Source organism: uncultured Algibacter sp. (assembly GCF_963976535.1).
Lineage (GTDB): Bacteria > Bacteroidota > Bacteroidia > Flavobacteriales > Flavobacteriaceae > Algibacter_B.
Genome location: NZ_CAXBLF010000021.1, coordinates 1 through 50,461, shown reverse-complemented (window position 1 = coordinate 50,461; position 50,461 = coordinate 1). Strand labels below are relative to the sequence as shown.

Genomic DNA, 50,461 nt, shown 5'->3' with positions numbered 1-50,461 from the left:
TTTTGTCGGGGTGGCAGGATTCGAACCTGCGGCCTCCACGTCCCAAACGTGGCGCGATAACCGGGCTACGCTACACCCCGAATTGATTATCAATATCTATTAAAAAAATTTGCGGAGAGACGGGGATTCGAACCCCGGGTACCCTTTTGAGGTACGACGATTTAGCAAACCGTTCCTTTCGGCCACTCAGGCACCTCTCCAATACTGCTTTAAGAACATCACATTTAAATGCGGATGCAAATGTAAGTTTTCATCTTAAAGCAAACAACTATTTTATTTAATTTTTTTCGATTTTATTCAGGATATTCTATCCTTAAATGATAAATATTTGCAAGCTTGTGTTTTAGTACTTTTTTTATGGATTCAATTTCTTTAAAAGTAATATTTGCGTTTAAAAATTGTCCTTCTTCAATTTGCTTATTTATAATATTTTCAACAAAGGACTCTATCTTTGTAGATGTTGGTTCTTTTAAACTTTTAGATGCCGCCTCAATACTATCGCACATCATTAAAATAGCGGTTTCTTTACTAAATGGCTTAGGTCCAGGGTAACTAAAATCTGCTTTATCTACTTCAGTATCTGGATAATCCTTTTTCTCTTGCACGTAAAAATAATACACTACACTTGTGCCATGATGTGTCCTAATAAAATCTATAACTCTATCTGGTAAATTATTTTTTCTAGCTATCTCAATACCATTAATAACATGATCCGTAATTATTCTTGCACTTTCTTTTGAGGATAACTCATCATGGGGATTGATACCAGTAGATTGATTTTCAGTATAGTATGTAGGATTCTTCATTTTACCAATATCATGATACAAAGCTCCTACCCTAACCAACATGGCGTTTGCACCTATTTCATTTGCTGAAGATTCAGCTAAATTTGCTACGTTTAATGAATGATGAAAGGTTCCTGGTGCTTTATTTGACAACTCCTTAAGCAACTTGGTATTTGTATCAGAAAGTTCTAAAAGAGAAACATCTGAAACCAACCCGAAAAGCTTTTCATAAGCATAAATTAAAGGTTGAACAAACAAGGTGGCTAATCCACCCAAGATAAACCATATAAATGTTTCCCATTTAAGTGTTTCAATACTGCCTTCATGAATTACAAAAAATGCAAAATAAGCTATAATATAAATGAGCGTTATTTGCCCTACTGAAATAAACAGATTAGCTCGCTTGTACAACTCTGAAACGGTTAGAATAGTTACAATACCTGCTATTATTTGCAGAAACATATACTCATAGCTATTAGGCACTATAAAGCCCAATAAAAGCACGGTAAGAACATGAGCAAATAAACCTAATCTCGCATCAAAAAACGCCTTAAACACCAACGGTAATATAGAAATTGGAACAATGTAAATGTATTTTGCATCATAATTTACTACTAGCGTAGTAATGAATATCATCAATGAGATATTAAAAAAGATGAATGTGACTTTTGTGTTATTCTCAAAAACCTCTACCCTGTACTTTCTTAAAAACAAGAGTAACATTAATAATACTAAAGCAACTAGTAAAGTATATGCAAATAATACCCAATTATAGTTAGCTTCATTCCAAACTTGAGATTCGTATTCAGACTGTAAAGATTTTAGAATTTGATATTTATCGCCTTCAACCACTTCACCTTTAGACACAATTAAGGTTTCCTTTGCAATACTTCCTCTGGTAAAAGAAATTCTGCTTAATTCATCTTGAATTGCTTTATCTGTAAATATTTTATTAAATGTTATGTTAGGCTCAATCAAATCGAAACACAAGGCAACAAATTCTGTTTTATAATTCGACAAATTGTTTTTGCCTAATATGTTTTCTATAACCGCTGTAACATCGTTTTGTTCTATCAAGCTTGAATAAAAACCATCTAGTATTTTTTCTCTTCCATCAAGAATAACAACGGTTCTGTCTTTAGAAAAATCGAAATCCTCACTTAAAACACCATATTTATATAACTCTGATACAATATTTTTACCTGTTTTGAATAATTTTTTAGAAATACTGTTTGGTAAAGTATCAGAAAAAGTTGCCTTAAACTGTTCTTCGTAAGCATCATTAACCTTTTTATGTATAGAATTATCTAAATCAAAATATAGCATGGCATTATCGATAATGCTCTTTTTTTCTAATGCTATTTCTTCATCAGTCTTTTTAATTGCAAAATCAAAAGGTGCCTGCAAACTTTCAGACTGCCATGGTTTCCCATTTTCAAAATTATATTTAAACTTTCCGCTTTTAGGAAATAGGTATACAATTAAAAGTGTTGTACATATAAATAACAGTCCTTTATAAATTAAGGAATGGTTTCTATATAGTTTATTTATGAAGTCTTTCATCTAGAAATCAAATGTAATAAATTTATAAGCTTTTACCATTTTTTATAAACATCTAATCTTTCAAATTTCTACTAAAAAATCATTATTTTCGCAATGAACTTATCTTAACTTTTTTTTTAAACCGAAAAGTTTGGCTTTTGTACACTAATAAAATCTTTTTTTTAAACATAGCCTAAGTTACGTTGTCAAAAAAGAGTGAAATTTAGAGTGCAAAATGTAAATTTTGCAGGTAAAAGAAAAAGCTAAGACAAGTTCAATAACTATACTAAAATGTTAGATTGATGAATAGAGAAGTCGTTATTGTTTCTGCTGCAAGAACTCCAATAGGAAGTTTTTTAGGCGCTTTATCAACTATTCCTGCTCCTAAATTAGGTGCTATTGCGATAAAAGGCGCTTTGGATAAAATAAATTTAAAACCCGAGTTGGTTGAAGAAGTCTTAATGGGTAATGTTGTACAGGCTGGCACTGGACAAGCACCTGCAAGACAAGCTGCTATTTATGCCGGCATACCAAATACTGTACCTTGCACAACTATAAATAAAGTTTGCGCTTCTGGTATGAAAACCGTTATGCAAGCTGCTCAGTCTATTGCTTTAGGCGACACTAATATTGTTGTTGCTGGTGGCATGGAAAATATGAGTCTTATTCCACACTATTTATACGCTAGAAGCGCCACAAAGTTTGGACCAACTACATTAATTGATGGTATGCAGAAGGATGGCTTAGTTGATGCTTATGATCAAAACGCCATGGGTGTTTGTGCTGATGCCTGCGCTACTAAATATGAGTTTTCTAGAGAAGCACAAGATGCTTATGCTATTCAATCGTATAAGCGTTCTTCTGAGGCTTGGGAAACAGGTAAATTCAATAATGAAGTAGTTCCTGTTGAAGTTCCTCAACGTCGTGGAGAACCTCTAATTGTTGTTAAAGATGAAGAATACACCAATGTTAGGATGGATAAAATACCTCAGTTACGACCAGCTTTTACAAAAGATGGCACTGTAACTGCAGCCAACGCATCCACTATAAATGATGGTGCAGGCGCTATGATTTTAATGAGCAAGGAGAAGGCAGAAGAACTGGGCTTAAAACCTTTAGCAACTATAAAGAGTTATGCAGATGCAGCTCAGGAACCTGAATGGTTTACAACTGCTCCTGCAAAAGCTTTACCAAAAGCACTTGATAAAGCTGGAGTTAAAATACAAGATGTTGATTTTTTTGAATTTAATGAAGCCTTTGCTATAGTGGGTTTAGCTAATATGAAAATTTTAGGCCTTACTGATAAAAATGTTAACGTTAATGGTGGCGCTGTTTCTCTCGGACATCCGCTTGGATGCTCAGGTGTAAGAATTCTGATTACTTTATTAAATGTTTTAGAACAAAATAATGCTAAAATTGGTGCTGCTGCAATTTGTAATGGTGGTGGTGGTGCATCAGCAATGATTATAGAACGCTCTTGATATTATATATTGTTATTATTTACTAGTTATGAAACATTTAGCGAACTTAATATTAAATTATTTAAACCCATTTTTGATTTATAAAATGCATAAATAATTAATAGAAATAGTCAATAGATATTAACTTTATGCAATACGGTATTTGTAATTTAAGCATTGTTCCGCTTCGAGATGAACCTGCAGACACTAGCGAATTAGTTTCGCAAGTGATTTACGGTGACTTTTTTAAAATTTTAGAGCAACGTAAACAATGGAGCAAAATTAGATTGGCTTTTGATAAATATGAAGGTTGGGTGGATAACAAACAATATGTTGAAATATCTGAAGACCAATATAAATCTCTCAATAAAGAAACACCCAAATTGTCAACGGATTTAGTAGAATTTATTGAAGATGAAAACAAACAATTATTTCCAATTACTATTGGATCTAGTATAAATGGTCTTTCCCTATTGAAGCATAAATATGATGGCCATTCAATTGACAGAATAATTGAAAAACCCAATATAATTATAACCGCATTTACTTTTCTAAACTCGCCATACTTATGGGGCGGAAAAACACCTTTTGGAATTGATTGTTCTGGTTTTACGCAAATGGTTTACAAATTAAACGGTTATAAATTATTGCGTGATGCATCACAACAAGCCACACAAGGCGAAGCATTAAGCTTTATAGAAGAAAGTGAACCAGGTGATTTGGCTTTTTTTGATAACAGCGAAGGCGCTATTATTCATGTTGGCATCATTATGAAAGACAACTATATTATACACGCTCACGGCAAAGTTAGAATAGATCGTTTAGACCACTCTGGCATATACAATGTTCACAAAAACAGACATACACATAAACTACGTGTTATTAAAAAAGTAATATAAAAAATGCCGCTCATGAGCGGCATTTTTTATATATCAATAAACTGAAATATATTTTACTCGTCGCCTGCCATGGCATCCAATTTAGCTCCAATCTCTTTTGCTTTTTCAGTATCACCTAAAGCATTATAGATGTTTTTTAACTGTAGTAAAATATTAGAATTAGCATCTGTGTTTTTTGCCATGAAATTAATTAAAACATCTGCTCCATTTTGAAAAAGGGCATTTTTTTCAACCTTCAATTTTTTATATTTAATATCATCAGATTTACTCATTCCTAATTTACCCATATCTTCAATGACAACATTCCCCTTTTCAATAAATAAATTTGAAAGGTTTAAAGCAGCATTAGTAAACGAAGGGTCTAGAGCCAATACCTTCTCATAAGAAGCTTGAGCTTTATCCATATCTCCATTATTCATATTAACAACTCCAACATTATAATGTAGTACTGCGTTTTCGGGGTCTTTTGCAAGCGCCTCTTCAATTAACGCCTTAAATTTATCTTTATCATCTAATTGCAAATAAATATTAGCCTCATTTACAATCAAGTCAACATTCTCAGGATTTTCAGCTCTAGCATCTTTTATAGCATCAAGTGCTTTCTCATTATCGCCATTAGATATATATATTAATGCTACATTTTTAACAATTTCTGGCTTTTTAGATTCTGTTAAACGTTCTCCTGGTTTAATATGGCTTCCAGCTTTAACGTATAAATCCCTCGTACCTTTATCTAAAACAACTTCTTTACCAGACTCCTTGTCAGTGGCAAAATATTGCTTATCAATCCCTGTATAACCTAAGTTTTTAAGTTCTTCATATAAGCCTAAAGCTCTGTCGTACTCTTTTACACTTACAGCTGTAGATGCAGCATAGTAAAGAAATAAGGTATCTACTTCAGTAATTCTGTATGCCTTTTCAAAATACTTTGAAGCTTTTGAATAATCCTTTTTTTCATAAGCCGTGTTACCTGTTGTTAATACGCCATTAGACATCGTTTGTTTTAACTGCTTAATTTCTGAACCATAAGCGCCTTCAACATTCCCTAAGCTTTCAATAGCTAAATCAATATCGGCTATTGATCCTTTACCATTTGCATACAATGCTTGCCCTTTTAAGTAATAAAATTTTGCTTTTAATTTGGCGTCCATGGCAGACATTAAGCCCTCTGCTTGATTAATGGCCGCTTTAGCCTCTGCATAATTGTTGTTCTTAATAGCTTTTTCAGCAGTTTTCAATTCTTTTTTTTGTGCAAATGAAAATGCACTTATTGAAAACGCTAAAGCTATGATTAATTGTTTTTTCATTTTAAATAATATTAAGTTTAATTTTCAGTGTTATTATCGTCTGTATTATTATCAATAGTTGTGCCATCTTCTGAAACATCAGTGTTTTCAGCACTCTCAACATCTTCTACTTCATCTTCATCATGCATCACTTTTGCAACAGCGGCTATAGAATCATTTCCTTTTAAGTTAATTAACTTAACCCCTTGAGTAGCTCTACCCATAACTCTTAAATTTTTAACAGCCATACGAATAGCAATTCCAGATTTGTTAATAATCATTAAATCATCATCATCAGTTACATTTTTTATAGACACTAAGTTACCTGTTTTTTCGGTAATAGAAATGGTTTTTACACCTTTCCCTCCACGATTGGTGATACGGTAATCTTCTAAACTAGAACGTTTACCATAACCATTCTCAGACACTACAAGCACATCGCTTTCCATATCATCAACAGCAATCATACCAATAACTTCATCAGTTTTTTCATTTTGTAAACGAATACCTCTTACTCCAGAAGCACCTCGACCCATAGGTCGTGTTTTAGCTTCTTCAAAACGAATGGCTTTACCAGATTTTAATGCTAACATCACTTGGCTTTCACCTGTAGTTAATTTTGCTTCTAATAAAACATCATCATCTTTAATTGTTATAGCATTTATACCATTTGTTCTTGGACGTGAGTATTGCTCAAGAGATGTTTTCTTAACCTGGCCTTTTTTTGTCGCCATGATTACATAATGACTATTAATATAGGCATCATCTTTTAAATCTTGAGTACATATAAAAGCCATCACTTTATCATCTTGCGCAATATTTATAAGATTTTGAATAGCTCTCCCTTTTGAGGTTTTACTTCCTTCTGGTATTTCATAAACACGCATCCAGAAACATTTTCCTTTTTGAGTAAAGAATAACATATATTGGTGGTTTGTTCCAACAAATAAATGTTCTAAGAAATCTTCGTTTCGTGTTGTTGATGCTTTTTGACCAACTCCACCTCTATGTTGTGTTTTATATTCTGTTAAAGATGTACGCTTAATGTACCCTGCATGCGAAATTGTGATTACCACTTTTTCGTTAGGAATCATGTCTTCTATACTTAAATCACCTCCTGCATATTCGATAACCGAACGACGCTCATCACCATATTTATCTCTAACAACTTCTAATTCACCTTTAATGATATCCATTCTACGCTCTTTCTTATCTAAGATATCTTTAAGATCAATAATGGTTTTCATTATTTCTTCATACTCCGTACGTAATTTATCTTGCTCTAAACCTGTTAACTGACGCAAACGCATCTCTACAATAGCTTTCGCTTGAATTTCAGAAAGCTTAAAACGCTCAATTAAATTATTTCTAGCTTCATCAGCATTTGAAGATGCTCTGATTATTTTTATTACTTCATCTATATTATCAGAAGCAATAATTAGTCCTTCTAAAATATGAGCTCTTTCTTCCGCTTTACGTAATTCATAAGTAGTTCGTCTTACTACAACTTCATGCCTGTGCTCAACGAAATAATGAATCAATTCTTTTAAGTTCAACATCTGTGGACGTCCATTAACTAATGCAATGTTATTCACACTAAATGAAGACTGTAACGCCGTGTACTTAAATAATTTATTTAATACGATATTTGGAATAGCATCACGTTTTAAAACGTACACAATGCGCATTCCGTTTCTATCAGATTCATCACGCATAAGCGAAATACCTTCTAGCTTTTTATCGTTTACCAAATCAGCAGTTTTCTTAATCATATCTGCTTTATTCACTTGGTAAGGAATCTCGTCAACGATGATACATTCACGTCCATTTACTTCCTCTATATTGGTTTTGGCACGCATCATGACGCGTCCTCGTCCAGTATGAAAAGCCTCTTTAACGCCATCGTAACCATAAATAGTTCCACCAGTTGGAAAATCTGGTGCTTTTATATGAGTAATCAATTCGTCAATTTCAATATCGTTATTTTCTATATAAGCAATGGTTCCGTTTACCACTTCCGTTAAATTGTGAGGCGGCATATTTGTTGCCATACCTACTGCAATACCTGATGCACCGTTAACTAAAAGTCCTGGAATACGCGTTGGCAAAACTGTTGGTTCTTGTAAGGTGTCATCAAAATTCAACTTATGATCGACTGTTTCTTTATCAATATCTGCCAACATATCCTCAGATATTTTTTGCATACGCGCTTCAGTATAACGCATTGCCGCAGGACTATCGCCATCAATAGAGCCAAAGTTTCCTTGTCCATCAACAAGCATATAACGCAAACTCCATTCTTGAGCCATACGTACCATAGCGTCATAAACCGAGGTATCACCATGTGGATGATACTTACCTAAAACTTCTCCAACTATTCTTGCAGATTTTTTATGTGCCGTATTTGCTCTAATACCGAGTTCGTGCATGCCATAAAGCACACGTCTGTGCACTGGTTTTAAACCATCTCTTACATCTGGTAAAGCACGTGACACAATGACTGACATTGAATAATCAATGTACGCCGATTTCATCTCATCCTCAATATTAATAGGAATTACTTTTTCTCCTTCTGCCATAAATAATTTAATTTAGTTTTATGTGATTTTCAAAACATGCTAATATAAGAATTTCAGTAGTCATAGCAAGACTATCAAGTTTCCTTTTTCATGTAATTTATTAACAATTTAAACGACTTATTTGGTTAATAAGTATGGGCACTAAAATTTTGATTTTATAAAGATTTTTTCGTCAATTAGCAATTTACAGACAATTTTAGGTACAGTTTTTGACTTTAGTAAAATGTTTTACTATTTTTAATGCAGAAAGGACAAACGATTATGGATGATAATTTTTCCCCAAGAGTAAAAGATGTTATTGCATACAGCAAAGAAGAAGCACTGCGTTTAGGCCACGATTTTATTGGTACTGAACACTTAATGCTAGGGCTTTTGCGCGATGGTAACGGAAAAGCAATAAATATACTTAATGCCCTAGATATAGACTTAAACCATTTAAGGCGTAAAGTTGAAATATTAAGTCCTGCAAACCCAAATATTACTGTAGCTTCTAATCAAAAAAAGAATCTACACCTTACACGGCAAGCAGAACGCGCTCTAAAAACGACTTTTTTAGAAGCAAAACTTTTTCAAAGTACATCAATTAATACAGCGCATTTGTTGCTTTGTATTTTAAGAAACGAAAACGACCCCACTACCAAGCTTTTAAATAAGCTAAAAGTTGACTACGATAATGTTAAAGAACAATTTAAAATTATGATTACGAACGATAACAATTATATAGAACCAAAAGCTGAATTTCAGGATGATGATTCAAGTACTGAAGATGGTGCAACTAAAGACAATATTTTTAACCCACCAGCCGGAAAGTCTAACAAGAAGTCTAAAACACCTGTTTTAGATAATTTTGGGCGTGATTTAACAGCAATGGCTGAAGAAGGTAAGTTAGACCCTGTAGTGGGAAGAGAAAAGGAAATTCAGCGCGTTTCTCAAGTTTTAAGTAGAAGAAAGAAAAACAATCCGCTTTTAATTGGTGAACCTGGTGTTGGTAAATCTGCCATTGCTGAAGGCTTAGCGCTTAGAATTGTTAAACGAAAAGTGTCTCGTATTTTATTTAACAAACGTGTGGTAACTTTAGATTTAGCAAGCTTAGTAGCAGGCACAAAATACCGTGGTCAGTTTGAAGAACGCATGAAAGCCGTAATGAACGAGATTGAAAAAAATGATGATGTTATTTTGTTTATTGATGAAATACACACCATTGTTGGTGCTGGTGGTGCAACAGGAAGTTTAGATGCTTCAAATATGTTTAAACCTGCTTTAGCAAGAGGTGAAATTCAATGTATTGGTGCTACAACTTTAGATGAATATAGACAGTACATCGAGAAAGACGGAGCTTTAGAGCGTCGATTCCAAAAAGTTATTGTTGAGCCAACTACAGTTGAAGAAACTATTGAAATTCTTAATAACATAAAAGGAAAATATGAAGAGCATCACAATGTTGATTATACGCCTGAAGCTATAGAAGCTTGTGTAAAATTAACGAATAGATATATGACCGAACGTTTTTTACCAGACAAAGCTATTGATGCTTTAGATGAAGCTGGGTCTCGTGTACATATTACTAACATAGATGTGCCAAAGCAAATTATAGAGCTAGAAAAACAACTAGAAGATATTAAAGAAACTAAAAATGCAGTTGTTAGAAAGCAAAAATATGAAGAAGCAGCAAAACTTAGAGATGACGAAAAGCGCATTGAAAAAGAACTAGCTATAGCGCAAGAAAAATGGGAAGAAGACACCAAACAACATCGTGAAATTGTAACTGAAGACAATGTTGCCGATGTAGTTTCTATGATGACAGGCGTTCCTGTGAATAGAATTGCCCAAACTGAGATTAACAAACTTGCTGAATTACCAGACCTTATAAAAGGAAAAGTAATTGGTCAAGATGAGGCGGTTGCTAAGGTGGTAAAAGCTATCCAGCGAAATAGAGCAGGTCTTAAAGACCCAAACAAACCCATTGGTTCATTTATATTTTTAGGTCAAACTGGAGTTGGAAAAACACAGTTAGCCAAGGTTTTATCTCGTGAATTATTTGACAGTGAAGATTCGCTTGTTAGAATTGACATGAGTGAATACATGGAGAAGTTTGCTATCTCTAGACTAGTTGGTGCACCTCCAGGGTATGTAGGTTATGAAGAAGGCGGCCAACTTACTGAAAAAATTAGAAGAAAACCGTATGCTGTTCTTCTGTTAGATGAAATTGAAAAAGCACATCCGGATGTGTTTAACATGTTACTTCAAGTGCTTGATGATGGTTATTTAACAGATAGCCTAGGAAGAAAGATTGATTTTAGAAATACGATTATAATCATGACGTCTAATATTGGTGCTCGTAAGATTAAAGATTTTGGAACAGGAATTGGTTTTGGCACAGCTTCCCAAAAGGCTCAAGAAGATGCTAATACAAGAAGCGTTATAGAAAATGCTTTGAAAAAATCATTTGCTCCAGAGTTTTTAAATAGAATTGATGATGTGGTTATATTTAATGCTTTAGAAAAAGAGCATATCAATAAAATTATTGATATTGAATTAGAGAAACTTTTAACCAGGATCAAAGGTTTAGGCTACGTTTTAACACTTACTGAAAGCGCCAAAAATTATATAGCAGAAAAAGGTTTTGATAAACAATATGGGGCTAGACCTCTTAAAAGGGCCATTCAAAAATATGTTGAAGATGCTCTAGCAGAAGAGATTGTAGCATCACATCTACAAGATGGTGATCATATTAAAATAGACTTAGATACCAAAACTGATGAATTAAACATTAGTATTGAAAAAGCTGAAAAGCCTACAGAGTCTTAAGTCTAGCAAATTTTAACACTAATAAAAATCCTACTTTGATTATGAAGTAGGATTTTTTTTGAAAAACTGTAACAAATAAATTGATCAATACAGCAAATAACAGTCAAAAAAAAGCTATCCTACATCAGATTAACAGACCACTTTAATATTAATTATTCTTCTAACTTTTCTTTTGGAACACTATACTTTGGAACTCTATACAATAACACTATCCCGAATAAAAAGAAAACAAACAAGAATAAAATACCATTACGCATGCTGCCAGTAATTTGATCTATAAATGCGAAAATAACCATACCAATAACAATCCCTATTTTTTCTGCCACATCATAAAAACTGAAATAAGAAGTGGTGTCTTCTGTCTCTGGTAAAAATTTTGAATATGTAGAACGCGCTAAAGATTGCACTCCTCCCATTACCAAACCAACAAATCCAGCAGCAATATAAAATTGCATAGGTGTTTTCATGAAATAAGCGTAAAAACACAATGCCATCCAAATAAAATTAACAACAATTAGCGTTTTAATATTTCCAAATTTTGAAGATGCTCTAGCTGTTAAAAACGCGCCTAATATAGCTACCAATTGAATAACCAAAATACTTGCTATTAATCCTATTGTTTTTTCACTTTCACCTCCCCATGAAATTTCTTCTTCGCCAAAATATACCGCCACCAACATAATAGTTTGAACCGCCATACTAAACACAAAAAAAGCATACAAATAACGTTTTAACCTTAAGTTCAATTTTAATTGATTCCAAACTAGGCGCAATTCTCTTAATCCATTAAAAACAACAGCTTTTGTGACTTTATGACCAGAAGACACCCCTTTAGGTAAAAAATAAAATGAATATTGACTAAACAAACCCCACCAAACACCAACGGTGATGAATGATATTTTCATAGCTTCAAAAGATGCAGCATCTTTCACTGCTTTCAATGCCTCATTAATTTCAGCTTCTGAACCATTTTCCATTATAGAATTAGATATACTCAGATCGAACCCAAATAACTGTGGATACATCACCATTAATAAGTTAAAAATGAGTAAAAGCACACTCCCTAAATAGCCTAATGAAAATCCTTTAGCACTTATACTATCTTGTTGTTCGGGAAAAGCGATATCTGGTAAATAAGAATTGTAAAACACCAAGCTCCCCCAATATCCAATCAAACCCATAAAATAAAACAGCAAACTTAAATGTATTTTCTCTGGCGCAATATCGAACCAGTATAAACCAATACAGCCAGCACTTCCTACATAACAGAAAAATTTTAAAAAACTCTTTTTATTTCCAACATAATCGGCAATACCAGAAAGGATTGGTGATGTAAAAGCAACTACTAAAAATGTAAATGCGGTTACAAAAGTAATTAGAGCTGTACTCTTAAACTCAAACCCAAAAGCCCAAACTGTTTTTATTTGTGAGGTACTCTTAAAAAATAAAGCTGAATAAAATATTGGGAATATAGACGATGCTATGGTAAGTGTATATACAGAGTTTGCCCAATCGTAAAAAGCCCAAGCATTAAGAAGTTTTTTGCTTCCTTTTTTAAGTTGATTCATTTAATATGTTTAGCTATAATTAATACGCTTTTATCATATAATTTATGAGACTCCAACCTCAGTTGGGACTATTAAAACAAGAAAAGGTAATTTAATGTTTTAATAAAAAAGCTGCCCTTTTATGAGCAGCTCCGAAAATAATCAATATTTTCATTTATGTACCGTTTTTAATTCTTAAATGTTGTAACTCCAAACTTTTTAGCTTCTGCCTTGGCTTTTGGTGCCCATTTTGTAAGATTCGCAATTCTTGTATCGTTTGATGGATGTGTACTCATAAATTCTGGTGGCGCTTTCCCTCCGCTATTTGCATTCATACGCTTCCATAATTCAGCTGCTTCTTCTGGATTATAACCTGCTATTGCCATTAAATAAATTCCTATTTGATCAGATTCAGTTTCATGAGCTCTACTAAAAGGTAGCATAATACCAACTTGAGATCCTATACCGTAATACTGATTAAAAGCATTTCTTGATTTTTCATCTTTAATAGCAATATTACCTGCTACTGCCCCAAATTGCTGTAACATACCCGCACTCATACGTTGCTGGCCGTGGTTAGCTAAAGCATGAGCTACCTCGTGCCCCATAATAGCAGCTACCCCCGCTTCACTTTGAGCAATTGGTAAAATACCTGTATAAAACACAATTTTACCTCCTGGCATAGCCCAAGCATTAACGGTTTTATCATCAACTAAGTTATACTCCCATTTGTAATCTTTTAAATAAGCTTGATACCCATTAGCATTTAACCATCTTTCAGAAGCAACTGCTATGCGTTGCCCCACTCTGGTTATCATCTCAGAATCTTTAGTTCCTGTAATTATTTTATTTTCGTTGAGGAACTGACTATATTGAGCAAATGCCGTAGGGAATAATTGAGAATTTGGAACTAAAGCCATGGTTTTCTTTCCTGTAAAAGGATTAGTAGCACATGCTAAAACAAGAGCTACAATGGCTATTAAAAAAATTGTTTTTTTTATCTTCATCTTTCTAAGGTTTTATCTAATTCTTAAAAATACAAAAACTGTACCTTTAATCCTTAGACACTAAAGGTATTTATTTGTCACATATTATCTAAAATAAAAAACATTAAAATGAACTTAATCTGTATTTTATTTGTCTTACAATATAATGATTGTTATGTTTTATGGAACATACCGACTTAAAAATTAAAAAAACGGATACTTATGAATAAAATATTGATAGCTTTTGCCTTAACACTATTTTTTAACTGCAATACTTTAGCACAAAAAAAATCAAAGGAGACTACTAAAACCTATGAGGTCTCAAAAACTGAAGCTGAATGGAAAGCGCAGTTAACAGCTAAAGAGTTTTATGTTTTAAGACAGGCTGGCACCGAACGCTCATTTACAAGCCCGTTTAATAAAAACTACAAAGCTGGTATTTATGTTTGTAAAGGCTGTGACACGCCTCTATTTAAAAGCGAATATAAATTTGATTCTGGTACAGGTTGGCCAAGTTTTGATAGAGAAATATCAGGTAATGTGGATTTTTCTACAGATAACGATTTAGGTTACACTAGAACAGAAGAGCATTGCGCCACTTGTGGAGGACACCTAGGACATGTTTTTAATGATGGTCCAAAAAACACTACTGGTATGCGTCATTGTGTAAATGGGGTTTCTCTTAAATTTATTCCAAACGAATAAAATTACAACTGTTACATGGAAAGTTATTTAACAAGCATCATCAAACAATTTAAATTCTACAAAAGCTTAGGCGATAAAACTTTTGACCAACTCAGTTTTGATGAGATGCTTTGGCAAAGTGATGAGAATTCAAACAGTATTTCAATAATTGTTAAACATATAGCTGGTAATATGCTAAGTAGATGGACAAACTTTTTAACTGAAGATGGCGAAAAGGAATGGCGAATTAGAGATGACGAATTTATTAGTAATTTCAATTCTAAAGAAGCCGTTATTGCTGCTTGGGAAAGTGGTTGGTTTTGCTTATTTAAAGCTATTAAACCTTTGAAACCTGAAGATTTAGAAAACATTATTTATATTAGAAATGGCGGACACACAGTTACCGAAGCTATTAACAGACAATTGGCACACTACGCCTACCACATTGGGCAAATAGTATTTCTAGGAAAACTTTTAAAAGGCGAAAATTGGAAATCGTTATCTATTCCTAAAGGGGATTCATCAAAATACAACCAAGATAAATTTAGTAAAGACAAAGGACGCCGACATTTTACTGACGATTTGTAAATTTGTTAAAAGCATAAACCCTTCAAAACTTAATTTGAAGGGTTGGTTTTATAAATCTTAAAATTTATTTTGCTTTCAAGACTTGTAATGTATAATACCCAGATTCATGAGTTATTTTACCGTCATCATTAAAATTATGAGTCAACATTAATGGTAATTTTACTTTTTTACCATCAGATTTTCTAGTCATTCTAACGGTCCACCAAGACTGTGCAACTTTAGCATTTCCTAGCTCATATTCCAAATAGTCCGGATATCCATTAACATCAATACTTTCAATAGTCCAATTTTTAATCATTCCCAAAAACCCTTCTTTTTCTTCAGCTAAAGTAGCACTTTCTCCATCGGCCATATCTAAATTAGTAAAGGTCGCATCTTCAGTAAAATAGCTAAACCCTTTATCAGCATCACCATTTTCCAATGCTCCCATCATTAATCTAACCGTATTAATATTGTCATGGTTATTATAAATTGTACCATTTGTTCTAGCCGCAAAACTTCTTCTTCTTTCTGCCCATGGTAAATCATTATCATAAGTGATCATGACTTTAATTTTATTATCATCTGTCATTTGATAAAGACGATGTATTGGCATATCTAATTTAACACCTGTTTTATTATCAAGAGTTTTCAAGTGATCCCATGTTTGTACCCACACTCCCGTATCACCTTTATACTCAATAGCATCAGGATAAGCACCAGAAGTTCTGGCATAAGTAGTATAAGACCAATTTTCTTTAACCCATTTAACACTACCAACAAACCACTCCTTGTCCCTTCCTTTCGCATCCTTATTAATACTGGTGCCTTGATAAGATTTAAAATCATCGGTTAAATAACTGGCAACTTTATCTGCATCTCCAGCAAAATAAGCTTGCATCATGGCTTCAACTGCAACAATAGCTGGATGCTCATTGTAAACGGTTCCATTTTTTTTTGTTTGGGAAAACATGATGCATGTGAAAAGCATCATGGCGATAATGACATGTTTTTTCATTTTTAAAAATATTTTAGTTGGTTAATAGCTTTGAATTTAACTAAAATATCTGAAAAACAGAAAATCACTGTCCGTTTTTTTTTATTGATGACCAATAAATTATTGTACTAATTACCTTTTAAGTCTTTTCTTAAAAGGTCTAATTATTAATCGAGCTTCTCGATCAAAACGCACATAATTATATACCCAATTTACAAAAACAACCATTCTGTTTCTAAAACCTATTAGAAAAAAAAGATGCACAAACATCCAAACATACCATGCGAAAACACCTTGAAATTTATAATTTTTCAAATCTACAACCGCTTTGTTTCTCCCTATGGTAGCCATAGCGCCTTTGTCTTTATAAACAAATGGTTTCATTTGTTTTTCTTCGATGAGTTTTAAAATATTATCTCCAAGTTGATTACCTTGTTGTATGGCAGGTTGGGCCATCATTGGAAAGCCATTAGGGAATTCATCTGAAGCCATATACGCAATATCACCAATAGCAAAAATATGTTTGAAGCCTTTTACTTGGTTGAATTCGTTTACTAATATTCTGTTTCCACGCGTCACGAACTCTTCGGCGTCTAAACCTTTAATAGTTGCGCCCTTCACACCTGCAGCCCATACTAAGGTTGCCGTTTCAAAAGTTAAATCGGTGTTGGTGGTTACTGTTTTTCCGTCGTAGTTTGTAACTCGAACGTTTTTCCAAATGTTTACACCTAGCTTTTCAAGGAAATCTTCTGCTTTTGCCGAAGCCTTTTCACTCATTCCTTTTAATATACACTCATTAGATTGTACAATGTGAATTTGGGCTAAACGCGTATCTAAATCTGGATAATCTTTAGGGAGAATTCCTTTTTTTATTTCTGCTAAAGCCCCAGCAAGCTCTACGCCTGTTGGCCCACCTCCAACAATAACAAAATTCATTAAAGCATTTCGTTCATTTAAATTTGAGGTCAATAAAGCTTCCTCAAAATTTTCAAGAATTAAACTTCTTAAGTTTAAGGACTGTGGTATGGTTTTCATTGCCATACTATGCTTTTCAACTTCTGTATTCCCAAAAAAGTTTGTTATAGAACCTGAAGCTACAACTAAATAGTCGAATTTTAAATTTCCAATATTTGTTTTTACCTTGTTTTTATCTGTATCTATGGCTTCAACATCTGCTAACCTAAAATAGAAATTAGGAAAGTTTTTTAAAATTTTTCTTATCGGATATGCAATAGAATCTGGCTCTAACCCACCAGTTGATACTTGATATAACAATGGTTGAAATGTGTGATAATTATTCTTATCTAAAAGTACAACTTGTACGTCGCAGTTCGATAATTTTTTTGCTAAGGCAACTCCAGCAAAACCACCCCCAATAATTACAATTCTGGGGAAACTAATTCTAGGTATATTCATAAATAAAAGTTATTAAACCTAAGCAGCCTTCGTCTTTTGAAAACTTTTTTAACAGTTTAGAGGTTAAATCAAATATCCCGAAATAGATTCGGGATTTGTTCAACTAACTATTTTGAATTCGTCCTTTTGACTTTTCAAAATAAAGTTTCACTAAACTTGCGAAACAAAGGTAGTATAAAGACGCAAATTTATAAGTTCTAAATTCTTTATTCAAATTCGATTTTGTAAATTCGCAACTTAAACTTTAACAAATGAGTAAATACGATATTATTGTTCTTGGAAGTGGTCCTGGTGGTTATGTAACAGCTATTAGAGCATCACAATTAGGTTTTAAAACCGCTATTGTTGAAAAAGAAAGTCTTGGTGGCGTATGCTTAAATTGGGGTTGTATTCCAACTAAAGCCTTATTAAAATCTGCTCAAGTATTTGAATATCTTAAACATGCAGATGATTATGGCTTATCGGTAAAAGATTTTGACAAAGATTTTGAAGCTGTTGTAAAACGTAGTCGTGGTGTTGCAGATGGCATGAGCAAAGGGGTTCAGTTTTTAATGAAGAAGAATAAAATTGACGTAATTAATGGTTACGGAAAGATAAAACCTGGAAAAAAGGTCGATGTTGATGGAACTGAATATAGTGCCGACAATATTATTATTGCTACAGGAGCGCGCACTCGCGAGTTACCAAGTTTACCACAAGATGGAGAAAAAGTAATTGGCTACAGACAAGCCATGACTTTAAAGAAACAACCTAAGAAAATGATTGTGGTTGGTTCTGGCGCTATTGGTGTTGAGTTTGCTTATTTCTATAATTCAATGGGAACCGAAGTTACTATTGTTGAATATTTACCAAATATTGTGCCTGTTGAAGATGAAGATGTATCAAAACAATTAGAACGTTCTTTTAAAAAGACTGGAATTAATATTATGACTTCTGCTGAAGTAACCTCTGTTGACACTTCTGGAAAGGGAGTTAAGGCCACAGTAAAAACTAAAAAAGGAGAAGAAGTTCTTGAAGCCGATATTATTTTAAGCGCTGTTGGTATTAAATCTAATATTGAGAATATAGGACTTGAAGATGTAGGTATTGTAGTTGATAGAGATAAAATTATTGTAAATGATTTTTACCAAACCAACATACCTGGTTATTGCGCTATAGGAGATGTTACACCTGGGCAAGCTTTAGCACACGTTGCTTCCGCGGAAGGGATTCTATGTGTTGAAAAACTTGCAGGACTTCATGTTGAACCTATTGACTATGGAAATATTCCTGGTTGTACATATTGTTCTCCAGAAATTGCATCTGTTGGTTTAACAGAAAAGCAAGCAAAAGATAAAGGTTTAGATATTAAAGTTGGTAAATTTCCATTCTCAGCATCTGGTAAAGCTAGTGCTAGTGGAAATAAAGATGGCTTTGTAAAAGTTATTTTTGATGCCAAATATGGTGAATGGTTAGGTTGCCATATGGTTGGTGCTGGCGTTACAGATATGATTGCTGAAGCCGTTTTGGGTAGAAAACTTGAAACGACAGGACACGAAGTATTAAAAACAATTCACCCTCACCCAACTATGAGTGAAGCGGTTATGGAAGCTGTAGCTGATGCTTATGATGAGGTAATCCATTTGTAAAAAGAAACCCCTTCTAAAACCTACGGCCTCACCTAACCTCCCCAAAGGGGAGGGACTTTTACTCGGATGGAAAAAATAGTTTACAAAAAATGCGATTCATCCGAAAGCTATCGGAATTGAATCGCATTTTTTTCAGAACTTATATCCTAGCCCCATAAATAATCCATTAGGTGTTATTTCTTGAAAACCTATGGTATATTTAAGATGAACATCAAAGGCTGATGTAATATTATATGCAGTACTTAGATCAGCACGTATTTTAAGCTTATTTGTGAAAAAGTCGAAAAAATAATTAATACTTGGTCCAATCATAACATCTAAATTATTAGCCATTTCATATTTCACATAAATAGGAGCATTTATAAATTGAAAATCTTTTAAACCGATATATAAAACTTCGGGTTGGATTGAAAGGACTTCATCAATTTCAAAATCTACAAAGAGCCCTCCATAATATCCAACCTCAGCATCTTGATTAAAACCAAAACTTGATTCACTCACCTTAAAAAAGGTAAAATTCAAACCACCCTTTATACCTAAATTACTATTTGTTTGCCCTTCAGAAGACAACCAGAAAATAAAAAATACTAATAGAAACACACTGTTTTTCATATTATTTGAGTGAGTATTCCTCCCTTTGGGGAGGCTAGTTGAGGATTAAAAACTTTGAATAGCCAACTCATAACTCTGCAAACCAAAACCAAGAATAACACCTTTGGCGTTTGGAGATATAAAAGACTGATGCCTAAATTCTTCTCTATTAAACGTGTTAGAAATATGAACTTCTACAACAGGTGTTTCAATAGCTTTAATAGCATCACCAATACCTACAGAAGTATGCGTGTAAGCTGCAGCATTTAAAATGATACCATCATAACTAAACCCTACTTCTTGAAGTTTGTCAATCAACTCACCTTCTATATTCGATTGAAAATAATCTATATTGACTTTAGGATATTTTTCTTTTACTTCTTCCAAAAAGTCTGTAAAAGATAAACTTCCGTAAATATTAGGTTCTCTTTTTCCTAATAGGTTTAAGTTCGGTCCGTTAATGATGATTAGTTTTTTCATATCGTAAATGTATAAAAAAAGGAGAGCAAATCTACTCTCCCTTTAAAAATCATAATTTTAAAATAATATACACAGAATTGCATGCATACAAATCACTTCTTATTCTTGTAATTTAGTTAAATTTACAACTATGAAATGGCAAAACGCATTAAAAGACTATCAACTATATTTAAAGATAGAACGAGGATTATCTAAAAATTCTATTGATAATTATGCGCTTGATGTAAAAAAGCTCATAAGTTTTATTGAAACTAACAACATAAATCATTCTCCTTTAAATATAAACTCTGAGGCTATGCAGCAATTTATTTACGACGTTGCAAAACAGGTAAACGCAAGATCTCAATCCAGATTGATATCTGGTTTACGTAGTTTTTTTAGTTATTTAGTATTTGAAGATTATAGAAAAGATAACCCATTAGAACTAATAGAATCTCCTAAAATAGGCAGAAAACTTCCTGACACATTATCAGAGAAAGAAATTGATAGACTGATAAACGCTATCGATTTATCTCAAGTATATAATAATGTAAATATTGGACAACGCAATAAAGCAATTTTGGAAACCCTATATGGCTGCGGGTTACGAGTTAGCGAACTCATCAATCTAAAAATCTCAGATTTGTTTTTTGATGAAGGTTTTATAAAAGTAACTGGAAAAGGTGATAAACAACGTTTTGTACCCATAGTTGATATGACACAGGTATACATCAATATTTATAGAAATGAAGTTCGGAATTGCATCAAAATAAAACCTAGTTTTGAAGACACATTATTCTTAAATCATAATGGAAAACAACTTACTAGAGCCATGATTTTTACTATTATAAAACAACTTGCCGAAAAAATAGGACTTAAAAAAAACATATCGCCTCACACTTTTAGACACTCATTTGCAACACACTTATTACAAAATAATGCTGATTTACGTTCTATTCAACTCATGCTTGGACATGAAAGTATTACAACTACCGAAATCTACGTGCATCTGGATAAAAGTCATTTAACCAAGGTTGTTGAGAAATACCATCCTAGGAAATAAGTCGGCAGTATGCAGTATTCAGTCGGCAGTGTGTTCAGCAATCAAAAATCGTTAATCGTTCTTCGTTAATACAATTCTGTTGGACGTTTATAAACAAACCTTTTCTACTTAGTGTCTGGACGGAAACAGACGATTTTTATAATTTGAATTATTTTTGATGTCATTTTTGTTTAGTTTTTATGAGTTGATGCCTTAGTATCAAGCGATTAAAAATAAACTGAAAGGGCGCAAAAAGAAACAAATTTAATTTTGCTGTGTTTCCGTCCAGACACTACTTAGCAATATTAACCGCTCTAGTTTCTCTAATAACAGTCACTTTAACCTGTCCGGGATACGTCATATCTGTTTGTACTTTTTGTGAGATACTGAATGATAAATCTGCTGCTTTTTGATCATCTACTTTTTCACTTTCAACAATGACTCTCAATTCTCTACCTGCTTGAATAGCATAAGCTTTTTTAACACCGTTAAAACCGAACGCAATATCTTCTAAATCTTTTAATCGTTGAATATAACTATCTAAAACCTGACGTCTAGCGCCTGGTCTCGCTCCAGAAATAGCATCACAAACTTGAATAACTGGTGCTAATAACGTTTTCATTTCTATTTCATCATGATGCGCTCCAATAGCATTACACACCTCAGCATTTTCACCGTACTTCTCTGCCCATTGCATCCCTAAAATAGCGTGTGGCGTTTCCATATCTGCCTCAGCATCTGGCACCTTTCCAATATCATGAAGTAAACCAGCACGTTTCGCAATCTTAGGGTTTAAACCTAATTCTGCTGCCATAACACCACAAAGTTTAGCTACTTCACGCGAGTGTTGCAATAAGTTTTGTCCGTAAGACGAACGGTATTTCATTCTACCTACCATTTTAATGAGTTCAGGATTTAAATTATGAATTCCTAAATCTATAACGGTACGCTTACCAACTTCAATTATTTCTTGTTCAATTTGCTTTTGAGTTTTCTTAACGATCTCTTCAATACGCGCCGGGTGAATTCTACCATCAGTAACCAATTTATGCAATGATAAACGTGCTACTTCTCTTCGTACAGAATCAAAACAAGATAAAATAATAGCTTCTGGTGTATCGTCTACAATAATCTCAACACCTGTTGCAGCTTCTATTGCTCTAATGTTTCGTCCTTCACGACCAATAATACGACCTTTTACATCATCAGATTCTATATTAAACACAGACACACAATTATCTACAGCTTCTTCTGTACCGATACGTTGAATAGTATTTATAATTATTTTCTTAGCGTCTTGTTCAGCAGTTAATTTGGCTTCTTCCGCAGCACTTTGAATGTATGCCATCGCATCATTCTTTGCTTCTCCTTTTAAAGAATCAACCAATTGTTCTTTAGCTTCTTCCGCAGAAAGACTAGATATAACTTCTAATTGTTGTACTTGCCTTTTATGAACCTTATCAACCTCTTCTTGTTTCTTTTCAAGTAAGTCAAGTCTGTGATCGTAATTTTTAATTTTACTCTCAAGACTTTCGTTAAGTTTTTTACCTTTAGATACTTCACTAGAAATTTGAGATTCTTTATCTCGGGTGCGTTTTTCAGCTTCGGCCATTTTTTTATCACGAGATAAAATCACTTTTTCATGCTCTGCCTTAAGCTCTATAAACTTTTCTTTAGCTTGAAGCATCTTATCTTTTTTAAGAGTCTCGCCTTCTATTTTTGCTTCTTTAAGTATTAAAGTGGCATCTTTTTGAGCTTCTTTTACAAGCTTAGAAGCATTATTTTTTCCTAATGTTTTTGATATTATAAAGCCTATTATTAGCCCTAATACAACACCGCCTACTGCAAATATAATTGAGTTATCCATCTTTAATTTAGTTGATTTGTGTATAAAAAACTAGTTTGAATATGTTATTTGATAGTCAAATTAGTATATAAAAAAGCCTACACCAGTATAAAGTTTTGTATAAACTCCTTAAAAACAAGTTTAGGGCTAACAAGCTGATCAAGGGTCTGCTCGAGATACTAAAAATAAATTCAGCACTAGCAGCATGCTTTTACAACTTAAACTCACCCTTTTTAAAGAATTAACGTTGAGTTTATCAAAAAAAATAACCAATGTAGGCAGTAACTTTTTATTTATTTTAAAGAACGTTAAGAGACTAAATGTGAATGCAACAATTCGTTTAAAGCATTTAGCTTTTCTTCTACATGCTCACTTACATTTGCTTTATCAATAGACTTCTGTTCTACCTGAGATGCAAATTGTAAAGCGCACATGGCCAGTACATCTTGCTTATCTCGAACAGAATAACTTTGCTCAAACTGTTTAATCATAGCCTCAATATTTTTAGCTGCTTTTCGCAATCCTTCTTCTTGACTTGACTCAATTGTTAAAGGATACACTCGATTAGCTATAGACAGCTTTATTTTAAGCTTTTCTGACATTGAGTTTAATTAGCTTTAATCAGCGAGTTGAGCAATACAATGATCAATATCTCTAATTAATGCGTTTATTTTAAGCTTCGTCTCTCTTTTATTATCGTCACTACCAAGTATTGTATTTGCCATTTTAAGAGCTTCATACTTTTCTTCCCAACTTGCAATACGCTTTTGCTGGGTTAAATTTTCTTGCTTTGAAACATCTAATTCTTCATTTAATTTCAAATTAGCAAGTTTTAAAAGCTCTAGTTTGTGTAATACTTTACTAATCTTGTTTTCTAATGAATCTACAATATCTTCAATATTACTCATTTACAAAATTCAATACTTATCTCACAAAGTTAACATACCTAGCTATAAATTACAATTGTTTTCTCATAAAATTTTAATTAAATTAAGTTCAACATATAATTATTTGGGCGTTACCCACAAGGGGTCGGGCTTTCCGTTACAAGTCCTCGCTCCGTACCTCCGCTGTGGGCTATCCACTTCAATCCCTAACGCAGGTAAATCCGCCAAAATAAAGGTCACACCAAAACATCAAGTTACTTTGCCATAGACCGAATTTTATTAAAAATGTACTAAACAAATAGCATTGAATAGGCATTTTTAGACATCCAACTCTCAGTAATTAAACTAAAGATCCCGAAATAAATTCGGGATGAGTTCAACTAACTATTTTGAATTCGCCCTAGGGCTTTTCAAAATAGAGTTTCACTAAGATGGCTTGATTTTTGTTTTATTCTTTGTGTTTTCATAGCAAATTAATAATTTAGCCACAATACCAAATGAATTTTACAATGATTAACAGTAAATTGGAGTTATCTTTTCTTTAAATGAAATAGAACCGAATTCAATCAGTTATTTTGAAGCTTATTTGGTATAAAACACATTTATGCGATATATACTGTCCCTCTTTCTAGTTTTTTCCTGTTTTTTAGATGCTCAAAATAATTATCCACAGGATTATTTTAGTAAGCCTCTTGACATACCCTTGATATTATCAGGCACTTTTGCTGAGTTACGCTCTAATCATTTTCACTCAGGATTAGACATAAAAACCCAACATCGTACAGGCTTAAAGGTAAAAGCTTCAGCACGTGGTTTTGTAAGTAGAATAAAAGTAGCGCATTACGGTTATGGGAAAGCATTATATATAACTCACCCTAACGGATATACTACAGTTTACGCGCATCTCCAAAAATTTTCGCCAGTTATTGAAGCGTATGTAAAAGAACGTCAGTATCAAAAAGAATCTTATGAAATTGAGTTGTTTCCTAAAGCGGAAGATTTACCAATTCTAAAGGACACCCTTGTAGCTTACAGTGGGAATTCAGGTGGTTCTGGTGGCCCTCATTTGCATTTTGAAATTAGAGACAAACAAGAACGCCCAATGAACCCGATGCTTTTTGGGATTCACACAAAAGACACTAGCAATCCGGTAATAAAATCTGTTTACGCTTACCCTTTGGGTCAAAATTCATTTATAAACGCATCAAACACAAAACAAAAACTAAGATTAACACCTTTAAAAAACGGCGATTATTCTGTTGAAAGTATTCAAGCCATAGGAAACATAGGTTTTGCCATTGACACCTACGACAGGCAAGATTTAGCAGCAAACTCAAACGGTGTTTATAACATACAAACCATTATTAATGGTAGTAAAAATTTTGAAATTGATTTTAATCGCTTTTCGTTTGATGAAACAAAACACATTAATCAGCTCATTGATTACGAACACTTTTCTACAAAAAAACAGCGTATTCAAAAATTATTTAGAAAAAACAACCCTTTAAGTCTTTTTAAATCTACACTAAATGACGGTGTTATTAAAATTGAAGATAGTACCTACTCTATCTACAAAATAAGAGTTGCTGATTATAAAAACAATGAATCTTGGGTTACTATACACATAAAAGGAGTGAAAAATAATATAGTAAAACCTAAGGAAGAAAAAGTTACGCCATATTTTATTAAAGCTAATCAAACTACAAATTTAAAAGAAGGTGTTGTTTCTGTTGATTTTTACAAAGACACGTTTTACGATGATTTCTATTTAGATTTCGAAGTGAAAAATGACACGCTCAAACTTCATAAAGATGTGAAGGCTGCTAAAAAGAATTTCACCATAACTTATGACGTAAGCAAATATTCAAACGAAGACAAAAACAAACTCTACATTGCAAGATTAGTTGGTTATAAAGATTACATGTCTTACACATACACCAAAAGGAAAAACCATTTATTAATAGCTAGCACAAAAAAATTAGGCACTTATGCACTTGCTATGGATAGTTTAAAACCAACTGTTTCTGCTGTAAACTTTAAGAGCAAGCAATGGCTAAGTAAGTACAGGTTTTTAAAAGTTAAAATTGATGATGAAGGTTCAGGAATATCAAATTACCGAGCTACAATAAATGGAAAATGGATTTTAATGGAGTACGATTACAAAACAAAAACACTAACTCACGATTTTAATGATGGCGTTATAACAGATACTAAAAACAATTTAAAAGTAATTGTTACCGATAATGTTGGAAATAATTCTACTTTTGAAACGTTATTTTATAGAAAATAAACTTTTTACACTTTTGAATAAAAAACAACTACTAACCACTATTTTATTTTTTTTAGTACTAACTTTTAGTTTTGCTCAAAATGCTACTATTAAAGGGATTATTCTAGATGAAAACAATCAACCTCTTGAGAAAGTAAGCATAAAAACTGAAGCTAACGGAACAGAATCGAATGCAAACGGATTTTATATCATTACAATTCCTGCAAACAAAGATATGACTATAGAATTCACCCACCTTTCTCATAAAAAAGTGGTGAGTACTTTTAATTTAAAAAATGGGGAAGCGTTTGAATTCAATCCAGTAATGAGTACTTCTGTTGAACAAATAGCAACGGTTATTGTTAATAGTAATAGGCGAAAAGAAGTTGAAGGTATTGTAACCATAAAACCAGATGTTATTAGAAAAATACCTGGAGCTAATGCTGGTGTTGAAAATTTACTTTTAACTTTGCCTGGAGTTAGTAATAATAATGAGTTAAGCACACAATATTCTGTTCGTGGCGGAAATTATGATGAAAATTTAGTTTATGTAAACGGTATAGAAGTGTATCGTCCGTTTCTGGTGCGTTCAGGTCAACAAGAAGGTTTAAGTTTTGTAAATACGGACTTGGTGCAAAATGTAGATTTTTCTGCTGGTGGTTTTCAAGCTAAATATGGCGATAAATTATCATCAGTTTTAGATATTACCTATAAAAATCCTTATCAATTTGAAGTTAATGCTGATTTAAGTTTACTAGGTGGAAGTCTTTCTGTTGAAAACATAAGTAAAGATTCTAAGTTTTCCGGTATTGTTGGGCTTCGTTATCGTGATAATAGCCTTCTAGTGAATGCTAAGGAAACCGAAACTAACTTCAGACCAACATTTGCTGATGCCCAAGGGTATTTTACCTATAGGTTTTCTAATAAATTTCATTTAAGTTTTTTAGGAAGTGCGTCAATAAATAAATACAATTTTGAGCCACAAACGCGTCAAACTAATTTTGGAACATTAAGCGATCCTGTGGCATTATTGGTATTTTATGATGGGCAAGAAAAAGACAGATACCAAACGCTTTTTGGTGCATTTAAAGGCTCTTATTTTGTAAATGATGATTTAACGCTCCATTTAATTGCTTCAACATATCACACCACGGAAGAAGAGTACTTTGATATTTTAGCTCGGTATCGATTAGGTGAAGTTAATAGCAATATTGGAGATGAAAATTTAGGCGAAGTTGAATTTAGCCAAGGGATTGGTAGTCAACTTAACCACGGAAGAAATGATTTGGACGCACTTATTACCAATATAGAACATAAAGGCGATTTTAAAGTTAATGACAATAGATTTGAGTGGTCTGTAAAATACACAAATGAAGATATTAGAGACCGTGTGATTGAATGGGAAGTTATTGATTCGGCAGGTTTTTCAGTAAGACCTCCAAGAACATTTCCTAATAATCAACCTTATGAATCTTTCTCTGGTCCTTTAGAACCTTTTCAAAACGTTAGAGCTACTAACAATACACAAATAAACCGATTGCAGGCCTATGGACAATGGAGTAAGCGAAGCACTTTAGGAACTAGCGATGTTTGGTATAATGCAGGAGTTCGTGCTCATAGCTGGTCTGTTAGTGGTGATGGCATTTCATCATCCAATCAAACGGTATTTAGCCCGCGTGCTCAGTTTGCTATAAAACCCTATTGGAAAAAAGAAATGCTTTTTAGAATTGCAGGAGGTTTATATTATCAACCGCCTTTTTACAGAGAACTTCGAGATGCCAATGGCGTCATTCAACCCGATGTAAAAGCTCAAAAATCATTTCACTTGGTTTTAGGAAACGATTATAGTTTCAAAATGTGGAACAGACCTTTTAAGCTAACTTCTGAAGTATATTATAAAAACTTATCAGATGTTAACCCGTACACACTTGAGAATGTTCGTATTCGTTATAGAGCTAATAATAGTGCCAAAGCTTATGCTTATGGGTTAGACATGCGCTTAAATGGTGAGTTTGTACCAGGGACAGAATCTTGGTTTAGTTTTGGGTATTTAAAAACCGAAGAAAATATTAATAACAGAGGTTATATTTCTCGCCCTACAGACCAGCGTTTAAAATTCGCAGCGTTATTTCAAGACTATGTACCGAATATGCCAAATTTAAAAATGTACTTAAACTTGGTTTTTAATACAGGACTACCAGGAGGTTCACCTAGTTACGCTGACCCTTATGAATTTCAGAACAGACTACCGTCATACAAACGTGCAGATTTAGGTTTACAATATGTTTTAATAGATTCGAAAAAACAATTCAATACCGGTTGGAAAAAACCCTTTAAAGCCCTTTCATTTGGTTTTGAAATATTCAATATTTTTGATATTCAAAACTCTATTACCAATACTTGGGTAAGGGATGTTAGTAGTAAAAGACAAATTGCTATTCCTGATTTTTTAACACCTCGTGTTTTTAATGTTAGAACGACTATGAAGTTTTAATTATTCCAAATAAACAGAGTTCGATATAAGCAAATAGATTGATTTTTTTTATCAACCCACCCCTTAATCCCCTCCAAGGAGGGGAAACTCATATTCTACAAACTTAGGTTATAAATTCTTTTAAAACATCAATAACATAATCAATCTCTTCCTTCGTGTTATATACACTAAATGAAAACCTAATCGATGGTTTTTGTAAATCATTATCATTTAAAATTTCGGTTAACACATGTGAGTTTTGAGAACTTCCACTTTGGCACGCACTCCCTTTAGAACACGCTATACCTTTTAAATCTAGTTGAAATAATAACATTGCTGCTTTTTTTGGAGATATGGGCAAGCAAATATTAACAAGCGTATAAGTACTTGTATCTAAACTTTCAGAGCAACCATTAAGCTTTACTTCTGGAATAACTTTTTTTATACCATCAATAAAATACTGTTTCAATTCTTTTATGTATAAAGATTCTTTAGTTAATTTATCATAAGCCTTTTTTAAAGCAACCTCCATACCTACAATGTTATGAATGCATTCGGTTCCTGCACGTAAACCACGCTCCTGCTCTCCTCCAATAATTAATGGTTTTAGTCCAGAGTTTTTCCTAATAAAAGCAAAACCTACGCCTTTTGGTCCATGAAATTTATGGGCAGATGCGGCTAAAAAATCAACTTGTATATCTTGCAAATCCATTTTGTAATGTCCAACAGACTGCACAGCATCCGTATGAAACAAAGCGTTGTATGTCTTACATAAGCTAGCAACTCCTTTTATATCAAGAATATTCCCTATTTCATTATTCACATGCATTAGCGTAACCAACTGTTTTTTTGTCGAATTAGCTAATAAACTCTCTAAATGAAAAGGATTAACACTACCATCATCTTCTAACTTTACGTATTCTACATTAATATCATAATCTTTTACCAATTGATCTATAGTATGCAAAACAGCATGATGCTCAATTTTTGATGTAATAATTTCTTTAACACCTAAATCTCTAACTACACTTTGTAACACTAAATTATCAGCTTCAGTACCTCCAGAAGTGAAAATAATTTCACTTGCAGACACATTTAAATAACGCGCAATAGTTTTTCTAGATTTTTCTACCAAGACCTTAGAAGATCTTCCAAAACTATGTGATGATGAAGGATTCCCAAAATTATTTTTCATAATTTCACAAACAACATCAATCACTTCTTCGCGTATAGGCGTAGTAGCGGCATTATCAAAATAAACTGATTTCATTTGGTGATAAATTTTTAAGATGAGTGCTATTTAATAATTAACAGCCTTTAAAGTTCAAAAATACTCGAAATAAAATTATTATCAATCATACCAAATAAACTTTAAAATGATTGATTATAAATTTGAATTATATTTTCTTTAGATGAAAAACAAAATATAAGCATAGCTATAGTTACGGTTCTATTTTATATTGAAATATAAGGGAATAGAAACGAATTTTGTCAGTTATTTTGAACTTTATTTGGTATTACTACGTTATAAATATCAATTCCATTATTTTTGCCTAAAACCCAAATACAATGCGTCAATTATTTTTTATTTTTTTAGCCTTAAGCTTCCTGTCTTTAAATTCTTGTGATGATGGTGATATTATTGATTTTGTACTAGATTTTGACGACACTTTTGAGGTTTGTGGTGATACTGATTTGGTTTTTTATAAAACTAAAAACGACCCCTCTGAATCATTATCTTTAAAATTAAATAATGTTACGTTAAATGACATACTTGATGTTGATGATTTAGGCGTTTTTGAAAAAACATATACCTTAAGTACTTCAAACCCTTTTAATTATCGCACGTACAGCAATACGACTTTACCAAGTGATTTATTTTGTAACGCTATCCCAAACTCCGAAGTTAATATCACACAAGATATTGAAAGTACTAGCGGTACTGCAGATTTAAAAACGGTTTTAACTGAAGATGATAATGATGATGTTCCTGCCAATTTAGAAGATAGAAATGGTAATGATGACCTAGAAGACGATGATACAGATGGTGATGGCTTACCTGATTATATTGATGCTGATGATGATGGTGATAATATTTTAACTAGAAATGAAAACCCAGACCCGAATGGCGATGGTGATTTAAGTGATGCCCAAGATACAGATGAAGATGGTACTCCAGATTATTTAGATACTGATGATGATGGTGATGGTATTGATACAAGAGATGAAGAAAATGATAGTCAGGACCAAAACCCAGCAAACGACATTACAGTTAGTGAGTTTGGTCCAGATTATTTAAATAAAGATGTTGCAAATATAGGGGCTCCTGTTGCGACGGCTTATAGACAACATACCATAACCCAGACCTATGTGGTTACACTTACAATATCTGATTTTGATTTGGAATTGATTTCTGTTGATGTTTTTGATTTTGGTGTTTTAGAAGATAGTTCAACCTCTGAAACAAGAACAGTAACACCAGATTTTCCTTAATTTAAGAAACATTTTGATAAATATAAACTTCGGTAGCTCCTAAACCATATTTTTGGTAATTGGCATCGTAATACTTTACATTATCATAACGCCCAAATAAATATTCTAGCTCCATTTTTAAAACGCCCTCTCCTACACCGTGTATAAATACTATTTTTTGAATCCGTTTGTTAATAGCAAAATCTAATTTTCGCTTAGCAGTATCTAATTGAAGGGTCAGCATATCATGATTTGACATCCCTTTTGCGGAATTCACCAATTGATTGATATGCAAATCTACTTCCATGGTAGGCTCATATCTATCTTTGGCTTTCTTTTTAGTTTGCTGCTTTCTTTTAGGAGTTTCCTTTTCTGAAACAACATCACTTATATCAGAATGTAAAAATAGTTCAGACTTTAAATCCTGCTTTTTTTGTTGCTTAACCAACTCGTCGCTTTTAAAATCAATTAAAAAACCATCTTCAGTTTCAATAGAAATCGTATTGCCAGTTATCTGTTTTATAACTCCTGATAAATCCTCATCTAAAACCAATACATAATCCCCCAATTTATAACTCATAGCTATTCTTTTTCTGGGTTATCCATATCATCATTAGTTTTACTTGCTATCGTTTTAGATACTCTATAAATACCTATCATTAGCAAAACTATACCGCCTATTAATATATATTGGTTTTGGTCTGCACCAACTTTAGCGTACATCGCTACAAAAGCGCCAACAATAATTAAAATATAATTTAAATATTTCATTTTAAAAAGTAACAATAGTTAAGCAAGCAAATTACGCTAAAAATTAGATTTTATAATCCTAAATATTTATTAATATAATCGTTGAAATACCGACAAAGCACATTTAACACCGTTGAAATACATTATTTATTAAAAATTTAATATATTTGCGCCTTAAGCCCCAAAATTGCATGCATAACAAATTAATCGTTTTAGTATTGTTTCTGTGTAACCTAAGTTTTTCTCAACTTTCGGTTCGTAATAGTGCCTACGTGTTTGTAAATGATGAAATTGTATTCGTAGAAGATGATATCAATCTAAACGAAGCTCCTAGTAGCCTATATCTGCGTAACGAAGCTCAAATCATTCAAGGCACAGGAACTACAGGAAACTCTGGTCTTGGCGAATTAAGTGTTTACCAAGAAGCTAATGTTGGTGAATATGAATATAATTATTGGTGCTCACCTATTGGAAGTAAAACAAGTAACTCCATAAATAACCCTTTTGGAATTTCTTTTTTGAATGATGTTACGGGTTTAATTACTTCTACTCCAGCAACTTTTGTAACTACCTCAACTTATAATGGAACCTCTAGCCCTTTAAATATAGAACCGTATTGGGTTTGGAAATTTATAGCTTCTGATAACTACGCTGATTGGGTTCATATCCAAAGCAATACTTCAATTAACCCTGGAGAAGGTTTTACAATGAAAGGCACCATAGGTTCTGGAGATGCACAACGTTATGATTTTCGAGGAAAACCCAACAACGGCACCATAGCTGTTAGCGTTTTAAATAATCAATTTACATTGGTTGGCAACCCATATCCTTCGGCATTGGATGCTGTGGCTTATATACACGATACTCAAAATGCAGCGGTTATTAATGGTACATTGTATTATTGGGAACAAGATCCTAGCACAAATTCACACTATATAAATGAATACAATGGAGGTTATGCAACTTATACTATAAATGCTGCAGGAACCGTTGAAACATTTATTTCTGCTGTTTTTAACACGTACAACGGAGATGGGTCAATTAATATAAGTAATACGGGTGCTGGGAGCAAAACCGCTAGACGCTATATTCCAATAGGGCAAGGTTTTATGGTTGAAGGTACCGCAAATGGTGTGGTTAGAGCAAAAAATGCTCACCGTTTTTACACCAAAGAAACCGCAGCCAATAGCGAGTTTTTTAGACCTTCTGATACAAAAGGGGAAAGCAAGAAAAACAAAACTATTTTTTCAAAAACACCAGTTGAATATAAACGTTTTAGGCTGAACATTGATTTTAACAATAATTACACGAGGCAGCTGGTACAAACTTTTCATCACACTGCAACAAATGGATTTGATTATGGACTAGAATCAAAAATAAACACAGGTGATATTTTAACTTCTGATGCCTATTGGACTATAGATAATGACGCTTATCTTGCTGAAGCATTAGCCTTTAATGAGGAGCTTAAGATTCCAGTGGTTATTAAGCTTGCGGCTGATTCACCTATTAGAATAAGAATAGCAGATATACAAAACTTTGAAAACAGTAAACCCATTTACATACATGATATTGAAAAGGATACGTTTATCAATCTGAAAAACCAAGATTTTGAAGTTAATCTTGAAAGCGGGCTATATACCAATCGCTTTGAAATTACTTTTAATAATACTGTTTTAAGCAATACTGATGAAACTTTTAAGAATTTAAAAATTTTCCAAAACAATAGAACAGCCCAACTTAAGTTGTTGAATACCAAGAATCTTGAAATAGAATCGTTCAATTTATATGATATTTCTGGAAAATTAGTGATGAGTGAACGTATATCTTCTTCAAAAAGAAAATATACCTTTTCTACAAAATCATTAAGTACAGGTATATATATTGTTAAAATTGAATTGCAAGACCGTAATATTTTTAGCAAAAAAATTGTGGTTAGTAACAAAAATTAATAATTCTTCTCTATACTTACGTCGTAGCTTTTATTATTTTAGCTTATTACAAATTGGCTTATTCAAATATGGAAGATTATATGTTACCTTGTTTAAACAAAAAATTCTTTGGAATTGAATGCTTGGGTTGTGGTTTACAGCGTGCCATAACATTAATTTTTCAAGGTGAATTTGTTGCAGCATTCCAAATGTACCCTGCCATTTACAGTTTAATAATTCTTTTTATATATATTGGCATCAATATTTTTTTTAAATTCAAACATTCAAATAAAATTATTGGAGCACTTGCAATACTAACAGTCGCTACAATTATTATAAGTTATATTATTAAACTAATCAATTAAAATTAACACATGGAACAACAAAAACTCAACCCAACTCTTGTTTACGTTTTAGCTATTTTAGGTCTTTTATGCTGCTGCTTTGGCGGTTTTGGATTCATATTAGCTGGGATAGCCTTTTTTATTGCATATAGTAAACTAAAGCAAGCAAAATTAAACCCAGAAGACTACGAACATTCTAGTATAAAAGCTATGGACACAGCTAAAACTGTTGCTTTAGTGATATTGGTAATAAACATTTTATATCTTGTTTATACTATTTATCAATTATCTACCATTGGATGGGATGAAATGATGAGAAAATCTCAGGAGATAATGGAGCAATACCAAAACCAATAATTGAAAAACAATTATTCTATATTAAAAACGGCGACCAATTGGTCGCCGTTTTTAATTCTTCATTTTAAATAAAATCATAATTAACTAAAAAATGCAGCGCTAGCCATAGCTCCAATGAAAATTAACAAATAGATAGATATTATAACCAAGGCAAAAATTCCCATAAATTTATAATGTGCCTTTAGGTTTGAAAATGCCGATTTAAAATCCTCATTATTTGATGTATTTAAAGCCCTTTTCATCTTTCTAGAAAAATTGAATAAATAGTAAACTGGAAAAAAATACACCAATGCCAATACTACATAAATTAGGCCAAAATAACCCATTGAGAAGCCCATTGCTGCGTAAGGGTTAGCGTCACCCACTTGGGTTGTATTACTCATAATAGCTCCAAAAAATACTCCAAAAATTAACATTAAACCAATTCCTACATACCCAAGAATAGATAAAAAATAAGACCATTTTGATATTTCTTTTAAATACCCTTTAATCTCTTCACTCACTTCTAGTTCAAAGCTTTCAAAAGCCGATTTTTGTTCCATATTATTTATTTAATTCTCAAATTGTTTAAGCGTCTTAACTATAATATTTACACAGTCCAATAATTGATCTTCAGTCATCACTAACGGTGGTGCAAAACGAATAATATTACCATGGGTTGGTTTAGCAAGCAAGCCATTATCACGTAAGGCTATGCAAATATTCCAAGCAGTATTACTTTCTTCAGAATCATTTATAACAATGGCGTTAAGCAAGCCTTTACCTCTAACTAAATTTACAATATTACTAGTTTCTATAAATTTATTTAATTCACTTCGAAATAAATTACCTAGAACAAAAGCGTTTTCAGCTAGCTTTTCATCTCTAACAACTTCAAGAGCAGCCATAGCTACTGCAGCAGCAACTGGGTTTCCACCAAACGTACTTCCGTGGTTACCAGGTTTTATAACATTCATAACGCTATCATCTGCTAAAACTGCAGAAACAGGATAAACACCGCCACTTATGGCTTTTCCAAGAATTAAAACATCGGGTTTTACATCTGGAGTATCAGAACAATTTTTATTTTCGCAAGAACAGTTTCCACAAGTTGCTAATAAGCGTCCTGTTCTAGCAATACCAGTTTGTACTTCATCAGCTATAAACAATACATTATATTGTTCGCACAATGCTTTTGCTTTCACCAAATAGTCATCATTTGGCACATAAACCCCTGCTTCACCTTGAATAGGTTCTACAAGAAAACCAGCGACATTTGGATTGCTTTTTAATACGTCTTCCAAAGCATTTAAATTATTATATTCAATTTTGATGAATCCATTAGTATATGGTCCGAAGTTTTTACGAGCTACAGGGTCGTTTGAAAATGAAATAATGGTTGTTGTTCTTCCGTGGAAATTATTTTCACAAACAACAATTTCTGCTTTGTTTTCATCAATACCTTTTACTTCGTAAGCCCATTTTCTGCAGATTTTCAAAGCCGTTTCTACAGCTTCTGCACCTGTATTCATTGGTAAAAGTTTATCAAATCCGAAAAATTCGCAAGCAAATTTCTCATATTTACCTAGCATATCGTTATGAAATGCTCTGGAAGTTAACGCTAATGTTTGCGCTTGTTGCACCATGGCATTAACTATTTTTGGATGAGAATGCCCTTGGTTTACCGCAGAATAAGCAGATAAAAAATCATAATATTTTTTACCTTCTACGTCCCATACATACACACCTTCTCCCCTGTTTAATACTACAGGTAACGGATGGTAGTTGTGTGCACCATACTTGTTTTCTAAATCGATCGCTTGTTGCGAAGTTAATTGGTCTAAAACAGCCATTTTAAAAAAATTTAAAAGTTTATACCCAAACAAATGGATATTTAAAAAATAACCATTCCTTCTGTACCTTTATCCTTCCGAAAAGTATCGAAAATTCAGCGTGGGAGAGAAATCATCCCTAGGAGGTGCAAAACTAGTAAATATTAATTTCTTGAAAAAATGTTATTAAGACATTCTTCCAGATAAAGACGAAATCTGTATCTCTAAACGCTTGATTTCCCGTAATAAAGCATTTTTATCCATTTGCATCCAAGCAAATATTTTTAACATACTAACGCCAAGCAAAAAGACAATACCTCCTAAACCCCATTTTAATAAATCTTTGGTTGCTTCAACACTAAAAAACTGCACTAAACAATAAATAAATAATCCGAAAAAAATTAAGGTCATCACATTCATCATAACCATAATCCATTTATTTTTTCCCTTAAATAAACCATATACCATTTGAAGTACGTTTTGTTCCTCTAACTCATCATAGAATTTAGACTCTTCTTCTGTGAGTGTTTCTTTTATTAATTTGTCGATATCTTCTATATTATTTTTCATAGTTATATTGTTTTAAAAGTTGTTTTAATTTTTCTCTTCCGTGAAACAGCCTCGATTTAGTTGTACCAACAGATATATTCAAAGTGTTACTGATTTCTTTAAGTGAATATCCTTCTGTATAAAATAGTTTTATGACGACTTGTTGATGTTGGGGCAATCTTTTAAAAACTTGCAATAGCCTTAGTTTTATTTCAGTATTAGCATCCCAATCATGCTCAACATCAACTGTTTCTTGTTCATATTTTATTTGCTCAATATGCTTTTGTGCTCTTTTATTTTTATTAATCCAGTCCATTGAATTATTGTACACAATACGCAATGCCCAACTACCAAAGTTTTCGGCTTTTTTTAATGTATCTATTTTTTTAATGATGACACTCCAAGAATCTTGAGCAATATCTTTAGCGACATCGGCATCTTTAACCAACCAATAGGCTTTTTCACAAAACGTTTTGTGCCATTGTTTTACCAATTGGTTTAGTGCTTTTTTATTCCCTGATTGGAATTCTAAAACTAAATCGCCATCTGATATATTTTCTTCCACCTATTATATAACAATTATCATTGTTGTCCGACTAAAAATAGTTCGTTTAAAGAAAACCTTTGCGAACCCTAAGTTTTCAGGGCTTATAAAAAAGAGAGGCTTGCTTTTTGCGATTACTGAAAAATTTTATTTTTTAGAAAGTTATGAATTTAAAAATTACTGTTTATCAATTAGTTACAATCAAGTCTTTGTTCTTGGTTCTAACAGCGAAGCGGTCTTGATTCTTTAATCGGACACTACTAAATAATTATTATTTCAGAATATATCTCCAAATACGCACCCAAGTATTCCATTTAGTAAATTTATCAACTTCTTGAAAATTGTTTTCAATCGTATCAAAAGCGTTTTCTATTAAAGCATCATGAAGCCATCTAATTATAATTAGCCATTTTAAAGTTGATAACCCTTCCGTATTCATAATGGTGCTATGTTTACAACATGCATTCTACATTAAAGACGACAAAAAACTAAAAAGGTTCATTTTATTTTAATTGAATACCAATCTAACTCTAAAATGTCGTGTTCTTAAATTTGAATTATTTTTTGTCAAGATGACTCATAAAATCAAAACATAGCCTAAGCTACGGTTTTAATTTCTAAGGAAATATGGGCGAAAAAGAAACAAATTATATGCGATATTTTAGAGTTAGATTGGTATAGAATGAATTTCCACTAAAGTTAATGGAAATAAAGTCATGTTTATTTAACATGATTATTATTTTTGCAGCATGTCTAGAAAAAAAGCAAGAAAACAAGTTTTTGAGAATGTAGAAGTTATTGATGCTGGTGCTAAAGGCAAGACCATAGCTAAAGCACCAGATGGAAAAGTAATTTTTCTACCTAATGCTGTACCTGGTGATGTGGTTGATGTGCAAACCTTTAAAAAGCGTAAAGCCTTTTATGAAGGAAAAGCTACAGTGTTTCATAAGCTTTCAGACAAAAGAACCGAACCTGCTTGCGAACATTTTGGAACCTGTGGTGGTTGCAAGTGGCAAGATATGGGCTATGAGCATCAATTATTTTACAAGCAAAAAGAAGTTACTAATAACCTAACACGTATTGGCCATATTGAACTTCCTGAGGTCACGCCTATTTTAGCAGCTGAAAATCAATATTTCTACAGAAATAAAATGGAGTTTTCTTTTAGTGATAGCCGTTGGTTAACCCTTAAGGAAATTCAATCTGATGAAGATTTAGGAGATAGAAATGCTTTAGGATTTCATATCCCAGGCATGTGGGATAAAATTTTAGACCTAAACACATGTCATTTACAAGCGGATCCTTCAAATGCTATTAGAAATGCAGTGAAGCAGTTTGCTATTGAAAACGATTTAGAATTTTTTAATACTAGAAACCAGACCGGATTGTTAAGAACTATGATGATTCGTACATCTAGCACAGGCGATATCATGGTGATGATTCAGTTTTTTAAAGAAGATAAGTCTAAACGTGAATTAATACTCGATTTTATAGCTGAAACCTTTCCGCAGATAACGGCTTTACAATACGTTATTAACGGAAAAGCAAACGATACCATTTACGATCAAGACGTGATTTGTTATAAAGGTGCCGACCATATTTTTGAAGAAATGGAAGGTTTAAAATTTAAAATAAACGCTAAATCGTTCTATCAAACCAACTCAGAACAAGCTTTTGAACTTTATAAAATAACACGAGATTTTGCGGGCTTAACAGGCAGCGAATTGGTTTATGATTTATATACAGGAACTGGAACCATAGCGCAATTTGTTGCAAAACAAGCCAGTAAGGTAATTGGTGTAGAGTCTGTCCCTGATGCTATTACAGCAGCTAAAGAAAACGCACAATTAAATAACATTAATAACGTTGAATTCTTTGTTGGTGATATGAAACATGTTTTTAATGATGACTTTATTAAAACACATGGACAACCTGATGTTATCATTACCGATCCGCCAAGAGATGGTATGCATAAAGATGTTGTACAACAAATATTAAACATTGCTCCAAAACGCGTGGTTTATGTAAGTTGTAATAGTGCTACCCAAGCCAGAGATTTAGCTTTAATGGATACGACTTATAAAGTCATAAAAACCCAAGCTGTAGATATGTTTCCACAAACATTTCATGTGGAAAATGTTGTACTTTTGGAACGCCGATAAGCCAATAATTGGCATTTATATAAAATAGATTGTTGTTCTTGTGAAAATAAGGATTCTAACAAAATTAAAAAATGAAGTATTTTAAAGTTTTAATAATTCCAATTTTATTGATAGCTGCGCTATCAATAAGCTGCGAACGCGACGATATTTGTCCGAATGCAACAGCCACAACCCCAAGATTAATTATTGATTTACTGGATGCTTCAAACCCAGATGTTGCAAAAAACGTGTTTGATTTGATAGTTGTTGGAGTTGAGAACGATATGCTTTTAGAAGATCCTGTACCCGAATATGTTTTTACAGATACAGACAACCTTGTTTTGCCATTAAAAACTACAGATAATACCACGGAATACATTCTTATAAAAGAAGCTACTACAAATGATAATGGCACTCCTGATGATACTACTGATGATACTACTGATGGAAACTATGATAGAATTATAATTAATTACAGCCGCGAGCAAGTTTTTGTATCTCGTGCTTGTGGTTTTAAAACTATTTTTAAAAATGTAACACTCACCATTGAAGATGTAAATAATGATGGTAGATGGATGCTATCAAGAGAACCTTTAACCGATAATCAATCTGTAGAAGATGAGACAACAACACACTTTAATGTATCGCATTAGTAGCATAGCTTGTATGCTATTTTTCTGTGTGTTTGTTCATGCACAAAATGATAGTATTGTTAGTACAGTCAATGATTCTACTAAAATTAAACTCAAGTACGGGCTTCGTATAGGTGGCGATATTGGAAAGCTTATTAGAACATCTGTAGATAATGACTATACAGGTTTTGAAATTATGGCAGATTATCGCTTAAAAGAGAAAATGTATATTGCTGGTGAAATTGGTTTTGAAGAAAAAAACACCATTAATGATTATTTAAACATCACCACGAAAGGAAGTTATATAAAAGGTGGTGTTGATTTTAATATGTATGAAAACTGGTTGAATATGGATAATATGATTTATGCTGGTTTCCGAGTTGGAGCAAGTACTTTTAGCCATGATTTAAATAGTTTTCAAGTATATAGCATAGACCAATATTGGGCGCCACAACTTACCTCAACTACTAAACAAGAACTTACCGGACTTACTGCGTTCTGGGGAGAAATTATATTAGGAATGAAAGCCGAAATCCTCAATAATCTATATTTAGGCTTAAATGTGCAGTTAAAGATATCTGCAAGCCAAACGATTCCTAACAATTTTGATAACGTGTATATACCTGGGTTTGGTAAAACTTACGATAGTAGTGGTATTGGTGCTGGTTATAGTTATTTTTTGGCTTATAGGGTGCCGCTTTATAAGAAGGTTAAATAAGTCTTGACTTAGGTAATATAACACAAATCCTTTCTTGTTTTTTTTGTTTTTGGTCTTAAAAGTATTTAGCTTTTTGATCCATTGAATGTTCATGTTTTTGCAAAAAAAGAATGAATATCTTTATATGCATAATTATCATTTATTAACTATCTTTAGAACAACACATTAAAACCAAATATCATGAAAAAACTTAAAAAGGAAGATGTAAAACAAGAGGTGTTTGATTTATATGATGATTACGCTCATAATAAAATTGGTAGACGTAAATTTGTTGAAAAATTAGGCCTTTATGCTATTGGTGGTATTACGGTTTCTTCATTATTGAGTTTTATTACTCCTAACTACATAGATAATCTTTTGGTACAACCAGATGATGAACGTTTAAATTCTAAGTACATAACTTATGAGTCTCCAAAAGGGGGCGGTACAATAAAAGGGTTGTTATCTAAACCTGATAATACTACAGGTAAATTACCTGGTATTGTTGTAGTACATGAAAATCGAGGCTTAAATCCATATATTGAAGATGTAGGTAGACGCGCTGCTCTTGAAGGATTTATAACCTTAGCGCCAGATGCTTTATCACCTTTAGGTGGTTATCCTGGGAATGATGACGAGGGTAGAGCGTTACAAAAACAACGTGATAAAAAAGAAATGCTCGAAGATTTTATTGCTGCCTTTGATTATCTAAATAATCATGAAAATTGTAATGGGAAAATTGGAGTTGTTGGATTTTGTTTTGGAGGTTGGATTTCCAATATGATGGCGGTAAAAATTCCAGATTTAGGGGCAGCAGTACCTTTTTATGGTCGGCAACCTTCAGATGAAGATGCTGCAAAAATAAAAGCGCCTTTATTATTACAAAATGCAGGATTAGACTCTCGTGTTAATGCAGGTTTACCTGCTTATGAAGCTGTTTTGAAAGCACAACATATTGAATACACTTCTCATATATATCCTGAGGTAAATCACGGCTTTCATAACAACACGACACCAAGATATGATGAAGCAGCAGCTACTTTAGCTTGGGAACGCACCATTGCTTTTTTTAAAGAACATTTAAAATAGTTAAAATAGCTTCGCTTATAAATCAAAATACTGGATTAAGACCAACCTCTTAATATATGATAAAATACTTTCGAAAAATTCGTCAAGAACTTCTTAATAAAGGGAAAACTACGAAATACCTTAAATATGCTATTGGAGAAATTGTACTTGTTGTTATAGGTATTTTGATAGCATTAGCTATCAATAGTAAATACAACGATGCACAAAATGAAAAGAAAACTCAGACCATTCTTAAACAAGTTCAAAAAGAACTGCTCACAGATATTAAGGAAGCAAAGCGCATATTTGGCAAAAAACTTCAATCAGTTTCATATGTGCAAAATATTCTGAATAATAAACTTACGGTAGAATATTTTAAGAAGAATCCCTTAACTGTTTTTTTTTCATATCGGATGGTCTCTTTTAGCAATAAAAAAACAGGTTATGAACGATTTAAACAGAACCTTGAAAACTTACCTGAAAAATATAACATATTGCTTCCTTACTTTAATCAATTATTTAGGGAATATCAAAACGAATTAGACGACTACAACGAGGCTATTAAAGATTATGCGAATAATGAAAGATATGATGATTTTGAAACGAACCCTAACAGCTACCTGTGGTATACAGATAGGGTTTATGATGACGATGAAGCTAAAACAATTTTAAATGACCCTTATTTAAAAAACAAAATTATAGGACATGCTTTTTATTTAAATCGTATATCTCGTTCTGCAAATGATTACCGTATTTTGAGTATTGAATTTTACAAAAAAATTGATATGTTATTAGGAACCCAACCAACGTACTATCCTGATATATTGTCTACAATTCCAAAAGAAAATGTCCTAAAAGATATTTTAGGTAAATACACAAAAATGGGAAATGAAAATCCTGCTGAAATAACTATAACATTATCAGATAAAAAGGAATATTTAGAAATAAACCATTCTGAATTTGGGGAAATGAAGGTGTTTTGGAATGGTGACGATTACTATTTTATGGAGAAATATGAAGCAACATTTAAACCCTATAAAAATGAAAAAGGACAGCAGGTTTGGGAAGCAACTAATGAGTTATTAAAAACCATATATATAAAAACAAGTGATTTAAATTTGTGATGAAGGATAATTTAATATTAAAACATAACATAAAAAAAACTTTAATATTATTAGTCATAGTTCTAACATCGAATTTAACTGAAGCGCAATTTATAAAGGAAAAATCAATAAACGCTCAAATTGGATTTGGATTTAGTTTTCCATATAATAGTGCTGATGATATAGGTGACGATGGTGTTTTTGCTCAAGGAGAACTCGTATTAAAAGTTGCTTCTTGGATTGAACTTAGACCTTATGCGGGTATTATTTTGACAAATTCAAACGGGAAAGACCTTAATGACAATCCAACAGATGAGATAGCTGAATCAAAATCTTTTTTATTGGGTGGAAAAGCAAGAGTTAGAGCCCCGCTACCGCTAAGCTCTGCTTAGTGGCGTAACAGAAATAACAAATCCAATACCCTAAACCTATTTTAGGGTTAATGTAAAATAAGTAGTTTTTAGGATGACAAAATCTTGCAGCCACTAAGCGGAGCTTAGCGGTAGCGAAACAGTTTAATAAAGTAATTCAAAAACTAGAAGAAGAATTCTTTGTAAAATTATAGAACTAAACTACAAACATAAATCCATAACTTCACTCCCAAAACCCAAACCATGTCAAACACGTTTGCAGCCATAGATTTCGAGACCGCAAAAGGACACCACATTTGTTCTGTTGGCATTGTAACATTTAAAAATGGTGTTATTATAGACGAGTTTCATGCGTTAATACAACCACCAAACAACGATTATAATTGGCACAACCAACAAGTGCATGGTATTACTGAAGTCGATACTAGATTTGCACCCGACTTTATAGGGGTGTATCCTGAGATTAAAAAACGTATTTCTGGTATGGTTACCGTAGCACACAACGAGTCTTTCGACAGAACCGTTTTACTAAAAACGATGAAAGATTATAACATTCCGCTTACAGATGTAATCATGGAAGCGCGTTGGGAATGTACGCTTAAAATTTATCGTAAAAAAGGCTACAAACCTGCAAAGTTAGATGCCTGTTGTAAAGTGCATCATATTGCTTTAAAACATCACGATGCCTTGTCTGATGCTCGTGCTTGTGGCAAGTTGTTTTTAATTGCTCAGTATGAGCGGTTGCCTTTGTTTTAGGAGTATACTTTGTCATTTCGATGCTAGGATAAATCGCATAGTGAAGCTAAAATAATGATGATGAGATTCCTCCTAACGTCGGAATGACAAAACGGTTCTGATTGGGGTATTAGCAATTTAATTTTTAAATGTCGCGAAAAAAAGTTGTATTATTTTTTTCATTTTTAATGTTATGTTGATAGAACATAACAATTGATAAGCTTTTAAACTACCCACCCCTTAATCCCCTCCAAGGAGGGGAAACTCATACGTAACAGTTTCCCTCCTATTAAGGAGGGATTAAGGGAGGTGTAAAGTATTAAGTCAAAAGAATAAATTATTGCGATGTTTGAAGGCTAAATTGGTATAAAGTCTAAATTGATGCGAAAAACACAAATAAAAACTTCAATGTCATGCGGTCCCGAAAGCTTTCGGGATTGATTCAGCATCCCATAATATAAGGTTGGATTCCGATTGTAGTTTGGAATGACAAGGTGTGTTAATTAAGCCGTATTGGCATATCAAAATGCTAACATATATTCATGAGATTCCCGCATCCGCAGGCATTTAGTCCTTATTCATATACTTCCCCTTCTTACTCCCTGCATACATCACATATTTAACCAAACGCGCTTCTAGTTTAGCGTTAAATAAATGTATTTTTCTTGAAGGTCGTAATCCAACATGCTTTAAGGCATCAAGGTTTGAGGTAATAAACCAAGCATCGGTACCTGGATAGTTTTGTTTAAGGGTATCGCCAATGTTGGCGTAGAACTCTTCCATGTCGATATTTAAACGCTCGCCATAAGGTGGGTTAAATACCATGTGTAGTTTATCGTCGCCCCCTTTTTGGGTTTTAAAGAAATCTTCATGTTTTACCTCTATAAAATCTTCTAATTGAGCATTTTTTACGTTTTCTATAGCTTTGGATACGGCACTTGGTGCTTTATCATAACCTGTAATTTTATGATGAAAATCTCGCGTTTTACCGAGTAAGGATGCTTCAATTTTTTCAAACAACTCCACATCCCAATCGTTCCAACGCTCGAAAGCAAATTCTTTACGCATTAAGTTTGGTGGGATATTACAGGCTATCATTGCGGCTTCAACAAGCATGGTGCCCGAACCACACATAGGATCCATAAAATCGGTTTGCCCATCCCAACCTGATAACATAATTAATCCTGCTGCCAAAACTTCGTTTATAGGTGCAATGTTGGTGGCTGTTTTATAACCGCGTTTATGCAAAGAATCGCCGGATGAATCTAAAGATATGGTACATTTTCGTCTATCAATATGGACGTTTATTTTTAGGTCTGGGAATTTTAGGTCTACGTTTGGTCGTTGCCCGTCGGTTTCTCTAAATTTATCAACAATAGCATCTTTTGTTTTTTGTGCGATGTAAAGCGAGTGCGAAAACAAATCTGAATGAATGGTTGCATCGATAGCTAAAGTCCCTGTGGGTTTTAGATATTGAGACCAATCCATAGCATAGACTTTATCGTATAAATCTTGCTCGCTATTGACGTTAAAAGAATGGATGGGTTTTAAGATTTTAACGGCTGTACGCAATGCTAAATTACTTTTATACATAAAGCCTTTATCGCCCGAAAAAGACACATTGCGAATGCCCGTTTTTACATGTTGCGCACCAAGTTGTGTGAGCTCATTTGCTAATAAATCTTCAAAGCCAAATAGGGTTTTGGCCACCATGTTGAAATTTTCTTCCATTTTTTACGTCTTATAGACTATTTTAAATCTAATAGGTTGCAAAAATAACGTAATTTTGCGGCAAACGTAAAGTTTATTGATAATTCGGGTTAAGGATTGCAGTGGAAAGCCCACAGCACCTTTTTTGGTGCGAGGACTTGTAGCGGAAAGCCTGACCCCCCGTCCCGATAGCTATCGGGATTCTCGGGGGTAACCCCAACCAAAATATATGACTAACAACACAAAAACTTGGTTTACCTCTTGGTTTGATACGCCATTTTACCACATTTTATATAAGGACAGGGATGATACGGAGGCTCATGCGTTTATGGATACGCTTTCGGGTTATTTGAATATTCCAGAGCATGGAACGATACTGGACTTGGCTTGCGGAAAGGGACGACATGCGAGATACTTGAATAAAATTGGGTATGATGTTACGGGTGTGGATTTGAGTGATAATAGCATTGCTTTTGCAAAACAGTTTGAAAACCACCGTTTGCATTTTGAGGTACACGATATGTGTAAGCCTTACCATAAACAGTTTGATGCGGTGTTTAATTTGTTTACTAGTTTTGGATATTTTGAGGATGATGGAGATAATTTAAAGACCATTGAAGCTATAAAAGCGGAATTAAACGAATTTGGTTTTGGGGTTATTGATTTTATGAATAGTGAATTTGTGATTGATAACTTGGTACCTGAAGAGGTTAAAACGGTTGATGATATTGATTTCCATTTAAAACGTTACGTGAAAGATGGATATATTATAAAAGATATTACTTTTACGGCTGATGATAAGTTATACCATTTTCAGGAGCGCGTGCGTGGGTTTAATTTAGCTGATTTTGAATCGCTTTTTGAACAGGCTGGGGTATATTTATTAGATGTTTTTGGCGATTATAAATTGAATAAATTTAATACCAAAACATCTGAACGTTTAGTTCTAATTTTTAAATAGCCAATAATTGGCTTTTAAGTATTATCACTGTTGCGGATCGATAATCGACATTTAATTATTATTTCTGTTGTGGGTAATTATTAATTGGTTTTATGATATTGAATAGTATTTTTTTAAAATGAATAAATTTCTTTTTCCTATACTGGCGGTTGTTTTAGGTTTTATTTTAGCCTTGATTACTAAAAAACAAAAGTCTTGGAACACCAAGCTTCTACTCTCTTTTAGTGGTGCTTTTTTATTAGCTTTAACGCTTTTTGAATTACTTCCAGAGGTTTATAGCCACTTAGACACTAAACTTACCGGACTGTTTATTATGTCCGGTATTTTGCTGCAAATTATTTTGGAGTTATTCTCTAAAGGTGCGGAACATGGGCATGTGCATATTCATAAACACGATACAGCTTTCCCGTGGTTGTTGTTTATTAGTTTATGTATTCATAGTTTTTTAGAAGGGTTTTCTATTCATGACCATAACGATATGGTTTATGGCGTTTTGGTGCATAAAATACCCATTGCGACCTTAATTACCCTGTTTTTATTACAGTCTGAATATACTAAAATACAGGTTGCAAGCTTTTTATTGGTGTTTGCTTTAATGACACCGTTAGGGACTTGGATTTCGCATACATCCATTATGATGGCGGATTACGCGCATATTATTAATGCGATAGTTATTGGGATATTTTTCCATATTTCTACCACTATTCTATTTGAAAGTGGCGAAGGGCATAAATTCAACTTATCTAAGTTTATTTCCATTATACTTGGGGTTGGGGTGGCTTATTTGATATAGTGATTTTTTTTATTTCCGCGAAGGCGGAAATCTCATGAATCGAAACTAAAATATATTTAAAAGATTCCCTTCTGCAAGGGAATAGAAAAAGATAATACTTTCAATGTTTAGCAAAGAAGAATCGCGCATATTAAGACAAGAATTTTGGACAAGTTTTGGAAAATCGTTTCCACGGAAATGGATTTTGTACGATACCAAACTGAAAGGTCTTAGTTTTAAATTTCATTTTGATAATAGAACTGCTCTAATTGCTTTAGACTTAGAAGATGATTTAGAAAACCGTATTAATTATTGGGAACAGTTAATCGCCTTAAAATCGATTCTTCTAGATGATTATTTACCTGAAGCGATTTATGAAGAGGCATATTTTTTAAATAATGAAAAAGAAATTTCTAGAATCTATGTGTCTTTAGAACAAAAAGTATCTATTCATAACAAGAACTCATGGCGCGATGTTATGGAGTTCTTCAATGAAAACATGAGCTTATTCGAAGCTTTCTTTGAGGAGTATAAGGCCATTATTGAAGGGTAGAATAGTATTATTAACATCATTGAGCTATTACGCAGAGTCACACAGAGAACCCCTGAGTTACGCAGAGCGTTTCCTATTAAATAATGACATTTAGAATTTCGATTAAAAGCACAATTATAAAATGTTCTTAAATTACTCCGTGTATCTCTGCGAAAACTCTGAGAAACTTTGCGTTACATTTTTTCTTGTAGAAAGGACATGTACAAAGTATAAAATAGTAAAGGTTTCTATTCTTTAACGAAAACAACCGAATACTGAGAACTGAGACTGAGAACTTATAATCTTTTCACCATCTGGTAATCATCCATAACAAATCCGTTACCGATATCTTTAACCACAGAACCAACATTAATAAAACCAAGTTTTTCATAAGCCTTAATAGAATTCGTATTGTTTTTGTTCACCGTAAGCATGATGGTTTTTAAATGATATGACTTCGCTTTTTCTTCAATAAATTGCATGGCTGTTTTACCAATCTTATTTCCTCTATAATCACTTAGCACATAAATTTTACTTAAAAACAACCACTCTTTTTCTTTTCTAATCGAAATATAGCCAACATTGATTCCATCAAATGTTAATACAAAATATTCAAAACCCTCTTTTTCCACTTGTTTTGAAATAGCTTCGGCAGATTGATATTTTTTAAGCATATGTTCAACTTGACCAATGCCTGTAATAGGAATATAATGTGCTCTCCAAATAGAATCTGCTAAGGTTTCTATTTGCTTATAATCAGGAGTGGTATTTGCTTTAGTAATTTCTATCATATTAAATAACATAACCAAAAATCATAAAGAAGTGAAAAATAGCGCCTGCTAACACAAACAGGTGCCAAATAACATGATTAAATGGTATTTTATGAATGGCATAAAAAACAATACCAACGGTATAAGATAAACCTCCTGCAAATAGCAATAAAATACCATTATCTCCAATGGTTTCGGATAAATTAGAAAAGTCAAAAACAACCAGCCAACCCATTACTAAATAAAGTAGCGTTGAAAATATTTCGAACTTTCCAGTAAAAAACAATTTTAAAATGACACCAAAAGCTGCAATTCCCCATACCACAAAAAAGAGCGTCCACCCTAAAGTTTGTTCTAAAGAAATTAAACACACAGGCGTATATGTTCCTGCAATTAAAAAGTAAATACTAATGTGATCTACTATTCTAAAATAATGCTTTCGCTTCTCTTTTTTGGCAGCGTGAAATACTGTTGAGGCACTAAATAAAATGATTATAGAGATGCCATAAACAATAACACTAAACAAACTCCAATCTGTTTTATTGGAGTTATAAACAATTAGCAGAACCAATGCCGCTATACCAAATAAAGCCCCAATAGCGTGTGTTATAGTATTAAGTTTTTCTTCAAAAGGTGATTGGATGCTCATTTATTCAGGTGTTTTTTGATGAATCCATTTGTTGGTTAAATCGTAGAAATCAAATTCTATAGCAGAATCTTGTCGTTCTAATCGCCCACTTTGGAAATTACGTTGCAAGACATCTTCAATTAAATAATCTTCTTTTTCGTTTAGTGGATCAAACTCACGTTTTAAAGAAATATCGAACATGCTAGCAGTTGTATTGTACCAAAAGGCACGCCAACCACTTCGTAATTCTTTTATTAAATTAAAGGCTGTTTTTCCAGTTTGTCTATGTATTAATTTAACTAAAATCTGCCCTTCGGTACGGGTCATTTTTTTTAGTTCCTCAGAAAATTCACCTTCTATATATTTTTGAATTTGCTTCGTGTAGCGCTTTTTATCACGTTTTTTTGTAAGTGTTGCTAACCGGGCATTCATAGAATCTAATCGTTCAGCTGCCATTTTTGCATACGGATACACTTTAATGGTTTTTCGTCTTAAAATTAAATAACGAATTCTATCCTTTTTGCTATCAAATTTAAGCTTATGCAAAAGCATCACCTCATCTAAATCTATATAAGTTCTAGGGACTGAATCGCCTTTAATAATAAGATATTTATTAGGTATAGAATCTTGTTCAATGACTTTCACCTGAGCACATAAAATCAAAGGAAAAACTATAAGTATGTATTTTAAGTAGTTCATCAATAAAACACTGGAGCATTTAACATGTCAAAATTACTAATTTACAGTGATAAACCTTATATTCTCAGCAATATTATATGATCCCAAATAAATTTTAAAATGATTGATAATAAATTTAAGTTCTATTATCTTA

At 32.9% G+C, this 50,461-nt stretch carries 47 protein-coding genes, 2 tRNA genes and 1 other RNA gene; 23 read left to right on the top strand and 27 right to left on the bottom strand.

Annotated elements, in window-relative coordinates:
* Positions 1-5 precede the first annotated feature (5 nt).
* From AAC024_RS07975 to AAC024_RS07965, 3 genes are all read right to left on the bottom strand, one after another.
* A tRNA-Pro gene (locus AAC024_RS07975) sits at positions 6-80 on the bottom strand.
* Positions 81-112: 32 nt separating this feature from the next.
* Positions 113-200 (bottom strand) — tRNA-Ser (locus tag AAC024_RS07970).
* A gap of 93 nt (positions 201-293) precedes the next feature.
* Positions 294-2,348 carry an HDIG domain-containing metalloprotein gene (locus tag AAC024_RS07965; RefSeq protein ID WP_339894755.1) on the bottom strand — a complete coding sequence of 685 codons (2,055 nt, stop codon included), beginning with the start codon at positions 2,346-2,348 and terminating at the stop codon, positions 294-296.
* A gap of 281 nt (positions 2,349-2,629) precedes the next feature.
* Between AAC024_RS07965 and AAC024_RS07960 the strand changes: the two genes are divergently transcribed.
* Positions 2,630-3,808 (top strand): acetyl-CoA C-acyltransferase, encoded by a 1,179-nt coding sequence (locus AAC024_RS07960; RefSeq protein WP_339894754.1) that lies wholly within the window; start codon positions 2,630-2,632, stop codon positions 3,806-3,808.
* 128 nt (positions 3,809-3,936) lie between these two features.
* The gene (locus AAC024_RS07955) at positions 3,937-4,686 is read left to right on the top strand and encodes a C40 family peptidase (protein ID WP_339894753.1); all 750 of its coding nucleotides are present in this window, start codon (positions 3,937-3,939) and stop codon (positions 4,684-4,686) included.
* Between the two features lie 53 nt (positions 4,687-4,739).
* Here AAC024_RS07955 and AAC024_RS07950 read toward each other — a convergent pair whose 3' ends face one another.
* On the bottom strand, positions 4,740-5,993 hold the full coding sequence (locus tag AAC024_RS07950; RefSeq protein ID WP_339894752.1) for a tetratricopeptide repeat protein: 1,254 nt from the start codon (positions 5,991-5,993) through the stop codon (positions 4,740-4,742).
* A 17-nt stretch (positions 5,994-6,010) separates the two neighbouring features.
* Positions 6,011-8,551 (bottom strand): DNA gyrase subunit A, encoded by a 2,541-nt coding sequence (gene gyrA / locus AAC024_RS07945; protein WP_339894751.1) that lies wholly within the window; start codon positions 8,549-8,551, stop codon positions 6,011-6,013.
* Positions 8,552-8,812: 261 nt separating this feature from the next.
* On the opposite strand from gyrA, the gene AAC024_RS07940 reads away from it, so the two are divergent.
* Positions 8,813-11,359, top strand: coding sequence for an ATP-dependent Clp protease ATP-binding subunit (locus AAC024_RS07940; RefSeq protein WP_339894756.1), 2,547 nt, complete (start codon positions 8,813-8,815; stop codon positions 11,357-11,359).
* Between the two features lie 152 nt (positions 11,360-11,511).
* On the opposite strand, the gene AAC024_RS07935 is transcribed toward AAC024_RS07940, so the two are convergent.
* Positions 11,512-12,927, bottom strand: coding sequence for an MFS transporter (locus AAC024_RS07935; RefSeq protein WP_339894750.1), 1,416 nt, complete (start codon positions 12,925-12,927; stop codon positions 11,512-11,514).
* 167 nt (positions 12,928-13,094) lie between these two features.
* The gene (locus tag AAC024_RS07930) at positions 13,095-13,913 is read right to left on the bottom strand and encodes a M48 family metallopeptidase (protein WP_339894749.1); all 819 of its coding nucleotides are present in this window, start codon (positions 13,911-13,913) and stop codon (positions 13,095-13,097) included.
* Between the two features lie 201 nt (positions 13,914-14,114).
* Here AAC024_RS07930 and msrB point away from each other — a divergent pair, with 201 nt between their 5' ends.
* Together msrB and AAC024_RS07920 are read left to right on the top strand one after the other, a co-directional pair.
* The gene (gene msrB / locus AAC024_RS07925; RefSeq protein ID WP_339894748.1) at positions 14,115-14,597 is read left to right on the top strand and encodes a peptide-methionine (R)-S-oxide reductase MsrB; all 483 of its coding nucleotides are present in this window, start codon (positions 14,115-14,117) and stop codon (positions 14,595-14,597) included.
* Positions 14,598-14,612: 15 nt separating this feature from the next.
* Positions 14,613-15,164 (top strand): DUF1572 family protein, encoded by a 552-nt coding sequence (locus tag AAC024_RS07920; protein ID WP_339894747.1) that lies wholly within the window; start codon positions 14,613-14,615, stop codon positions 15,162-15,164.
* A 64-nt stretch (positions 15,165-15,228) separates the two neighbouring features.
* Here the strand turns inward: AAC024_RS07920 and AAC024_RS07915 are convergent, their stop codons facing one another.
* Positions 15,229-16,161 (bottom strand): nuclear transport factor 2 family protein, encoded by a 933-nt coding sequence (locus tag AAC024_RS07915; RefSeq protein ID WP_339894746.1) that lies wholly within the window; start codon positions 16,159-16,161, stop codon positions 15,229-15,231.
* A gap of 111 nt (positions 16,162-16,272) precedes the next feature.
* The gene (locus tag AAC024_RS07910) at positions 16,273-17,556 is read right to left on the bottom strand and encodes an NAD(P)/FAD-dependent oxidoreductase (RefSeq protein ID WP_339894745.1); all 1,284 of its coding nucleotides are present in this window, start codon (positions 17,554-17,556) and stop codon (positions 16,273-16,275) included.
* 251 nt (positions 17,557-17,807) lie between these two features.
* Here AAC024_RS07910 and lpdA point away from each other — a divergent pair, with 251 nt between their 5' ends.
* Positions 17,808-19,184, top strand: coding sequence for a dihydrolipoyl dehydrogenase (gene lpdA / locus AAC024_RS07905; protein ID WP_339894744.1), 1,377 nt, complete (start codon positions 17,808-17,810; stop codon positions 19,182-19,184).
* A 132-nt stretch (positions 19,185-19,316) separates the two neighbouring features.
* Here the strand turns inward: lpdA and AAC024_RS07900 are convergent, their stop codons facing one another.
* Together AAC024_RS07900 and aroQ are read right to left on the bottom strand one after the other, a co-directional pair.
* Entirely contained in the window at positions 19,317-19,796 is a 480-nt protein-coding gene (locus AAC024_RS07900) for a hypothetical protein (RefSeq protein WP_339894743.1), read from the bottom strand.
* A 45-nt stretch (positions 19,797-19,841) separates the two neighbouring features.
* Complete coding sequence (gene aroQ / locus AAC024_RS07895; protein WP_339894742.1) at positions 19,842-20,255, bottom strand: type II 3-dehydroquinate dehydratase; 414 nt, start codon at positions 20,253-20,255, stop codon at positions 19,842-19,844.
* A 130-nt stretch (positions 20,256-20,385) separates the two neighbouring features.
* Between aroQ and xerA the strand changes: the two genes are divergently transcribed.
* Entirely contained in the window at positions 20,386-21,297 is a 912-nt protein-coding gene (gene xerA, locus AAC024_RS07890; protein WP_339894741.1) for a site-specific tyrosine recombinase/integron integrase, read from the top strand.
* A gap of 271 nt (positions 21,298-21,568) precedes the next feature.
* On the opposite strand, the gene rny is transcribed toward xerA, so the two are convergent.
* The 4 genes from rny to AAC024_RS07870 all read right to left on the bottom strand — a co-directional run bounded on the left by rny (position 21,569) and on the right by AAC024_RS07870 (position 24,030).
* Positions 21,569-23,143 (bottom strand): ribonuclease Y, encoded by a 1,575-nt coding sequence (gene rny / locus AAC024_RS07885; RefSeq protein WP_339894740.1) that lies wholly within the window; start codon positions 23,141-23,143, stop codon positions 21,569-21,571.
* 101 nt (positions 23,144-23,244) lie between these two features.
* Positions 23,245-23,375, bottom strand: a non-coding RNA gene (gene ssrS / locus AAC024_RS07880) — 6S RNA.
* A gap of 55 nt (positions 23,376-23,430) precedes the next feature.
* Positions 23,431-23,724, bottom strand: a complete 294-nt coding sequence (locus AAC024_RS07875) for a cell division protein ZapA (protein WP_295986895.1) — start codon at positions 23,722-23,724, stop codon at positions 23,431-23,433.
* A 15-nt stretch (positions 23,725-23,739) separates the two neighbouring features.
* On the bottom strand, positions 23,740-24,030 hold the full coding sequence (locus tag AAC024_RS07870) for a hypothetical protein (RefSeq protein WP_339894739.1): 291 nt from the start codon (positions 24,028-24,030) through the stop codon (positions 23,740-23,742).
* A gap of 583 nt (positions 24,031-24,613) precedes the next feature.
* On the opposite strand from AAC024_RS07870, the gene AAC024_RS07865 reads away from it, so the two are divergent.
* Entirely contained in the window at positions 24,614-26,299 is a 1,686-nt protein-coding gene (locus AAC024_RS07865) for a M23 family metallopeptidase (protein ID WP_339894738.1), read from the top strand.
* Positions 26,253-28,772: a TonB-dependent receptor plug domain-containing protein gene (locus AAC024_RS07860; RefSeq protein WP_339894737.1), complete on the top strand. Its 2,520-nt coding sequence runs from the start codon at positions 26,253-26,255 to the stop codon at positions 28,770-28,772. The genes AAC024_RS07865 and AAC024_RS07860 overlap by 47 nt, the downstream gene beginning before the upstream one ends.
* A 103-nt stretch (positions 28,773-28,875) precedes the next feature.
* On the opposite strand, the gene AAC024_RS07855 is transcribed toward AAC024_RS07860, so the two are convergent.
* A complete protein-coding gene (locus AAC024_RS07855; protein WP_339894736.1) occupies positions 28,876-30,021 on the bottom strand; it encodes a cysteine desulfurase family protein in 1,146 nt (381 codons plus the stop codon).
* Between the two features lie 299 nt (positions 30,022-30,320).
* Here AAC024_RS07855 and AAC024_RS07850 point away from each other — a divergent pair, with 299 nt between their 5' ends.
* Entirely contained in the window at positions 30,321-31,244 is a 924-nt protein-coding gene (locus AAC024_RS07850; RefSeq protein WP_339894735.1) for a hypothetical protein, read from the top strand.
* A gap of 1 nt (position 31,245) precedes the next feature.
* Here AAC024_RS07850 and AAC024_RS07845 read toward each other — a convergent pair whose 3' ends face one another.
* Both AAC024_RS07845 and AAC024_RS07840 read right to left on the bottom strand, forming a co-directional pair.
* Positions 31,246-31,803, bottom strand: a complete 558-nt coding sequence (locus tag AAC024_RS07845; RefSeq protein WP_339894734.1) for a Smr/MutS family protein — start codon at positions 31,801-31,803, stop codon at positions 31,246-31,248.
* Positions 31,804-31,805: 2 nt separating this feature from the next.
* Complete coding sequence (locus AAC024_RS07840) at positions 31,806-31,994, bottom strand: hypothetical protein (protein ID WP_339894733.1); 189 nt, start codon at positions 31,992-31,994, stop codon at positions 31,806-31,808.
* A 170-nt stretch (positions 31,995-32,164) separates the two neighbouring features.
* On the opposite strand from AAC024_RS07840, the gene AAC024_RS07835 reads away from it, so the two are divergent.
* From AAC024_RS07835 to AAC024_RS07825, 3 genes are all read left to right on the top strand, one after another.
* Positions 32,165-33,925 (top strand): T9SS type A sorting domain-containing protein, encoded by a 1,761-nt coding sequence (locus AAC024_RS07835; protein WP_339894732.1) that lies wholly within the window; start codon positions 32,165-32,167, stop codon positions 33,923-33,925.
* Between the two features lie 68 nt (positions 33,926-33,993).
* Entirely contained in the window at positions 33,994-34,269 is a 276-nt protein-coding gene (locus AAC024_RS07830; RefSeq protein ID WP_339894731.1) for a DUF2752 domain-containing protein, read from the top strand.
* 9 nt (positions 34,270-34,278) lie between these two features.
* Positions 34,279-34,605 carry a CCC motif membrane protein gene (locus tag AAC024_RS07825; RefSeq protein WP_339894730.1) on the top strand — a complete coding sequence of 109 codons (327 nt, stop codon included), beginning with the start codon at positions 34,279-34,281 and terminating at the stop codon, positions 34,603-34,605.
* A gap of 80 nt (positions 34,606-34,685) precedes the next feature.
* On the opposite strand, the gene AAC024_RS07820 is transcribed toward AAC024_RS07825, so the two are convergent.
* The 5 genes from AAC024_RS07820 to AAC024_RS07800 all read right to left on the bottom strand — a co-directional run bounded on the left by AAC024_RS07820 (position 34,686) and on the right by AAC024_RS07800 (position 37,948).
* On the bottom strand, positions 34,686-35,147 hold the full coding sequence (locus AAC024_RS07820) for a DUF5362 family protein (RefSeq protein WP_339894729.1): 462 nt from the start codon (positions 35,145-35,147) through the stop codon (positions 34,686-34,688).
* A 9-nt stretch (positions 35,148-35,156) separates the two neighbouring features.
* Complete coding sequence (gene rocD / locus AAC024_RS07815; RefSeq protein WP_339894728.1) at positions 35,157-36,437, bottom strand: ornithine--oxo-acid transaminase; 1,281 nt, start codon at positions 36,435-36,437, stop codon at positions 35,157-35,159.
* 165 nt (positions 36,438-36,602) lie between these two features.
* Positions 36,603-36,986, bottom strand: a complete 384-nt coding sequence (locus AAC024_RS07810; RefSeq protein ID WP_339894727.1) for a DUF6768 family protein — start codon at positions 36,984-36,986, stop codon at positions 36,603-36,605.
* Complete coding sequence (locus AAC024_RS07805) at positions 36,976-37,530, bottom strand: RNA polymerase sigma factor (protein WP_339894726.1); 555 nt, start codon at positions 37,528-37,530, stop codon at positions 36,976-36,978. The genes AAC024_RS07810 and AAC024_RS07805 overlap by 11 nt, the downstream gene beginning before the upstream one ends.
* A 250-nt stretch (positions 37,531-37,780) precedes the next feature.
* The gene (locus AAC024_RS07800) at positions 37,781-37,948 is read right to left on the bottom strand and encodes a hypothetical protein (protein ID WP_339894725.1); all 168 of its coding nucleotides are present in this window, start codon (positions 37,946-37,948) and stop codon (positions 37,781-37,783) included.
* A 310-nt stretch (positions 37,949-38,258) separates the two neighbouring features.
* Between AAC024_RS07800 and rlmD the strand changes: the two genes are divergently transcribed.
* The 7 genes from rlmD to AAC024_RS07765 all read left to right on the top strand — a co-directional run bounded on the left by rlmD (position 38,259) and on the right by AAC024_RS07765 (position 44,277).
* The gene (rlmD, locus tag AAC024_RS07795) at positions 38,259-39,671 is read left to right on the top strand and encodes a 23S rRNA (uracil(1939)-C(5))-methyltransferase RlmD (RefSeq protein ID WP_339894724.1); all 1,413 of its coding nucleotides are present in this window, start codon (positions 38,259-38,261) and stop codon (positions 39,669-39,671) included.
* Positions 39,672-39,742: 71 nt separating this feature from the next.
* Positions 39,743-40,303, top strand: coding sequence for a DUF6452 family protein (locus AAC024_RS07790; protein ID WP_339894723.1), 561 nt, complete (start codon positions 39,743-39,745; stop codon positions 40,301-40,303).
* On the top strand, positions 40,269-41,000 hold the full coding sequence (locus AAC024_RS07785; protein WP_339894722.1) for a DUF6048 family protein: 732 nt from the start codon (positions 40,269-40,271) through the stop codon (positions 40,998-41,000). The genes AAC024_RS07790 and AAC024_RS07785 overlap by 35 nt, the downstream gene beginning before the upstream one ends.
* Positions 41,001-41,180: 180 nt before the next feature.
* On the top strand, positions 41,181-42,068 hold the full coding sequence (locus tag AAC024_RS07780) for a dienelactone hydrolase family protein (protein ID WP_339894721.1): 888 nt from the start codon (positions 41,181-41,183) through the stop codon (positions 42,066-42,068).
* 56 nt (positions 42,069-42,124) lie between these two features.
* The gene (locus AAC024_RS07775) at positions 42,125-43,171 is read left to right on the top strand and encodes a DUF6090 family protein (RefSeq protein WP_339894720.1); all 1,047 of its coding nucleotides are present in this window, start codon (positions 42,125-42,127) and stop codon (positions 43,169-43,171) included.
* Positions 43,171-43,542, top strand: a complete 372-nt coding sequence (locus tag AAC024_RS07770; protein WP_339894719.1) for a hypothetical protein — start codon at positions 43,171-43,173, stop codon at positions 43,540-43,542. Before AAC024_RS07775 ends, AAC024_RS07770 begins: the two co-directional genes overlap by 1 nt.
* Before the next feature lie 222 nt (positions 43,543-43,764).
* Entirely contained in the window at positions 43,765-44,277 is a 513-nt protein-coding gene (locus tag AAC024_RS07765; RefSeq protein ID WP_339894718.1) for an exonuclease domain-containing protein, read from the top strand.
* Positions 44,278-44,823: 546 nt separating this feature from the next.
* Here AAC024_RS07765 and AAC024_RS07760 read toward each other — a convergent pair.
* Positions 44,824-45,987 carry a THUMP domain-containing protein gene (locus AAC024_RS07760; protein ID WP_339894717.1) on the bottom strand — a complete coding sequence of 388 codons (1,164 nt, stop codon included), beginning with the start codon at positions 45,985-45,987 and terminating at the stop codon, positions 44,824-44,826.
* A 208-nt stretch (positions 45,988-46,195) separates the two neighbouring features.
* Here AAC024_RS07760 and AAC024_RS07755 point away from each other — a divergent pair, with 208 nt between their 5' ends.
* The 3 genes from AAC024_RS07755 to AAC024_RS07745 all read left to right on the top strand — a co-directional run bounded on the left by AAC024_RS07755 (position 46,196) and on the right by AAC024_RS07745 (position 48,252).
* A complete protein-coding gene (locus AAC024_RS07755) occupies positions 46,196-46,927 on the top strand; it encodes a class I SAM-dependent methyltransferase (protein ID WP_339894716.1) in 732 nt (243 codons plus the stop codon).
* A 118-nt stretch (positions 46,928-47,045) separates the two neighbouring features.
* The gene (locus AAC024_RS07750) at positions 47,046-47,720 is read left to right on the top strand and encodes a ZIP family metal transporter (protein ID WP_339894715.1); all 675 of its coding nucleotides are present in this window, start codon (positions 47,046-47,048) and stop codon (positions 47,718-47,720) included.
* A 103-nt stretch (positions 47,721-47,823) separates the two neighbouring features.
* Positions 47,824-48,252 carry a DUF4268 domain-containing protein gene (locus AAC024_RS07745; protein ID WP_339894714.1) on the top strand — a complete coding sequence of 143 codons (429 nt, stop codon included), beginning with the start codon at positions 47,824-47,826 and terminating at the stop codon, positions 48,250-48,252.
* A 275-nt stretch (positions 48,253-48,527) separates the two neighbouring features.
* Here AAC024_RS07745 and AAC024_RS07740 read toward each other — a convergent pair whose 3' ends face one another.
* From AAC024_RS07740 to AAC024_RS07730, 3 genes are read right to left on the bottom strand one after another with little or no spacing between them, the layout of a single operon-like run.
* The gene (locus AAC024_RS07740; RefSeq protein ID WP_339894713.1) at positions 48,528-49,022 is read right to left on the bottom strand and encodes a GNAT family N-acetyltransferase; all 495 of its coding nucleotides are present in this window, start codon (positions 49,020-49,022) and stop codon (positions 48,528-48,530) included.
* Position 49,023: 1 nt separating this feature from the next.
* On the bottom strand, positions 49,024-49,650 hold the full coding sequence (locus tag AAC024_RS07735; RefSeq protein WP_339894712.1) for a hemolysin III family protein: 627 nt from the start codon (positions 49,648-49,650) through the stop codon (positions 49,024-49,026).
* Positions 49,651-50,328 (bottom strand): DUF4294 domain-containing protein, encoded by a 678-nt coding sequence (locus tag AAC024_RS07730; RefSeq protein ID WP_339894711.1) that lies wholly within the window; start codon positions 50,326-50,328, stop codon positions 49,651-49,653. It lies immediately after the preceding gene.
* Between the last annotated feature and the right edge of the window lie 133 nt (positions 50,329-50,461).

Bases quoted from the DNA above. Each gene is read 5' to 3' on its own strand.
- AAC024_RS07965 (WP_339894755.1), bottom strand. From the start codon at position 2,348: ATGAAAGACTTCATAAATAAACTATATAGAAACCATTCCTTAATTTAT.
- AAC024_RS07960 (WP_339894754.1), top strand. From the start codon at position 2,630: ATGAATAGAGAAGTCGTTATTGTTTCTGCTGCAAGAACTCCAATAGGA.
- AAC024_RS07955 (WP_339894753.1), top strand. From the start codon at position 3,937: ATGCAATACGGTATTTGTAATTTAAGCATTGTTCCGCTTCGAGATGAA.
- AAC024_RS07950 (WP_339894752.1), bottom strand. From the start codon at position 5,993: ATGAAAAAACAATTAATCATAGCTTTAGCGTTTTCAATAAGTGCATTT.
- gyrA (WP_339894751.1), bottom strand. From the start codon at position 8,551: ATGGCAGAAGGAGAAAAAGTAATTCCTATTAATATTGAGGATGAGATG.
- AAC024_RS07940 (WP_339894756.1), top strand. From the start codon at position 8,813: ATGGATGATAATTTTTCCCCAAGAGTAAAAGATGTTATTGCATACAGC.
- AAC024_RS07935 (WP_339894750.1), bottom strand. From the start codon at position 12,927: ATGAATCAACTTAAAAAAGGAAGCAAAAAACTTCTTAATGCTTGGGCT.
- AAC024_RS07930 (WP_339894749.1), bottom strand. From the start codon at position 13,913: ATGAAGATAAAAAAAACAATTTTTTTAATAGCCATTGTAGCTCTTGTT.
- msrB (WP_339894748.1), top strand. From the start codon at position 14,115: ATGAATAAAATATTGATAGCTTTTGCCTTAACACTATTTTTTAACTGC.
- AAC024_RS07920 (WP_339894747.1), top strand. From the start codon at position 14,613: ATGGAAAGTTATTTAACAAGCATCATCAAACAATTTAAATTCTACAAA.
- AAC024_RS07915 (WP_339894746.1), bottom strand. From the start codon at position 16,161: ATGAAAAAACATGTCATTATCGCCATGATGCTTTTCACATGCATCATG.
- AAC024_RS07910 (WP_339894745.1), bottom strand. From the start codon at position 17,556: ATGAATATACCTAGAATTAGTTTCCCCAGAATTGTAATTATTGGGGGT.
- lpdA (WP_339894744.1), top strand. From the start codon at position 17,808: ATGAGTAAATACGATATTATTGTTCTTGGAAGTGGTCCTGGTGGTTAT.
- AAC024_RS07900 (WP_339894743.1), bottom strand. From the start codon at position 19,796: ATGAAAAACAGTGTGTTTCTATTAGTATTTTTTATTTTCTGGTTGTCT.
- aroQ (WP_339894742.1), bottom strand. From the start codon at position 20,255: ATGAAAAAACTAATCATCATTAACGGACCGAACTTAAACCTATTAGGA.
- xerA (WP_339894741.1), top strand. From the start codon at position 20,386: ATGAAATGGCAAAACGCATTAAAAGACTATCAACTATATTTAAAGATA.
- rny (WP_339894740.1), bottom strand. From the start codon at position 23,143: ATGGATAACTCAATTATATTTGCAGTAGGCGGTGTTGTATTAGGGCTA.
- AAC024_RS07875 (WP_295986895.1), bottom strand. From the start codon at position 23,724: ATGTCAGAAAAGCTTAAAATAAAGCTGTCTATAGCTAATCGAGTGTAT.
- AAC024_RS07870 (WP_339894739.1), bottom strand. From the start codon at position 24,030: ATGAGTAATATTGAAGATATTGTAGATTCATTAGAAAACAAGATTAGT.
- AAC024_RS07865 (WP_339894738.1), top strand. From the start codon at position 24,614: ATGCGATATATACTGTCCCTCTTTCTAGTTTTTTCCTGTTTTTTAGAT.
- AAC024_RS07860 (WP_339894737.1), top strand. From the start codon at position 26,253: ATGTTGGAAATAATTCTACTTTTGAAACGTTATTTTATAGAAAATAAA.
- AAC024_RS07855 (WP_339894736.1), bottom strand. From the start codon at position 30,021: ATGAAATCAGTTTATTTTGATAATGCCGCTACTACGCCTATACGCGAA.
- AAC024_RS07850 (WP_339894735.1), top strand. From the start codon at position 30,321: ATGCGTCAATTATTTTTTATTTTTTTAGCCTTAAGCTTCCTGTCTTTA.
- AAC024_RS07845 (WP_339894734.1), bottom strand. From the start codon at position 31,803: ATGAGTTATAAATTGGGGGATTATGTATTGGTTTTAGATGAGGATTTA.
- AAC024_RS07840 (WP_339894733.1), bottom strand. From the start codon at position 31,994: ATGAAATATTTAAATTATATTTTAATTATTGTTGGCGCTTTTGTAGCG.
- AAC024_RS07835 (WP_339894732.1), top strand. From the start codon at position 32,165: ATGCATAACAAATTAATCGTTTTAGTATTGTTTCTGTGTAACCTAAGT.
- AAC024_RS07830 (WP_339894731.1), top strand. From the start codon at position 33,994: ATGGAAGATTATATGTTACCTTGTTTAAACAAAAAATTCTTTGGAATT.
- AAC024_RS07825 (WP_339894730.1), top strand. From the start codon at position 34,279: ATGGAACAACAAAAACTCAACCCAACTCTTGTTTACGTTTTAGCTATT.
- AAC024_RS07820 (WP_339894729.1), bottom strand. From the start codon at position 35,147: ATGGAACAAAAATCGGCTTTTGAAAGCTTTGAACTAGAAGTGAGTGAA.
- rocD (WP_339894728.1), bottom strand. From the start codon at position 36,437: ATGGCTGTTTTAGACCAATTAACTTCGCAACAAGCGATCGATTTAGAA.
- AAC024_RS07810 (WP_339894727.1), bottom strand. From the start codon at position 36,986: ATGAAAAATAATATAGAAGATATCGACAAATTAATAAAAGAAACACTC.
- AAC024_RS07800 (WP_339894725.1), bottom strand. From the start codon at position 37,948: ATGAATACGGAAGGGTTATCAACTTTAAAATGGCTAATTATAATTAGA.
- rlmD (WP_339894724.1), top strand. From the start codon at position 38,259: ATGTCTAGAAAAAAAGCAAGAAAACAAGTTTTTGAGAATGTAGAAGTT.
- AAC024_RS07790 (WP_339894723.1), top strand. From the start codon at position 39,743: ATGAAGTATTTTAAAGTTTTAATAATTCCAATTTTATTGATAGCTGCG.
- AAC024_RS07785 (WP_339894722.1), top strand. From the start codon at position 40,269: ATGAGACAACAACACACTTTAATGTATCGCATTAGTAGCATAGCTTGT.
- AAC024_RS07780 (WP_339894721.1), top strand. From the start codon at position 41,181: ATGAAAAAACTTAAAAAGGAAGATGTAAAACAAGAGGTGTTTGATTTA.
- AAC024_RS07775 (WP_339894720.1), top strand. From the start codon at position 42,125: ATGATAAAATACTTTCGAAAAATTCGTCAAGAACTTCTTAATAAAGGG.
- AAC024_RS07770 (WP_339894719.1), top strand. From the start codon at position 43,171: ATGAAGGATAATTTAATATTAAAACATAACATAAAAAAAACTTTAATA.
- AAC024_RS07765 (WP_339894718.1), top strand. From the start codon at position 43,765: ATGTCAAACACGTTTGCAGCCATAGATTTCGAGACCGCAAAAGGACAC.
- AAC024_RS07760 (WP_339894717.1), bottom strand. From the start codon at position 45,987: ATGGAAGAAAATTTCAACATGGTGGCCAAAACCCTATTTGGCTTTGAA.
- AAC024_RS07755 (WP_339894716.1), top strand. From the start codon at position 46,196: ATGACTAACAACACAAAAACTTGGTTTACCTCTTGGTTTGATACGCCA.
- AAC024_RS07750 (WP_339894715.1), top strand. From the start codon at position 47,046: ATGAATAAATTTCTTTTTCCTATACTGGCGGTTGTTTTAGGTTTTATT.
- AAC024_RS07745 (WP_339894714.1), top strand. From the start codon at position 47,824: ATGTTTAGCAAAGAAGAATCGCGCATATTAAGACAAGAATTTTGGACA.
- AAC024_RS07740 (WP_339894713.1), bottom strand. From the start codon at position 49,022: ATGATAGAAATTACTAAAGCAAATACCACTCCTGATTATAAGCAAATA.
- AAC024_RS07735 (WP_339894712.1), bottom strand. From the start codon at position 49,650: ATGAGCATCCAATCACCTTTTGAAGAAAAACTTAATACTATAACACAC.
- AAC024_RS07730 (WP_339894711.1), bottom strand. From the start codon at position 50,328: ATGAACTACTTAAAATACATACTTATAGTTTTTCCTTTGATTTTATGT.